At 67.3% G+C, this 55,822-nt stretch carries 53 protein-coding genes (2 of these 53 running past the window's edge); 23 read left to right on the forward strand and 30 right to left on the reverse strand.

The features are described from left to right. Window positions 1-77 carry the start of a metalloregulator ArsR/SmtB family transcription factor gene (locus tag CLM74_RS05610; protein ID WP_105163609.1) on the reverse strand. Its footprint begins 253 nt before the window's first position, so the window shows 77 of its 330 coding nt (coding positions 1-77); the start codon lies at window positions 75-77; the stop codon falls past the left edge of the window. A gap of 17 nt (window positions 78-94) precedes the next feature. Here CLM74_RS05610 and arsH point away from each other — a divergent pair, with 17 nt between their 5' ends. From arsH to CLM74_RS05640, 6 genes are all read left to right on the forward strand, one after another. Beyond that, a complete protein-coding gene (gene arsH, locus CLM74_RS05615) occupies window positions 95-826 on the forward strand; it encodes an arsenical resistance protein ArsH (RefSeq protein ID WP_105163610.1) in 732 nt (243 codons plus the stop codon). A gap of 146 nt (window positions 827-972) precedes the next feature. Further along, window positions 973-1,938 carry an AI-2E family transporter gene (locus CLM74_RS05620; RefSeq protein WP_229655702.1) on the forward strand — a complete coding sequence of 322 codons (966 nt, stop codon included), beginning with the start codon at window positions 973-975 and terminating at the stop codon, window positions 1,936-1,938. Window positions 1,939-1,993: 55 nt separating this feature from the next. Beyond that, window positions 1,994-3,736: a GGDEF domain-containing protein gene (locus CLM74_RS05625; protein ID WP_105163611.1), complete on the forward strand. Its 1,743-nt coding sequence runs from the start codon at window positions 1,994-1,996 to the stop codon at window positions 3,734-3,736. A 72-nt stretch (window positions 3,737-3,808) separates the two neighbouring features. After that, window positions 3,809-4,252 (forward strand): hypothetical protein, encoded by a 444-nt coding sequence (locus CLM74_RS05630; RefSeq protein ID WP_088101552.1) that lies wholly within the window; start codon window positions 3,809-3,811, stop codon window positions 4,250-4,252. 11 nt (window positions 4,253-4,263) lie between these two features. Beyond that, entirely contained in the window at window positions 4,264-4,764 is a 501-nt protein-coding gene (locus CLM74_RS05635; RefSeq protein ID WP_032975904.1) for a GNAT family N-acetyltransferase, read from the forward strand. Between the two features lie 144 nt (window positions 4,765-4,908). Continuing rightward, the gene (locus tag CLM74_RS05640) at window positions 4,909-5,340 is read left to right on the forward strand and encodes a pyridoxamine 5'-phosphate oxidase family protein (RefSeq protein WP_025873924.1); all 432 of its coding nucleotides are present in this window, start codon (window positions 4,909-4,911) and stop codon (window positions 5,338-5,340) included. Window positions 5,341-5,382: 42 nt separating this feature from the next. On the opposite strand, the gene CLM74_RS05645 is transcribed toward CLM74_RS05640, so the two are convergent. Next, window positions 5,383-6,771, reverse strand: a complete 1,389-nt coding sequence (locus CLM74_RS05645; RefSeq protein ID WP_105163612.1) for a DUF2867 domain-containing protein — start codon at window positions 6,769-6,771, stop codon at window positions 5,383-5,385. An 11-nt stretch (window positions 6,772-6,782) separates the two neighbouring features. Next, window positions 6,783-7,094: a metalloregulator ArsR/SmtB family transcription factor gene (locus CLM74_RS05650; RefSeq protein ID WP_025873922.1), complete on the reverse strand. Its 312-nt coding sequence runs from the start codon at window positions 7,092-7,094 to the stop codon at window positions 6,783-6,785. Window positions 7,095-7,225: 131 nt separating this feature from the next. On the opposite strand from CLM74_RS05650, the gene CLM74_RS05655 reads away from it, so the two are divergent. From CLM74_RS05655 to CLM74_RS05675, 5 genes are all read left to right on the forward strand, one after another. Continuing rightward, the gene (locus tag CLM74_RS05655) at window positions 7,226-7,819 is read left to right on the forward strand and encodes a hypothetical protein (protein WP_105163613.1); all 594 of its coding nucleotides are present in this window, start codon (window positions 7,226-7,228) and stop codon (window positions 7,817-7,819) included. Between the two features lie 186 nt (window positions 7,820-8,005). Continuing rightward, window positions 8,006-8,473, forward strand: coding sequence for a DUF2975 domain-containing protein (locus tag CLM74_RS05660; protein ID WP_105164941.1), 468 nt, complete (start codon window positions 8,006-8,008; stop codon window positions 8,471-8,473). Window positions 8,474-8,486: 13 nt separating this feature from the next. Beyond that, window positions 8,487-8,711: a helix-turn-helix transcriptional regulator gene (locus tag CLM74_RS05665; protein WP_025873919.1), complete on the forward strand. Its 225-nt coding sequence runs from the start codon at window positions 8,487-8,489 to the stop codon at window positions 8,709-8,711. A gap of 62 nt (window positions 8,712-8,773) precedes the next feature. Beyond that, a complete protein-coding gene (locus CLM74_RS05670; protein ID WP_105163614.1) occupies window positions 8,774-10,312 on the forward strand; it encodes a TerC family protein in 1,539 nt (512 codons plus the stop codon). A gap of 82 nt (window positions 10,313-10,394) precedes the next feature. Beyond that, window positions 10,395-11,531, forward strand: coding sequence for a metallophosphoesterase (locus tag CLM74_RS05675; protein ID WP_088101601.1), 1,137 nt, complete (start codon window positions 10,395-10,397; stop codon window positions 11,529-11,531). A gap of 36 nt (window positions 11,532-11,567) precedes the next feature. On the opposite strand, the gene CLM74_RS05680 is transcribed toward CLM74_RS05675, so the two are convergent. The 6 genes from CLM74_RS05680 to CLM74_RS05705 form a co-directional block, all read right to left on the reverse strand. Beyond that, a complete protein-coding gene (locus CLM74_RS05680) occupies window positions 11,568-12,302 on the reverse strand; it encodes an SDR family oxidoreductase (RefSeq protein WP_025873916.1) in 735 nt (244 codons plus the stop codon). 23 nt (window positions 12,303-12,325) lie between these two features. Beyond that, on the reverse strand, window positions 12,326-12,964 hold the full coding sequence (locus tag CLM74_RS05685; RefSeq protein WP_025873915.1) for a ferric reductase-like transmembrane domain-containing protein: 639 nt from the start codon (window positions 12,962-12,964) through the stop codon (window positions 12,326-12,328). A 50-nt stretch (window positions 12,965-13,014) separates the two neighbouring features. Next, a complete protein-coding gene (locus CLM74_RS05690) occupies window positions 13,015-13,749 on the reverse strand; it encodes a putative DNA-binding domain-containing protein (protein WP_105163615.1) in 735 nt (244 codons plus the stop codon). Beyond that, window positions 13,742-14,587, reverse strand: a complete 846-nt coding sequence (locus CLM74_RS05695; protein ID WP_033830593.1) for a DUF692 domain-containing protein — start codon at window positions 14,585-14,587, stop codon at window positions 13,742-13,744. The genes CLM74_RS05690 and CLM74_RS05695 overlap by 8 nt, the downstream gene beginning before the upstream one ends. Window positions 14,588-14,641: 54 nt before the next feature. After that, window positions 14,642-15,118, reverse strand: coding sequence for an EF-hand domain-containing protein (locus CLM74_RS05700; protein WP_105163616.1), 477 nt, complete (start codon window positions 15,116-15,118; stop codon window positions 14,642-14,644). Window positions 15,119-15,220: 102 nt separating this feature from the next. Next, complete coding sequence (locus CLM74_RS05705) at window positions 15,221-15,865, reverse strand: DoxX family protein (protein ID WP_025873911.1); 645 nt, start codon at window positions 15,863-15,865, stop codon at window positions 15,221-15,223. Window positions 15,866-16,208: 343 nt separating this feature from the next. Between CLM74_RS05705 and CLM74_RS05710 the strand changes: the two genes are divergently transcribed. The 5 genes from CLM74_RS05710 (at window position 16,209) to CLM74_RS05730 (ending at window position 21,026) form a co-directional block, all read left to right on the forward strand. Further along, window positions 16,209-17,003 (forward strand): alpha/beta hydrolase, encoded by a 795-nt coding sequence (locus CLM74_RS05710; RefSeq protein ID WP_032975918.1) that lies wholly within the window; start codon window positions 16,209-16,211, stop codon window positions 17,001-17,003. Window positions 17,004-17,006: 3 nt separating this feature from the next. Beyond that, window positions 17,007-17,552, forward strand: coding sequence for a redoxin family protein (locus CLM74_RS05715; protein WP_025873909.1), 546 nt, complete (start codon window positions 17,007-17,009; stop codon window positions 17,550-17,552). A 56-nt stretch (window positions 17,553-17,608) separates the two neighbouring features. Beyond that, window positions 17,609-18,349 carry a response regulator gene (locus CLM74_RS05720; protein WP_025873908.1) on the forward strand — a complete coding sequence of 247 codons (741 nt, stop codon included), beginning with the start codon at window positions 17,609-17,611 and terminating at the stop codon, window positions 18,347-18,349. Next, window positions 18,346-19,659 carry a HAMP domain-containing sensor histidine kinase gene (locus CLM74_RS05725; protein WP_105163617.1) on the forward strand — a complete coding sequence of 438 codons (1,314 nt, stop codon included), beginning with the start codon at window positions 18,346-18,348 and terminating at the stop codon, window positions 19,657-19,659. Before CLM74_RS05720 ends, CLM74_RS05725 begins: the two co-directional genes overlap by 4 nt. 92 nt (window positions 19,660-19,751) lie before the next feature. Beyond that, complete coding sequence (locus tag CLM74_RS05730; RefSeq protein ID WP_025873906.1) at window positions 19,752-21,026, forward strand: MFS transporter; 1,275 nt, start codon at window positions 19,752-19,754, stop codon at window positions 21,024-21,026. A gap of 4 nt (window positions 21,027-21,030) precedes the next feature. On the opposite strand, the gene CLM74_RS05735 is transcribed toward CLM74_RS05730, so the two are convergent. Beyond that, window positions 21,031-21,978, reverse strand: a complete 948-nt coding sequence (locus CLM74_RS05735; protein WP_105163618.1) for a nucleoside hydrolase — start codon at window positions 21,976-21,978, stop codon at window positions 21,031-21,033. 154 nt (window positions 21,979-22,132) lie between these two features. Here CLM74_RS05735 and CLM74_RS05740 point away from each other — a divergent pair, with 154 nt between their 5' ends. Further along, the gene (locus CLM74_RS05740; RefSeq protein WP_105163619.1) at window positions 22,133-22,471 is read left to right on the forward strand and encodes a hypothetical protein; all 339 of its coding nucleotides are present in this window, start codon (window positions 22,133-22,135) and stop codon (window positions 22,469-22,471) included. A gap of 136 nt (window positions 22,472-22,607) precedes the next feature. Here the strand turns inward: CLM74_RS05740 and CLM74_RS05745 are convergent, their stop codons facing one another. The 14 genes from CLM74_RS05745 to CLM74_RS05810 all read right to left on the reverse strand — a co-directional run bounded on the left by CLM74_RS05745 (window position 22,608) and on the right by CLM74_RS05810 (window position 37,723). Then, window positions 22,608-23,327: a GntR family transcriptional regulator gene (locus CLM74_RS05745; protein WP_105163620.1), complete on the reverse strand. Its 720-nt coding sequence runs from the start codon at window positions 23,325-23,327 to the stop codon at window positions 22,608-22,610. A gap of 104 nt (window positions 23,328-23,431) precedes the next feature. Next, a complete protein-coding gene (locus CLM74_RS05750; protein ID WP_032975926.1) occupies window positions 23,432-24,799 on the reverse strand; it encodes an SLC13 family permease in 1,368 nt (455 codons plus the stop codon). Between the two features lie 101 nt (window positions 24,800-24,900). Then, window positions 24,901-25,821 (reverse strand): malonate decarboxylase subunit epsilon, encoded by a 921-nt coding sequence (mdcH, locus tag CLM74_RS05755; RefSeq protein WP_105163621.1) that lies wholly within the window; start codon window positions 25,819-25,821, stop codon window positions 24,901-24,903. Continuing rightward, window positions 25,818-26,675, reverse strand: a complete 858-nt coding sequence (gene mdcB, locus CLM74_RS05760; protein WP_105163622.1) for a triphosphoribosyl-dephospho-CoA synthase MdcB — start codon at window positions 26,673-26,675, stop codon at window positions 25,818-25,820. The genes mdcH and mdcB overlap by 4 nt, the downstream gene beginning before the upstream one ends. After that, window positions 26,672-27,322 (reverse strand): malonate decarboxylase holo-[acyl-carrier-protein] synthase, encoded by a 651-nt coding sequence (mdcG, locus tag CLM74_RS05765; RefSeq protein WP_105163623.1) that lies wholly within the window; start codon window positions 27,320-27,322, stop codon window positions 26,672-26,674. The genes mdcB and mdcG overlap by 4 nt, the downstream gene beginning before the upstream one ends. Continuing rightward, window positions 27,315-28,019: a biotin-independent malonate decarboxylase subunit gamma gene (mdcE, locus tag CLM74_RS05770; RefSeq protein WP_105164942.1), complete on the reverse strand. Its 705-nt coding sequence runs from the start codon at window positions 28,017-28,019 to the stop codon at window positions 27,315-27,317. The genes mdcG and mdcE overlap by 8 nt, the downstream gene beginning before the upstream one ends. Before the next feature lie 2 nt (window positions 28,020-28,021). Then, window positions 28,022-28,930, reverse strand: a complete 909-nt coding sequence (locus tag CLM74_RS05775; RefSeq protein ID WP_105163624.1) for a biotin-independent malonate decarboxylase subunit beta — start codon at window positions 28,928-28,930, stop codon at window positions 28,022-28,024. Further along, window positions 28,927-29,247, reverse strand: coding sequence for a malonate decarboxylase acyl carrier protein (gene mdcC, locus CLM74_RS05780; RefSeq protein WP_032975933.1), 321 nt, complete (start codon window positions 29,245-29,247; stop codon window positions 28,927-28,929). The genes CLM74_RS05775 and mdcC overlap by 4 nt, the downstream gene beginning before the upstream one ends. A gap of 10 nt (window positions 29,248-29,257) precedes the next feature. Further along, on the reverse strand, window positions 29,258-30,901 hold the full coding sequence (gene mdcA / locus CLM74_RS05785) for a malonate decarboxylase subunit alpha (RefSeq protein WP_105163625.1): 1,644 nt from the start codon (window positions 30,899-30,901) through the stop codon (window positions 29,258-29,260). 261 nt (window positions 30,902-31,162) lie between these two features. Further along, on the reverse strand, window positions 31,163-33,355 hold the full coding sequence (locus CLM74_RS05790; protein ID WP_105163626.1) for a TonB-dependent siderophore receptor: 2,193 nt from the start codon (window positions 33,353-33,355) through the stop codon (window positions 31,163-31,165). Between the two features lie 357 nt (window positions 33,356-33,712). Continuing rightward, entirely contained in the window at window positions 33,713-35,410 is a 1,698-nt protein-coding gene (mqo, locus tag CLM74_RS05795) for a malate dehydrogenase (quinone) (protein ID WP_099783216.1), read from the reverse strand. A gap of 194 nt (window positions 35,411-35,604) precedes the next feature. Continuing rightward, window positions 35,605-36,051 (reverse strand): GNAT family N-acetyltransferase, encoded by a 447-nt coding sequence (locus CLM74_RS05800; RefSeq protein WP_025873892.1) that lies wholly within the window; start codon window positions 36,049-36,051, stop codon window positions 35,605-35,607. A gap of 79 nt (window positions 36,052-36,130) precedes the next feature. After that, window positions 36,131-36,715 carry a hypothetical protein gene (locus CLM74_RS05805; protein WP_025873891.1) on the reverse strand — a complete coding sequence of 195 codons (585 nt, stop codon included), beginning with the start codon at window positions 36,713-36,715 and terminating at the stop codon, window positions 36,131-36,133. Window positions 36,716-36,817: 102 nt separating this feature from the next. Further along, a complete protein-coding gene (locus CLM74_RS05810) occupies window positions 36,818-37,723 on the reverse strand; it encodes a LysR family transcriptional regulator ArgP (RefSeq protein WP_025873890.1) in 906 nt (301 codons plus the stop codon). Window positions 37,724-37,863: 140 nt separating this feature from the next. Here CLM74_RS05810 and CLM74_RS05815 point away from each other — a divergent pair, with 140 nt between their 5' ends. The 3 genes from CLM74_RS05815 to CLM74_RS05825 all read left to right on the forward strand — a co-directional run bounded on the left by CLM74_RS05815 (window position 37,864) and on the right by CLM74_RS05825 (window position 42,697). Beyond that, the gene (locus tag CLM74_RS05815; RefSeq protein WP_025873889.1) at window positions 37,864-38,499 is read left to right on the forward strand and encodes a LysE family transporter; all 636 of its coding nucleotides are present in this window, start codon (window positions 37,864-37,866) and stop codon (window positions 38,497-38,499) included. A gap of 166 nt (window positions 38,500-38,665) precedes the next feature. Beyond that, window positions 38,666-40,651: a S9 family peptidase gene (locus tag CLM74_RS05820; protein WP_105163627.1), complete on the forward strand. Its 1,986-nt coding sequence runs from the start codon at window positions 38,666-38,668 to the stop codon at window positions 40,649-40,651. Window positions 40,652-40,711: 60 nt separating this feature from the next. Then, window positions 40,712-42,697 (forward strand): prolyl oligopeptidase family serine peptidase, encoded by a 1,986-nt coding sequence (locus tag CLM74_RS05825; protein ID WP_105164943.1) that lies wholly within the window; start codon window positions 40,712-40,714, stop codon window positions 42,695-42,697. 41 nt (window positions 42,698-42,738) lie between these two features. On the opposite strand, the gene CLM74_RS05830 is transcribed toward CLM74_RS05825, so the two are convergent. From CLM74_RS05830 to CLM74_RS05845, 4 genes are all read right to left on the reverse strand, one after another. Further along, complete coding sequence (locus CLM74_RS05830; RefSeq protein ID WP_105163628.1) at window positions 42,739-45,381, reverse strand: hypothetical protein; 2,643 nt, start codon at window positions 45,379-45,381, stop codon at window positions 42,739-42,741. Between the two features lie 134 nt (window positions 45,382-45,515). Beyond that, complete coding sequence (locus CLM74_RS05835; protein ID WP_033830614.1) at window positions 45,516-47,270, reverse strand: oligopeptide:H+ symporter; 1,755 nt, start codon at window positions 47,268-47,270, stop codon at window positions 45,516-45,518. 97 nt (window positions 47,271-47,367) lie between these two features. After that, a complete protein-coding gene (locus CLM74_RS05840; RefSeq protein WP_105163629.1) occupies window positions 47,368-48,513 on the reverse strand; it encodes a heparan-alpha-glucosaminide N-acetyltransferase domain-containing protein in 1,146 nt (381 codons plus the stop codon). Window positions 48,514-48,605: 92 nt separating this feature from the next. Further along, window positions 48,606-49,148, reverse strand: a complete 543-nt coding sequence (locus CLM74_RS05845; protein ID WP_234003425.1) for a hypothetical protein — start codon at window positions 49,146-49,148, stop codon at window positions 48,606-48,608. A gap of 276 nt (window positions 49,149-49,424) precedes the next feature. Between CLM74_RS05845 and CLM74_RS05850 the strand changes: the two genes are divergently transcribed. The 3 genes from CLM74_RS05850 to CLM74_RS05860 all read left to right on the forward strand — a co-directional run bounded on the left by CLM74_RS05850 (window position 49,425) and on the right by CLM74_RS05860 (window position 55,070). Beyond that, window positions 49,425-51,389: an oligopeptide transporter, OPT family gene (locus CLM74_RS05850; protein ID WP_025873881.1), complete on the forward strand. Its 1,965-nt coding sequence runs from the start codon at window positions 49,425-49,427 to the stop codon at window positions 51,387-51,389. A gap of 234 nt (window positions 51,390-51,623) precedes the next feature. After that, a complete protein-coding gene (locus tag CLM74_RS05855) occupies window positions 51,624-53,702 on the forward strand; it encodes a S9 family peptidase (RefSeq protein WP_105163630.1) in 2,079 nt (692 codons plus the stop codon). A gap of 129 nt (window positions 53,703-53,831) precedes the next feature. Continuing rightward, on the forward strand, window positions 53,832-55,070 hold the full coding sequence (locus tag CLM74_RS05860) for a DUF819 family protein (protein ID WP_025873879.1): 1,239 nt from the start codon (window positions 53,832-53,834) through the stop codon (window positions 55,068-55,070). Window positions 55,071-55,158: 88 nt separating this feature from the next. Here the strand turns inward: CLM74_RS05860 and CLM74_RS05865 are convergent, their stop codons facing one another. Both CLM74_RS05865 and minE read right to left on the reverse strand, forming a co-directional pair. Beyond that, window positions 55,159-55,638 (reverse strand): hypothetical protein, encoded by a 480-nt coding sequence (locus CLM74_RS05865; RefSeq protein WP_105163631.1) that lies wholly within the window; start codon window positions 55,636-55,638, stop codon window positions 55,159-55,161. 46 nt (window positions 55,639-55,684) lie between these two features. Further along, window positions 55,685-55,822, reverse strand: partial view of a cell division topological specificity factor MinE gene (minE, locus tag CLM74_RS05870; RefSeq protein ID WP_005408532.1) — the 3' portion only. 123 nt of this gene lie beyond the right edge of the window; only the last 138 of its 261 coding nucleotides appear in the window; the start codon falls outside the window, past its right edge; its stop codon occupies window positions 55,685-55,687.

Below are 55,822 nucleotides of genomic sequence, written 5' to 3' on the forward strand. Positions count from 1 at the left end.
ACCAGCAGCCGGAACGCGGCCAGGCGGGTGGCATGGCCGAGGGCGGTAAGGGCGGCGATTGCATTCTTCGTTTCCATATTTCTAGAATAGTCGAATGAATGAATCCATCGCAAGCGCCACCCTTCCGAATCTGGTCGAAGCCTCGCTTCCCCAGCCCGCCCCGACCCTGCTGGGCGCCGGCCGCGCACACCCGCCGCGGATCCTGCTGCTGTATGGCTCGCTGCGCCCGCAGTCGTTCAGCCGCAAGCTGGCGCTGGAGGCCGAGCGCCTACTGCACCACCTCGGCTGCGAGACCCGGGTGTTCGATCCGCATGGGTTGCCCATGCTCGACAGCGTCGGCGCCGATCACCCTGAAGTGCAGCGCCTGCGCACGTGGTCGCACTGGTCCGAAGGCCAGGTCTGGATCAGCCCGGAGCGCCACGGCACGGTCACCGGCGTGTTCAAGAACCAGATCGACTGGCTGCCGCTGGAAGACGGCAGCGTGCGCCCGACGCAGGGCAGGGCGCTGGCGGTGATGCAGGTCAGTGGCGGTTCGCAGTCGTTCAACACGGTCAACACGCTGCGCGTGCTGGGGCGGTGGATGCGCATGCTGACCATCCCCAACCAGTCTTCAGTGGCCAAGGCATGGCAGGAGTTCGACGAGAACGGGCGGATGAAGCCCTCGGCGTACTACGACCGGGTGGTGGATGTGATGGAGGAACTGGTCAAGTTCACCCTGCTCACGCGGGATCGTGCGGACTACCTGGTCGATCGCTACAGCGAGCGCAAAGGTGATCAGGAGGCCGCCGCATTGGCGCGTGCAGCAGAGGCGGTGGTCGCACGCTGACGGCACGCGACCGCCACAGGGACGCGCATGCGCGGGCGCATCACCTCAATCCACTACCATGGGCCACCCCATCAGGATGTGCCCCGATGTCCCTCGTCATCCCGACCCTGCCCAGGCCTCCCGCCGCACGCATCGCCGCCTGGCTGATGATGCTGCTGGGCATGTGGCTGGCACTGAAGCTTGGCCTGGTGGTGACCCTGCTGTCGGGCCTGCTGGTGTTCCAGCTGACCCATGTGCTGGCCTCCACCGTGGAAGGCAAGCTGCGTCCCGGCCGGGCGCGGGCGATCGCGGTGATCGTGTTGTCGGCGGTGATCATCAGCGTGCTGGTGCTGGCCGGTATCGGCGTGGCCTCGTTCTTCCGCAACGAGACCGGTGGCCCGGACGTGCTGTTGGCGCGGTTGATGGACATCCTCAACACCTCGCGCCACCAGGTGCCGGCCCTGCTGCAGCCCTACATTCCCGAGGATCTGACGGCGCTGCGCGCCGCCGTGAACGAATGGGCCGCCGAGCACCAGCGCCAGCTGGGCGTGGCCGGCACATCGGTGGTGCAGGTGGGCGTGCGGGTGCTGATCGGCATGGTGCTGGGCGCGATGATCGCGCTGTATGACGAACTGCCGCTGCCGAAGATGGGCCCGCTGGCGCAGGAGCTGATCGGCCGCACCAGCCGCCTGGCCACGGCGTTCCGCCAGGTGGTGTTCGCGCAGGTGAAGATCTCGCTGCTCAACACCGTGTTCACCGCCATCTTCCTGCTGGGCGTGCTGCCGTTGTTCGGCGTGCACCTGCCGTTGTCGAAGACGCTGGTGCTGATCACCTTCCTGGCGGGCCTGCTGCCGGTGGTGGGCAACATCATCTCCAACACCATCATCGCCATCGTCGCGCTGTCGGTGTCGTTCTACGTGGCCGTGGCTGCGCTGCTGTACCTGGTGGTGATCCACAAGCTGGAGTACTTCCTCAACGCGCGCATCGTCGGCGGCGAGATCCAGGCGCGCGCCTGGGAGCTGCTGCTGGCCATGCTGGTGATGGAGGCGGCCTTCGGCCTGCCCGGGCTGGTAGCCGCGCCGGTGTTCTACGCCTACGTGAAGCGCGAACTGGTGGACCAGCGCTGGATCTGACCTGCCTTCACCCGGGCAGAGCGCTACACTGATCCGCACGCCAGGGGATACATCGATGGGCCGCAGGGCATCGCCAAACGGACTGCAGACCTGGCTCTGGATCCTCGGTGGCCTGTTCGTGCTGTGCACGCTGCCGCTGATGGCCATCGCGCTGGTGCAGGGCACGCAGCGTTACACCGAAGCCGAGGCCAACCTGGTCAGCCTGCAGCAACTGCGGCAGACCTTCGAACTGGCCAATCTGGTGTCGGCCGAACGTGGACCGGCCAACAGCCTGCTCGGCGCCGACAGCACCGATGTGCAGGAGCAGCGCCGACTGGCCGCGCAGCTGGCGGTCGCACGGCAGCGGGTGGACGCAGCGACGCAGCACCTGCAGAGCGTGTTCCAGAACGACCCGCGGGTGGTGGACGAAACACCGCGCCTGCACGAAGCGCGGCGCCGGTTGCAGACTGCGCGCGCCGCGGTCGACCGGGTGGCCGCGCTGCCAAGAGGCGAGCGCTCGGCAGAGGAGGTGGAGCACGCGATCAACAACATGTTCGCGGTGTACGACCGGCTGCAGGCGCTGACCTCGGTGCAGATCAGCGATCTGGTCGCGGCTGATCGCGAAGCCGCGATTCCTGCCATGCAGGGGCAGATCCTGATCGACCTGCGCGAGCACGGTGGCCGCTTGGCATCCAACGTGATGGCGCCGCTGGCCGTGCCCGGCGCGTGGCGCGAGTCGCAGGTACGCGCCGCGCAGCAGACCGAGGGCCGCCTGTTGGAGCTGTGGCGATTGGCGGCCAGCCACGAATCGGTGTTCCGCAGCGAGCCGGCGCTGTCCCTGCACTGGGACATGGCGCGCCGGCAGTTCTTCGGCCAGTCGCTGCCGATGGTGGAACAGCTGATCGACGATGGCCGGCGCGGCGTACCGCCACCCTGGACGGCGGCCGAGTTCACCGCGCGCTACGTGCCCACCCTGCAATCGCTGGAAGCGCTGCGTGATGGCTACCTCGGCGTTTCGATCGCGCGCTTCCAGCACACCCGCAACAAGGAAGCGGTACGCCTGGCCGTGCTGGGTGCCACCGTGCTGGGTACGCTGCTGCTGCTTGCGCTGGCACTGCGCATCGCCCACGTGCAGATCCTGCGGCCGTTGCTGCAGGCGCAGGCGCAGGTGATCCAGATCGCCTCGGACACGCCGGGTGCAGAGCAGCATGCCACCCACCCGATGGCGGAAATGCAGCGCCTGTTCGATGCCATCGAGGTACTGCGGGCGAAGTCGCACCAGCGCTCGGCATTGACCCGTGAGCTGCGCGAGCTGGCCGATACCGATCAGCTGACCGGCCTGTTGAACCGGCGCTCGCTGGAGGAACGGGTACGGCAGCGGCGTGCCGAGGGAAGCACGCAGGCGGTGGTGATTCTGCTGGACGTGGACCATTTCAAGGCGATCAACGATGGCCAGGGGCATGCGGCCGGCGATGACGTGCTGGTGCAGGTGGCGCAGTTGCTGCGCAGCCATCTGCGCCGCAACGACAGCATCGCCCGTTATGGCGGCGAGGAATTCCTGGTGCTGCTGGCCGATGGTGATCTGGCCAGTGGCCGGCGGTTGGCCGAGTCGCTGCGGGTGGCATTGCGTGCGCACGACATCGTGCTGGGCAGCCGTGACATCCTGCGGGTCACGGCCAGCTTCGGTGTTGCCCAGGGCGCGCTTGATCCGATTGGCTGGCACGCGCTGGTGCGCGCCGCCGACGCCGCCATGTACGAGGCCAAGGCGCTGGGCCGCGACCGGGTGCAGGTGTCCCCTGCTGGACGTGCGGCACGCTGAGGGCAGCCTCGTTCATCGCCAGCGCACGCGCTGCTGCCTAGACTGGCCACTCGCCCGTCCCAGGAGTACGCCATGACCCTGCGTTCCGTTGTGACTGCCACGCTGCTGGCGGGCCTGTTCGCTGGCTGCGCCAGCAGCACACCACGGCCCGATCCGGGCGCCGATGCGCCACGTCATCCGTCGATCGCCGCTGATGCCAGCCCGGTGCCTGCCTTCACCGGCGGGGGCGCCGGCTGGTCCATCGAGATCGCCTCCACCGGCAAGGGCAACCACGATGCCACGCTCACCGTTGCTGGCCGCAGCAGCGGTGGAACGCTGCGCTACCTCGGCCAGCCGGCCGGTGCGCCCAGTTCGTTGACGGTACTCAACGGTGAGCTGGGCAAGCAGCCCACCATCGTCGAGATCAAGCGCGAGCCCTGCCGCAACGCCGAAGGCGTGGATACGTCGGCCAGCGTGCAGGTGACTGTCGAGGGCCAACCACAACGCCGCGGCTGCGGCTTCCTGGCCGTGTACTGACTGGCACACGCATGATCCACATCCCTGTGCTGGAGACACCGCGCCTGCGCCTGCGCGCGCAATGCCTGGATGACTTCCCGGTGTATGCCGCGTTCCTGGCCTCGCCCCGTGCGCGCGGCATGGGCGGGCCGTTCGCTGAGGTCGCCGCGTGGGGGCAGTTCTGCCACGACCTGGCCAGCTGGCATCTGTTCGGCCACGGCGCGTTGATGATCGAGCGCCGCGACACGGGCGAGTGCATCGGCCAGGTCGGCATCAACCATGGCCCGCTGTTTCCGGAACAGGAACTGGGCTGGTTGCTGTATGCCGGGCAGGAAGGGCAGGGTTTCGCCAGCGAGGCGGCGGCGGCGCTGCGTGATTGGGCGTTCGTGGTGCGCGGATTGCCGACGCTGGTGAGCTACATGGCAGCAGACAACCACGCCTCGCAGGCAGTGGCGGTCCGCCTCGGCGGCGTGTTGGACGCGCAGGCGGTGCGCAGCGATCCGGATGACCTGGTGTTCCGCTATCCGCGCTGATGCGTGACGGTCACCGCGGCGCGGGCGCGCTGCACGCGGGAATGCCAACTGCGGCCACTGCGTGAAGAAGGCGCCAGCAGCCATCCACGCATCGGTCACCGCGTCGGGCAGACGCTGGACACCCATCTGTTGAAGGAACTGCCCATGACCACGCTCACCCTTCCCGAACTGGCCAAGAAAATGGCCGGCATCGATTTCACCATGCTGCAGACCCATGCCGGTGGCCAGATTGCTGGCCGCCCGATGAGCAACAACGGCGATGTGGACTACGACGGCGACAGCTGGTTCTTCACCATGGAAAACACCGACATGGTGCGCGAGATCAGCGCCGACCCGAACGTGGCGCTGGGCCTGACCGGCAGCAAGTCGCTGCTGGGCAAGCCACCGCTGTTCGTGCACGTGCAGGGCAGGGCAGCGCTGATCCGCGATCGCGCCACGATGGCCCAGCATTGGGTGAAGGACCTGGAGCGGTGGTTCGAGCAGGGCGTGGATACGCCGGGTCTGGTGCTGATCCACGTACACGCCAGCCGCATCCATTACTGGGATGGCGAGGACGAAGGCGAGATCGTGGTCTGATCGCGGGGGCCGCACAGGGCCCCTGCACATTGCTGCCGCAGCTCAGGAATGTACAGGCGTGCCGGACCACGCGGCCAGTTCCGGTGCCAGCGCATGTTCAACGGCGCGGCGCAGCAGTGCCGGGGCCACGTAATGGCGATGGGCGCTGTCGATCATGGCCATGTAGAAGCGGCCAAACGCATTGAGCGTCTGCACGCGCGAGCCCAGGCTGATCTGGACCTGGCCGTCCTCGCAGAACTGCACGCGCACGCTGCTGCGGAAGCGGAGATGGCGGTCGTCTGCGCCGAGCAGCACTTCGGCACACCGGTCTTCCGCATCTACTCGGGCATCCAGCACCGGGAAACGTCCGCCGAACACGCGGCTGCGATCGGTGGACAGCAGCGACGACACCGGGCAGCCCAGCGGCGAGGTGCGCAGACGCAGTGGTGCAACCAGACGATTGCGCAGGGCCATCAAGCGGCCGACGCCCGCCGGCGGGTTGCGCAGGAACCCGTCCAGTACGTCGGCCAGCAGGGCGGAGGCCGATCGATGGCGGGTCTGCCCGCCGTGCAGGGTCAGTGTGGTCGTGTCGTTGTAGTGACCGTGCGGCAGGGCGCTGGCGAGCATTCCCGCTGGAGGCGACGACGCGCTGCTGCAGACCGGGTACGCCGGCGTCGCCCGCTCCACGAATCCGCGCAGTGGCTCCAGGCTGAAGCGACGCAGCGGCCCCAGCAATGTGCGCGTCCGCGCACAGAGGTGTGCGCGCAGGCTGGGCGCCGCCGCCTGCAGTGACAGTTGCAGCAACGGCGTGGCGGCGAGTGTGGTTGCGCTGGGCCAGTGCGCTGCTGGCAGCACCTCGGTCAGGCTGGGAATGTCCGCGGCGTTTGCCTGTGCCAGTGCGCGCGCCTGCGCGCTCATTGCTCCGGCCAGTTCATTGCTGTGGCACGAGAGCGCGAACAGGGCAGGGTGGGCCGGACTGTTCGAGGCGAACTGGTGCCAGGTGCCACCACCAAAGCGCACGGTGAACAGGCAATCGGGCGGGATGCGGACACGACGCAGCGACCGCAGGAAGTGCGAGGGATCGTCCGCCAGCTGCTGATCGGATGCGCTGGCAAACCGCAGCTCGGCACCGGCACTGCCGGCGATGGCGGTGAACATGCGCGGCCCGGCATGGCGGTGGAAGGGATGGCCGCCGGCACCCACCACGAAGCTGTACAGCGATGACGGATCGCCGAGCTGCAGGTGCATGCCACCCAGCCGTGCCGAGGGCTCGTCCAGCGCATCGATGAAGGCCGGGTGGTGACGTTGGCGCTGGCTGGCATCGCTTACCAGCGCATCGCCGGCACCAATGCCAAGCTGCGCGATCAGGGTGACTTCCACCGGGCCACCACCGTCGTGTGCCGGAAGCTGGATACTCGGGAACGAACGGCTGGTGCGGGTCGAACCGGGCATCGCAGTGCTCCTCAGCGGGCGGGTGTCTTGCGGCGTGCGCGCGCTTCGCGCTTCAGCGGGCCGCCGACCGGACAGACTTCGGCAGCCCAGGAAAACAGCGTGTTGGCCAGGCGGTCGGGCACCTGCCGGAAGTACACGAACTGGCCGCGCTTCTCGCGTTCGATCAGGCCAGCGTCTTCCAGGATGCGCAGGTGGCTGGAGAGTGCCGGCTTGCTGAAATCGAAGCGCTCGGCCAGCTCGCCGGCGCTGAGTTCGCCGGCGCTGAGGTAGGCCAGGATCTGCCGGCGTGCGGTGGAGGCCAGGGCTTCGAAGATGCGGTCCATGGTTGCAGTTAACTAATTCGTTAACTGATGTTCTCCCTGGCGGCAGGTGATGTCAAGCGCAGGCGTGCCCGTTGCGTACTGCCTCCCGGCTTTGTCATCCTCCCCGCTGTTTTCCGTTCCGTGGAGTTCCGATGCGCCCTGCGCCCTGGCTGATCGCTGGCCTGCTGCTGCCGATCGTGGTGATGGCCCAGCCTGCGCGTGCGCCGAAGGCACCGGCGCAGGATCCCTTCAGCGAACTGTTCGACACTGCCTGCATGCAGCACATCGGCGCGCCGGCGCGGCTGCAGTCGCTGATGGATGCCAATGGCCTGACGCCGCTGCGGCCGGCCGAGGCCGCTACGCTGCTGCAGGGCCAGCCGGGCATGGCATGGATGGTGCCGTTGGCCAGTGGCCGCTACGCGGTCAGCTGGGCCGACGATGGCACCTGCACCGTGTATGCCGAGAAGGCCGACCCGGCGGTGGTGCAGAAGGGCTTCGCGCGGCTGATGCAGGCCGCACCGAAGCCGCTGCAGATCCGCTCGCTGCCCTCGCGCGGTCCATTGTCCGGCGACCAAGTGGCGATCCAGTACGGTTGGGCAACGCCGGGCGAAAGCAAGCTGCGCGTGCGCTTCCGGCTGGTCACCCGGCAGGCCGCCGAGGCGGGGGTGCAGGCGATGGCCTCGGCCTCGCCGGGCGAGGCTATGCGCGAACAGGCCGCGCCGCCTGCACCGGCACCCGCCCGGTAGCGCTGCCGGAGTACACGCGATTCAGCCAACAGCCCGGGGATGTGATATATCGTTTATCGATAAATCCACCCCGGGGCGGCAGGGCCGCTCCACATCGGAGGCTGCTTGACCGCTCGTCCCGCCCGCGCCCTTCCTGCGCGCGGCTTGTTCACCCTGGCCCAGACCGCCGTGCAGGCGGTGCGCGCGATGTGCTGGCTGGGCATCCTGGCCGCGCTGCTGGCGGTGCCGCTGGTGGCCTACGACCGCAGCTGGCTGCTGGACAGCGTGCACGACGCGCAGGCCGCGGCCGTGCACGGTTCGCATCTGTTCCTGCATTTCTGCGCGGGCCTGGCCGCCATCGTCGCGCTGCTGGTGCTGTGCCTGGTGTTCCTGCGCCACCTGGCGCGGCTGCTGCGTTCTGCGGCCAACGAACGCCCCTTCACCCATGCCAATGCCGTACGCCTGCAACGCATGGCCTGGCTGATGCTGGCGATGGAGGTGCTGTCCATCGTGATCGGTCTGTATGCCAGCTGGATGGGGCCGGACTTTGCGTGGATGGAAGTTGGCGGTGGCATGTCGATCACCGGCCTGGTGGCCGTGCTGATGCTGTTCGTGCTGGCGCGGGTGTTCACCGTTGGCGCAGCGATGCGCGACGATCTGGACGGTGTGATTTGATGGGCATGATCTGATGGCGATCGTCATCACCCTCGACCGCATGCTGCAGCAGCGCGGCATGACCTTGTCCGAGCTGGCCGGGCGCATCGACATCACCCTGGCCAACCTGTCGATCCTGAAGACCGGCAAGGCACGCGCAATCCGCTTTTCCACCCTCGATGCGATCTGCCGCGAACTGCAATGCAGCCCTGGCGACCTGCTCGGGCATGACCCTGCGCAGGCGCAGGATGCGGATTGAGCCTGGCTGCGCCGCACGCCTGCACCGCACCACTTTTCCCTTACTGACGAAACGGACCTGAAATGGAATGGTTGGCTGACCCCTCGATATGGATGGGCCTTGCAACCCTGGTCGTGCTGGAGATCGTTCTCGGCATCGACAACCTGGTGTTCATCGCGATCCTGGCCGACAAGCTGCCGCCGCACCAGCGCGACCGCGCGCGTGTGATCGGCCTGGCATTGGCGCTGCTGATGCGGCTGGTGCTGCTGGCTGCGTTGGCCTGGATCATGAAACTGACCGAACCACTGGTCACCTTGTTCGAGCACAGCTTCTCCGGCCGCGATCTGATCCTGCTCGGCGGCGGCCTGTTCCTGCTGTTCAAGGGCACCATGGAGCTGCACGAGCGGCTTGAAGGCCGCGAGCATCACGAGGACGGCAAGAAGGTCTATGCCAGCTTTGCGATGGTGGTGGCGCAGATCGTGGTGCTTGATGCGGTGTTCTCGCTGGATTCGGTGATCACCGCGGTCGGCATGGTCGACAACCTCGGCGTGATGTATGCGGCGGTGACCATCGCGATGGCGCTGATGCTGCTGGCCAGCAAGCCGCTGACCCGCTTCGTCAACAAGCACCCGACCGTGGTGGTGCTGTGCCTGGGCTTCCTGCTGATGATCGGTTTCAGCCTGGTGGCCGAGGGCCTGGGCTACAAGATTCCGAAGGGGTACCTGTACGCGGCCATCGCGTTCTCGATCCTGGTGGAAGCGTTCAACCAGTGGATACGTTTCAACCGCGAGCGCAACGAGCAGCGCCAGCCGTTCCGCCAGCGTACTGCCGATGCCGTGCTGCGGCTGCTGGGTGCGCGCCAGGCCAATGGCCACGATGAAGACGAAGCCGATGAGCGCGGCAGCACCGAAGAACGCCTGCAGCCCGCCGAGCACGAGATGATCCGCAGTGTGCTGGGCCTGGCCGACCGTCCGGTATCGAGCGTGATGACGGTGCGTGCCGACGTGCAGTGGATCGACATGGCGCGTGGTCACGACGATGTGGTCGCACGCCTGGTGGCGTCGCCGCATACACGGATGCTGGTGGGCGAGGGCGATCTGGACAGCCTGCGAGGCGTGGTGCAGAGCCGCGACCTGCTCGCCGACCTGCTGCAGGGCAAGCCACTGCAACTGGAAGGCAACCTGCGCGAGCCGCAGTACGTGCTGTCCAGCGCCAGTGCGTTGCAGGCCCTGGAGCTGATCCGCCAGCACCCGGTGCCGTTGGCGGTGGCGGTGGACGAGTACGGCAGCGTGGAAGGCCTGGTAACGGCCAACGACCTGCTGGCGGCGATCGCCGGTGATCTGGCCGATACCCAGGACGAGCGCTATGGCGTGGTTGCACAGGGCGAGGACTGCTGGGACGCCGACGGCGCGCTGACCCTGGACGACCTGCAGCGGCTGGCCGGCGTGTCGCTGCCGCGCAGCGCGGACTACATGACCATTTCCGGGCTGGTGCTGGAGCAACTGGGGCGCCTGCCCGACATCGGCGACACGCTGGAGGTGGCCGGTATCCGCATCACCGTGCTGGCGATGGAGAAGCGGCGCATCACGCGGTTGCGGGTGGAACGCCTGCCAGAAGCGTGACGATGTCGGGGCTGGGCCCATGCCCGGCTCTATCCATTGCCGTCTTCTGCCGTCACCATGGCGGGCCTGTTCGCCGTTCTGGATTGTCGTAGTGCTGAGTACGATTGGTTTTCTGATGGGCCTGTATGTGGCCTGGCGCCTGTTCTGGCCGCTGCGCCTGCCTGTCTGGTCGAAGGTGGTGCTGTCGGTGCTGCTGGTGGGCATTGCCGTGCAGCTGCGCATCGTCGCCAGCTTCTGGGGCACGATGGCCTCCCCGGAAATTCCGAAGATGGCCATTGCCACGCTGGCCACCGGTTCCACCGCCGTGCTGCTGCTGGCCCTGGCGTTGCTGGTGCTGGACGCCGGCCTGTTGGCCGCGCGCCTGCTGCGCGCACCGCGCGCCCTTTCCGTACTGCGCAGCAAGGCGCTGCGCCCGTCTGCCGCGGTGCTGACGCTGCTGCTCAGTGCCTTCGGTGTCAGCCAGGGCATGGCCGTACCCAAGCCACGGCAGATCGAGGTGGCCATCAGCGGCCTGCCGCAGGCCTTCGATGGCTACCGTGTGCTGCAGCTCACCGACATCCATGCCAGTCGCCTGCTGACCGGCGATTGGGTGCGCCAGGTCGTGGCTGCAAGCAACGCACTGCAACCGGATCTGGTGGTGATCACCGGCGACCTGATCGACGGCAGCGTGCAGGCGCGCCGCAACGATTACACCCCACTGGCGGACCTGCGTGCGCCGGACGGGGTGATCGCCATTACCGGCAATCACGAGTACTACGCGCAGTACAGCGAATGGATGCAGGCCTTCCGTGCACTGCACATGCAGGTGCTGGAAAACAGCCACACCCAGGTGCGCCGTGGCGGGGCAGCACTGACCATCGCCGGCGTCACCGACCCGGTCGCCGCACGCTATGGCCTGCCGCTGCCCGACCTGGAGGCCGCCCTGACCGGTGCCGACCCCAGCGCACCGGTGATCCTGCTCGACCATCGGCCACGCAATGCACGCGAGGCCGCTGCACGCGGGGTGAAGCTGCAGCTGTCCGGGCACACCCATGGCGGACAGATCATCGGCATGGACCAGCTGGTGAAGCGCGCCAACGGCGGCTTCGTCTCCGGTCGCTACGCGGTGGATGGCATGACGCTGTACGTGAGCAACGGTGCCGGCCTGTGGGCCGGGTTCCCGGCCCGCATCGGCGTACCGTCGGAGATTACGATGATCACCCTGCGCCGGGCGCCGTGATGCGGTGGGGTGTGGGATGGGGGATCGTGCAACGGCTCAGAGGATGAAGCCTCCATCGATGGTCAGGCTGCTGCCTGTCATGTAGCCCGCTTCCGGCCCCGCTACCCAACTGGCCAATGACGCGATCTCGGCAGGCTGGGCAATGCGGCCCAGGGGTACCCGCGCAGCAAGCTTTTCATCCAGCCCGGCGGTGATGTCGGTCGCAGTCGGGCCGGGTTGCAGGTTGTTGATGGTGATGCCGCTGGGGGCCAGCTCCAGCGCCAGCTCGCGCACCAGAGCGGCCACCGCCGCCTTGCTCATCGCATACAGGCTGCTGCCGGGCGAACCACTGCGCACGGCAGTGTTGCTGCCGATGGTGATGATGCGGCCACCGCCGGACAGATGCGGCAGGGCCGCCTGGATGGCCAGCACCACGCCACGTATGTTCACCGCCAGCAGCTGGTCCAGCGTAGGCAGATCCACGCTGTCGATCGGTGTATGCCGGTACAGGCCGGCATTGACCACCAGCACATCCAACCCACCGAAGGCCTGCGCAGCGGCGGCCACGGCCCGGCGCAACGCATCGGCATCGCTGCTGTCAGCCTGGAAGGCGAGCGCGCGGCCACCGTGCGCGCGGATGGCATCAAGCGATGCCTGCGCCCCATCGGGGCGCGAGACGTGGGTGATGGCGACGTCATGGCCATCAACGGCCAAGCGTTGCGCAATGGCCGCACCGATGCCGCGTGAGCCGCCGATGACCAGTGCACGGCGGCGAGAGGAAGAGACTGTCATGTTCAAACTCCGGTTGGGGATGATCAGGCCGCTGGCAGGGAAGGACGGGCGTGGGCGCTGCGGCGCAGCGACTGAGCACGTTTGGCGATCCAGCGGACCACGAAGGCGGTGAACAGCAGTGCCGAAGGCACCGCATACCAGAAGTTCGTGGGTACACGTTTGAAGTACGAATAGGTGAACACCGCCGCGATGACCCACATGCCGGTGACGTGCAGTCGCCGCCAGGCGGTTGGACCCATGCGCCGGGCGATGCTCCGGTGCGAGGTGATGGCCAGCGCCAGGATGGCCACGTAACCCATCGTTCCGGGAAGATTGGCAAGGGCGGAGCGCGCTGGCCAGAACGCCGGATTGAGGATGCCGAACGCGGTGATGGCGAAGGCATGCAGCAGATGCGAGAACGCAAACGACAGGCCGATGATGCGGCGTTCGCGCATCAGGAAGCGGGTGGTCGGCCCGGGCAGCAGGGTGGCAAATGACGATGCCGTAAACGCGGCCAGGAACAGCAGGAACGACGTGCGGGCAGTGACCCGGATCGCTGCGCGGCTGCCCTCGGCCAGATCCGGTTGCAGAGCGAAGGCTGCCAGCGCAAAGGCGATCAGGACTGCGGCGATGGCCATGAACAGGCGCCAGCCATGCAGCAAGGAAGTGTTGGAAACAGCCATGGTCAGACCTCGAATCAGATAGGGGTAGTGCCGGCCGCTGGCCGGCAATCTCAGAACCCGGTCAGCGTGACCAGCACGCCGGCCGCGCACAGTTCGCCCAGCAAGGGCGCGGCCACTACGCGCAGTGCATCGGTGGCCACGCCATGCGCCTCAGCCAGCGCCTGCCGGGCGTCGTCCACGCGCGCACCCTCGTTGCCAAATGACGACAACAGCGCATATGCAAGCGGTGCCAGTTCCTCGACCTGCAGGCGGTCGTCCGCCAGGCGACGCAGCAGCAGAAGTGTCGGCTCGCTGGCGGGCGCATCGTCCAGTCCGGCGTCCTCATGCACCGGCCACTGGTAGCCCAGTACCCGCACCAGCGGCGACAGCGCCAGCACGTCGCTGCCCGCAGGCATGGAGTGCAACGAATGCCCGGCGTCACGCGCTTCGATGTGCAGTGCCTGCTGCGTGCTCTCGTAGTGCGCCAGTTCCGCCGCCCAGCCGGGCAGCGCGAACGTGTCCTGCGCCGCCAGCCAGGCAGCGAACTCGCTGGCGATCTGCGGGAACAGCGGGGTGTGGCAGTCGTGGTACGCGTAGTAGTGCTCGACCAGGCCACGCCAGCGCGCTTCGCCCAGTTGTTGATGCAGGCGCGGCAGGCTGCCGGCCAGCAGGTTGTCCAGGCGGTCGATGCACAGGCGGCGGTAGATCGCCAGCCGCCATGCCGCGATGCCATCGGGTGCGGGCATCGAGGGATCGCGCACATGGTCGGCCCAGCGCCGCTGCAACGTGGCCAGGGACTCAGCCATGGGCCACCTCCGGCAACTCGGCGTCGGCCTGGGCCCTGCGGATCTGTTGCACTTCAGCCAGCAGTTCGGCCAGCGGCGGGAAATTGAAGTCGCGCTCCAGCAGGGTGGGGCGCACGCCGACGTGCGCATAGGCCTGGCGTAGCAGGGCCCAGACCACACCCTTCACCGGCGCGCCGTGGGTGTCGATCTTGAAGCCGTCGTCCTCGTCGAAGTGGCCAGCCACATGCAGGGAGGCCACGCGGTGGGCCGGCACGCGGCGCAGGAAATCGAAGGCGTCGTAGCCATTGTTGCAGGCGTTGACGAAGACATTGTTGACGTCCAGCAGCAGGTCGCAGTCGGCTTCGGCAAGCACGGCAGTGATGAACTCGATCTCGCTCATGTCGGCAGCGGGCACTGCGTAGTAGGAGATGTTCTCCACCGCGATACGACGCCCCAGGCTGTCCTGCACCTGGGCGATGCGACCGGCAACGTGGCGTACCGCCTCGGCGGTGAACGGCAGCGGCAGCAGGTCATAGAGGTGGCCCCCGGCGGCGCAGTAACTCAGGTGTTCGCTGTACAGCTGTACCTGGTGCAGGTCGAGAAAAGCGCGGGTCTGTTGCAGCAGCGTGCGGTCCAGTGGGTCCGGGCCACCCAGCGACAGCGAAAGACCGTGGCAGGTCAGGCGGTGGCGCTCGCTCAGCTGGCGCAGCGCGGCACCGTGTGCACCGCCGACGCCGATCCAGTTGTCCGGCGAGCATTCGAGGAAGTCGATGGCATCGGCCGGCATCGCCAGCAGTTCATCGATCAGGCCTCGGCGCAGGCCGAGGCCCGCACTGGCGGTAGGCAAAGGCAGGGACATGGTGGGTACTCCGGGATGAGGTGCCGCCACGAGGGCGGCACCGGGTGCGGGCAATCAGTCGGCAACGCGCGAGAACAGGCCCTTCGGCATCGGCTTGCCATTGGCGGTATAGACGCTGCGCAGGTAGTCGTGCGCTTCCTGCTCGCTGATGTAACCGTCGTGGTCGGTGTCGATGCGGTCGAATTCGGCGGCACGTTTGGCGGCCACGGCATTGAACTCGGCACGCGACACCTTTCCGTCGTGGTCACGGTCGGTCCGGGCAAACGAGGCGTCGCCGCACTTGCCTTCGCCGCACTGGCCCTCGGCTACCGTGGCCTTTCCGGCGGGCTTGCTGGTGGTGGCCTTGTTGGCGCCGCACTTGCCTTCACCGCACTTGCCTTCGGCGGCGGCGCTCATGGCCACGGCACTGATCGCCAGCGGCTGGATCGCGGCAGCCTGGCCGGCCAGCAGCAGGCCGCCGGCCAGGGCGATGCCGATGGCGCCGATGCGCGGCAGACGGGAAGCAGAGGTGTTATTGGTCGAGACGGACATGGTGATGACTCCTTGGGATGTGCACGCAGGGCGTGCGGGATGGACGCCGCTGGAAGGCGACGGAATGCGATGCGAGGAAGGGTGGGAGAGGGCGGAAGCGGATCAGGCGCTGCGGCGACGGCGCAGTACATGGGCCAGCAACAACGCGGCGCCGAGCAGGGCACCGCCGAAGCCGACGCCGGGCAGTAGTGCGGCGACCGGCAGCAGCAGCGCGATCAGGCTGCTGCCCCAGCCGAGGCCGTCATCGTCTGCGGCGGCGTGTTGCGGGCTGGCAAGCAGACGGTCCAGGCTGAGTGATCCAGCACCGTTGAGGATCAGCGGCAGCAGCATGGCCAGGAACAGCAGCGGCAGCTTGAAGTTGCCGTAGCCCTGGTCGGTGATCGCATAGCCTCGCCAGAGTTCATCCAGGCCGTTCCACTGGTCCGGCCAGTGCACGGCGGCGATGGCCACGATGGTGAGCACCCAGAAGATGTACGCCACCGAGCGCGTGGCCAGGCCCAGCAGCAGCATCACCGCGCCCACCAGCTCCAGCCAGGTGGCCAGCTGCCAGTTGAGCGAGGCGGGCAGGGTGGAGAAGGGGAACGGGAACCGGCCTTCCAGATCGGCGAACCAGTTCTGGCCGCCCAGCTTCTCGCGGCCGGATTCAAAGAATTCCCAGGCGAGCAGGGCGCGCAGGGCCAGCGGCGAAAGCCAGCGGCCCACGGCATCCAGGCGTGGGGTGTAGAGGGAGGAGGCGGTGCTGATCATGGGTGTGTCCTGCGGGCCGGTGGTCGATGGAGGCCATTTCGGGCCACGCAGGTATCGGCAACGTGTGCCGATGCCCGGGGTTTTGTCAGCGACTGTGGCTGCGGCAGGGGTTTCGTACAGTTGGATACAAAGACGCCGCATCGGGGGCGCATCGGCGCGTTGCGCGCCCGCGTGCGGGGAACGATATCCACCCGATGGCGCCGGGGCATGCCCAGCGGCCGAATGTATCCCACTGTAGGAACCCGCCGCCGCCCTACAGTCCGGTACAACTCGGCATCACAGCGAAACAGCAGCGATACACCGGCACGCGGAAATGGCCACTCCCAACACCGGAGTGCCACCCATGATCCGCACCACCCTGCTTGCCGCTGCCCTGGCCCTGGCCGGCGCCGCCACCCCCGCCTTCGCCGTGCAGGCCGATGCCGGCGCGCCGCCCACCATCATCCTGGTGCATGGCGCCTTCGCCGATGGCTCCAGCTGGAACAAGGTCATCGGCACCCTGCATGCCTGGAAGCTGCCGGCGGTGGCGGTACAGAATCCGCTCACCTCGCTGGCCGATGACGTTGCCGCTACCCGTCGCGCGATCGCTGCCGCGCCCGGCAAGGTGGTGCTGGTCGGCCACAGCTGGGGCGGCACGGTCATCACCGAAGCGGGCGACGATCCCAAGGTGCAGGCGCTGGTCTACGTGGCCGCGTTCGCACCGGATGTCGGCCAGTCCTCCGCGCAGCAGGGCGAAGGCTTCCCGGTCGGCCCCGGGCTGACCCGCCTGCAGGAGAAAGACGGTTACCTGACCCTGCCGGCCGATGCCATCGCCCAGGATTTCGCACCCGACGTGATGAAGAAGGCCGCCGCCCTGCTGTACAGCACGCAGGTGCCGTTGAAGGCCAGTGCGCTGGGTGAGGCCGTGACCACGGCGGCATGGCGCAGCAAGCCGAGCTGGTACGTGGTCAGCCGCGATGACCGCATGCTCTCGCCGCAGCTGCAGGTCGCCACCGCGCAGCGCATTGGCGCGCAGCTGCAGTCGATCGGCAGCAGCCATGTCTCGCTGCTCTCGCACCCCGCGCAGGTGGCCGACAGCATCCTGGAAGCTGCCGGTGTGAAGCCGGCCGAGCTGCCGCTGGCCGAGCAGGGGGGCTGAGCAATGGCCACGCTTCGTGCCTATACCGTGCCGCTGCTGCTGTCCCTGCTCGGCGCTGTTGCGCTGCTGCTTGCGTGGCCAAGCCCCGAAGCCGGTGCACAGACTGCCGAGGCCGCACCCGCTGCGGGATTCAGCGGCGGTGGGCCATGGCACAACAGCCCGCCGCTGACCCTGCAGCAGCTGCGCGGGCAGGTGGTGCTGGTCGAATTCTGGACCTACACCTGCAGCAACTGCCTCAACGTGGCGCCGTACGTTCACCAGTGGCATCGCCGATACGCGGAACAGGGCCTGCACGTGATCGGCGTGCACACCCCCGAATTCGCGTATGAAGGGCTGCCGGGAAACGTGCGCCGTGCGATCCACCGGCTGGATATCACCTGGCCGGTGGTGCAGGACAACCAGTACCGGATCTGGAACGCGTGGGGTAACCGTTTCTGGCCCGCGCTGTACCTGATCGACCGGCAGGGGCGGGTGGTCTACCGGCACTACGGTGAAGGCGACTATGCGCGTACCGAAAGCGAGATCCAGCGCCTGCTGGCCAGCCCCTGAGCCGCGCTACCATGGCCGCGTCGCGCGGCTTCGCCCCTGCCTCGATAGAGAATACGATGAACCACGTACCGCACATCCTTGTCGTCGACGATGACAGCGACATCCGCCAGATGCTGGCCGACTACCTGCAGCGCAACGGCCTGCGCGTCAGCCAGGCCGATGGTGGCCGCGCGATGCGCGCGCTGATGGACACCCATGCGGTGGACCTGGTGGTGCTGGATGTGATGATGCCCGGCGAGGATGGCCTGAGCCTGTGCCGCAACCTGCGGGCCGGCAAGCACCGCGCCGTGCCGGTGGTGCTGCTGACCGCCCGCGATGATGAGACCGACCGCATCATCGGCCTGGAAATGGGCGCCGATGATTACGTGACCAAACCGTTCTCCTCGCGCGAACTGCTGGCACGCATCAACGCGGTGATCCGCCGCACGCAGATGCTGCCGCCGAACCTGCAGGTGAGCGAAGCCGGCCGCCAGCTGGCCTTCGGCGAATGGCGCCTGGATACCACCGCCCGCCACCTGCTGGACGCGCAGGACACCGCCTATCCGCTCAGCGGCGCCGAGTTCCGGCTGCTGCGCGTGTTCCTTGACCACGCCAACCGTGTGCTCAGCCGCGACCAGCTGCTCAGCCTCACCCAGGGCCGCGATGCGGAGCTGTTCGACCGCTCGATCGACCTGCTGGTCAGCCGCGTGCGCCAGCGCCTGGGCGACGATGCGCGTGAGCCGACCTACATCAAGACCGTACGCAGCGAAGGCTATGTGTTCAGCGTGCCGGTGCAGTTGCTGGGGCCGGAGGAATGAACGCCGCGGCGCGCCGCCTGCCGTGGCCGCGCACGCTGTCGGCGCGGCTGCTGCTGTTGCTGCTGGGTGGGCTGACTCTGGCCCATGCGCTGTCGTTCGGCCTGCTGTTCTACGAGCGCTACCAGTCCACCCGCAGCATGATGCTGCGCAACCTCGACGAGGACGTAGCCGTGAGCGTGGCCTTGCTGGAGCGCTTGCCCGCCAGCGAGCGCGAAGCGTGGGTGCCGCGTCTGGAACGGCGAACCTACCGCTATCTGTTGCGCCCGGCCGCGGCCGGCCCTGCGCCGGAGACTGATCGTGCGCGACAGGTCACCAGCATCATCGATGACAGTCTGCGGCATCGATATCCGCTGCAGGCGCGGCAGGTCTCGCGTATGCCCGAGCGCTTCGAAGTGGAGCTGCGCCTGCACGACGGCACGCCGCTGACCATCGAGGTCACACCGTCCGGCCTGCCACTGGCACGCTGGTTACCGCTGGTGCTGATGGCGCAGCTGGCACTGCTGCTGCTGTGCGCATGGTTGGCGGTACGGCTGGCGATGCGGCCGTTGGCACAGCTGTCGCACGCGATGGAGCACCTGCAGCCCGGCCAGGACGGGCCGGCGCTGCCTGAAGACGGTCCAGCGGAGGTAGGCACCGCAGCAACGGCACTCAACGCACTGCAGGCCCGCATCCGGGGTCATGTCAGTGAACGCCTGCAGATCCTGGCGGCGATCTCGCACGATCTGCAGACGCCGATCACGCGGATGAAGCTGCGGGTGGAAACGCTGCCTGAAGACGCCACCCAGCAACGGCTGCTGGCCGACCTGGACCATCTGGGACAGCTGGTACGCGAAGGCGTGGCGTACGCGCGCAGCAGCCATGTGGCCAGTGGTGAGCCGGTGGCAATGGATCTGGCGGCATTCCTGTCCAGCGTGGTCGGCGATTACCAGGACGTGGGCAAGCCAGTCAGTGGTGGCGCCCCGAGCGGCCTGATCGTGCAGACGTGGCCGCAACCACTGCGGCGGGTGGTCGGCAATCTGGTCGACAACGCTTTGCGCTATGCCGGGAGCGCGGAGATTGATGCCGGTCGCGATGAGGTGGGCAGGGCGTGGATTCGGATTTCCGATCGTGGCCCCGGTATTCCCGAAGACCAGCTGCAGGCGGTGTTGGCGCCCTTCCATCGGCTGGAAAGCTCACGCAACCGGGATACCGGCGGTACCGGGCTCGGTCTGGCCATCGCCGTGCAGCTGGCGCAATCGCTCGGTGGTTCTCTACGGCTGCACAATCGCGAGGGCGGCGGTTTGCAGGCGCTGTTGCAGTTGCCGGCCTGAAGTCTGGCGGGGCAAGCCATCCACGCATGGCGTGGATCTACTGCATCGTCACCGCCTTCATGACACGCTGCGGCCATGAAGGAAAGCACGCAATGACCGCAGGACGGCAGCGCTCGATGTGGGTGGCCGGCCTGTCCACGGTGGTGGAGTGGTACGACTTCACCCTGTACCTGTACTTCGCCACGGTGCTGTCGCGGGTGTTCTTCGGCGGTGGCGAAGAGGCGATGCTGGTCACCCTGGCCGGGTTCGCGGTGTCCTACCTGATGCGTCCGCTCGGTGCGCTGTGCTTCGGCCACCTGGGTGACCGGCTCGGCCGGCGCTGGATGCTGCTGGCCTCGATGGCGTTGATGGCCGCGGCCATGCTGGCCACCGCGTTGCTGCCGACCGCGGCAACTGCCGGTGCGACTGCTGGCGTGCTGTTGCTGATCCTGCGCTGCGTGATGGCCTTCTCCGTGGGCGGCGAATACACAGGCGTGGTCGCCTATCTTCTGGAAAGCGCGCCGGCGCGACGACGGGGCCTAGTCACTTCATTGGCCTCGGCGGCCAGTGAAGTAGGTGCGTTGCTGGCGGTGGCGATCTCCGCGCTCACCGTGGCCCTGCTGCCTGCGCCGCAGCTGGACAGCTGGGGCTGGCGGATCCCGTTCTTGTTCGGCGCGGCGCTGGCACTGGTGATCCTGATCGCGCGTTCGGGCATGCACGAATCGCCGGAGTTCGAACGGCAGCGGCGCGAAGGCAGCATTCCGGCTACGCCGCTGCGGCACGTGCTGCGCAACCATCCTGGTGCGGTGGCGCGCACGTTCGCGATTTCCGCACTGGGTTCGATCACCTACTACGTGGGCATTACGTATGTGCCGGCGTTCCTGCACGCGCAGGGACACGATGAAGGTGATGCGCTGTGGCTGTCGACGATTGCGGCGGTGGCGGTGATCGCGATCACCCCGCTGTGCGGGGCGCTGTCCGATCGCTTCGGGCGGCGACCGCTGCTGCTGGGGCTGACGGTGCTGGCAGCGCTGCTGCCGCTGTCGATGTTTGGCTGGATGGCCTCTGCTGCGCCGTTGGGCATCGTGCTGGCAGCGGTGAGCCTTGCCTGTGTGGCCGGCGGTATCAGTGCGGTGGCGGCACCGGCTACGGCCGAGCAGTTCCCCGGCGAGGGCCGGGTCAGTGGGCTGGCGCTGGGGGTGACCATGGCCACCGCAGTGTTCGGCGGGGCGACGCCGTGGTTGGCGCAATGGTGGGTGGAACGCAGCGGTTGGGCGGCGGCGCCGGGGGCGATGATCGCGCTGGTGGCGGTGCTGGTGCTGCCGGTGCTGTGGACGCTGCCGGAGACCGTGCCGAAGACCCGCCCCGTGTCCCGGGGCGGGCAGTGAGCGCTTAGACCTTCAGGGTCTGCTCGATGTCGGCCAGCACCGCGGCCGCATCCACGCCGATGGCGATGGACTGCAGGACATGGCCGTCCCACACGCTGGGGCCGAAACCCATGCCTTCCGGCTTGGGAATGGTCATGCCACGGGCGACGCCGTCGGTGGCCACGCGCACGCTGGCGCGCTCGAACTGGAACAGCTCCGGGCGGGTCAGGGCGATGCAGGCGCAGCAGTCGTGCACGACCATGCCCTTGTGGCCGGCCTGCAGATAGAAGTCGACGTAGTCCTGCGACAGGGCGCGCACCAGTTCGGCATCGGCGCCGCCGATCGCGGCCAGCTTGTCCAGGCCGTCGCGGTTCATCTCGACGCGGGTGGTCACGTCCAGGCCGATCGCGGTGACCGGCCAGTGGGCGGTGAACACGATGTCGGCCGCTTCCGCGTCGCCCCAGATGTTGGCCTCGGCCGCCGGGGTGATGTTGCCGTTGACGTGGAACGCACCGCCCATCAGTACTACGCCACGCACCAGGCCGGCGATGTCCGGGGCCTGCTGCAGGGCCAGCGCCAGGTTGGTCATGCGGCCTACCGCCACCAGGGTCACTTCGCCCGGATGGGCGCGCACCAGGTCGATGATCAGCTGGTGGGCAGGACGGCTGTCGGCGGTTGCTTCCAGCGCTTCCGGCACCGGGTGGTTGCCCAGGCCGTTGTGGCCATGGATGTGCACCGGCCAGGCTTCCGGGGTGGCTTCGGGCTGCAGCGGGCCTTCGGCGCCGCGCGCGACCGGCGCGGACAGGCCCCAGGCCTGCTTCAGGTACAGCGCGTTGTGGGTGGTCGACTCCACCGAGGCATTGCCGAAGGTGGTGGTGACGCCGATCAGGTCGATCTGCGGGTGCTTGTGCAGGTACAGCAGCGCCAGCGCGTCGTCGACGCCCGGGTCGGTATCGAAAATGACTTTCAGCATGTTGTTGTTCTTCTTCTTCCGTGTGGTGCAGGGGGGCCGGCGGCCCCGAGGGCAGGCCGGCGCGCCCCACATTGTCCCATCTTCATGACAGGCAGGGCGAACCGGCGGCGGTGGTATCGTCTGCGGGCCCGAACCCGTCGCAAGGAGCTGCGCCATGCTGGCTGTGACCCTCGTCCTGATTGCCCTGGTACTGGGGCTGAACCTGGTGGCCAGCTTCGTGGTGCTGGGCCGCGACGACCTTCCCGCCAGCAGCCGCGCCGGGCAGCTGCTGGTGGTGTGGCTGCTGCCACTGGTCGGCGCGATCGTGTGCATGGCGATGGCCACCGCCGATGGTTCGCCCGCGCGGGGCGATGGCAGCAGCGGTGGACCGGCCGATTTCTCCGGGGGCTATTCCGGAGACAGCAACAGCCACCACAGCTACAGCAGTTCCGACTGCAGCAGTGGCGACAGCGGAGGGGGCGGAGACGGTGGCGGCTGCGGCGGAGGCGATTGAGGAGAGATTCCAGGTTGCCGGCCAGCGGCCGGCACTACCCGGACGTGACCTATCGAGGTTGCCGGCCAGCGGCCGGCACTACCGTGACCGGGCCTCGCCGGGGTAGTGCCGGCCGCTGGCCGGCAATCCCATGAGCTCAGCTTCCGCCTTCGGTCGGCAACGGCGCAGGCACGTTCAACAATCCGCCGTTGGCCACATACGCAGCCAAGGCCTGGCCCTGGCTGAGCAGGTGGCGTTCCATCGTGCGTTCGGCGGCTGCAGCATCGCGCTGGCGGAAGCAGTCCATCAGTTCGCGGTGTTCGGCCAGCGACTGCGCGGTGCGGCCCGGCGCCAGCAGCTGGCGGCCGCGATGCATCTTCAGGATGCGGTGCAGGTCGTGGGTGATGCGGATCAGCCACGGGTTGCCGGCGTAATGCTGCACTGTCTCGTGGATGAGGTAGTTGTTGCGGTAGTACTCGGCGATGTTGCCCTCGGCGGCGGCCGCTTCCATCGCCGCGTGCAGGTCCTCCAGCTGCTGCACGCCGGCGTCGTCGATGTGCTTGACCGCTTCATGCGCACATCGGCCTTCCAGCATCGCCATCACCGGGAACAGCTGGTTGAGGTCTTCCAGGGTCAGCCGGGTTACCCGTGCGCCGCGGCCGGCATCGATCTGCACCAGGCCTTCGGCGGCGAGCAGCTTCAACGCTTCGCGCAGGGGCGTACGGCTGATGGCCAGTTCCTCGCACAGCGCCGGCTCGTCGATCCACTCGCCCGGCGGCAGGCGGTAGTCGTAGATCCGCTCGCGCACGTGTTCGGCCACCTCCTCATACAGAGGGGCGCGCTTCTTCGGAGGACGCGGAGCGGGAGCGATGGTCATGCGGAAAGTGTAACGCCAGGTAGTGCCGGTCGCTGGCCGGCAACCCGTGATCGTTCGACGGATCCACGAGGTTGCCGGCCAGCGACCGGTACTACCGCAGGCATTTACATCCAGCCCGGCACCACGAACACCAGCCACGCCAGCAGCGGGCCGAATGCCACCACCAGGCCGCTGTAGACCAGGAAGCGGCGGAACAGCGTTTCGCGTTCTTCCTTCGCGGCCGAGGCCACCACCAGTGCGCCGTTGGTCGAGAACGGACTGACATCGACGATGGTGGAGGACACCGCCAGCGCGCAGATCACGCCAGCGGCACTGAGATGGCCCTGCATCAGGAATGGCACGGCCAGCGGAATGGTGGCGCCCAGCACCGCCGCCGACGAGGCGAATGCGGAGACGATGCCGCCCACGTAGCAGACCAGCAGCGCGCCCAGCAGCGGGATGCCGATGCTGGAGACGCCGTGGCCGATGAAGTCCACGGCACCGGCATGTTCCAGCACGCCGATGTAGGTGACCACGCCGCAGATCAGCAGCACGGTGGACCAGCTGATGCCGTCCACCGCACCCTTCTGGCTCTGCGGCGACAGCAGGGCCAGCACCACTGCAACGGTGATCGAAACCAGGCCGACGTTGAGGTTGTAGATCAGCGCGGCCACACCCAGGCCGAGCAGGCCGATCAGGGTGAACAAGCGCTCGCGGGTCAGGCCCACCGCATCCAGTGCCACCGGATCGTTGGACAGGGTGCCACCACCGGCTGCGACCAGCGCACCATGGCCTTCGATGGCGAACTGCCGCGACGAAGCCTGCGGGCCACCGGCCATCGCCAGCTCCGCGTTGCCCACCGTGCCCGCAGCAGTGATCGAACCGCGACGCAGCAGCGCGATGCCTCCGAAGGCGAAGAAGCAGATCGTGGCCATCATGAAGTTGAAGCCGAGGCTGGTCAGGAACACCGCCATTTCGGTGACCTCCAGCCCGGCCTTCTGCACCACGCCATTGGTGATGCTGCCGTACACGCTGATTGGCGAGAAGCCACCGGCCTGCGCGCCATGGATCACCAGCAGGCCCATCATCAACGGATTGATGTTGTACTGCTTGGCAAAGCGCAGCGCGACCGGGCCGATGATCGCAACCGCGGCCGGGCCCAGCGCGCCGAAGGCGGTCAGCACGGCGGTGATCACGAACATCACCCACGGGATGGCCACGATATGGCCGCGTACCGCTTTCACCGCCCAGTGCACCAGCAGGTCGATGGTGCCGTTCTTCTGCGCGATCGCGAACAGGTAGGTGATGCCGACCAGGGTCAGGAACAGGTCGCCCGGGAAGCCGGCGAGAACCTCCTTGCCCCCCATGTCGACCCAGAGCCCGCCGACGATGAAGGCCAGTGCGAAGGCGACGGCGCCCATGTTGATCGGCATCGCGGTGGCGACGATGAACATGATCACCAGACCGATGATCGTTGCAATTTGTGGAGTCATGCGCCCTCCCAGACACCTGATTCGCGTGTTGCACGGATGGAAGCCCGCCATCCCGGGGTATGGCCTGTTACGTACTGCGCGTTACGTACTGCTCAAACCCGTTATTGAAGCCGCTGCAGCGCGCTGCGGACCCACGCCGCCGCGCCGTCCAGGCTCTGGAATTCCTCGATCGCGCGTACCTCGCAGCACGGATAGGCCGGCGCGATCATGCGTGCCAGTGCGTTGCCCGGGCCCAGCTGCAGGAACACGCGCGCGCCGCGCTCGAAGGCCTGGCGCATCACCTGTGCCCATTCGATGGTCTGTGTCAGCTGCGCGGACAGCGTGTGCACCACCGCTGCGGTGTCGCGCACCGGCCGTGCGTCGATGCCGGCCAGCAGCGGCAGGCGCGGCGCGTGCAACGTGGTGGCCTGCAGTGCGGCGGCAAACGGTGCGACCGCCGCCGACAGCAGTGGCGTATGCGCCGGCACATGTACCGGCAGCACGCGCACCTCGGCACCCTGTGCGTGCGCGGCAGCGGCCAGCGCACGCAGTGCCGGCAGCGTGCCGCCAACGATGAAATGATCTGTGCCGTTGGCAATCGCCACGTGCGTGCCGTGGATTTCGCACAATGTCTGCACCGTCTGTCGATCCAGCCCCAGCATCGCCTGCATTCCGGCATCGACCGGACTGACGGCGTCCATGAATCGTGCACGCTGCGCCGACAGGGACAGGCAGGTGGTCACGTCGAAACTATCGGCGATGGCATGTGCCGCCAGTTCGCCGATGCTGTACCCGGCCACCACGATCGGGTCCGGCACGGCGCCGCGCAGGGCATGCCAGTGCGCGATGCTGGCGGCGCACAGCAGCGGCTGCGCCTGTGCGTTGTCGAAGCGGTCGTCGGCGGCCGCGGCCGCGAACACATCGCGCCCCAGCGCGTCGCTCGCCGCATCCAGTACCGCGCGTGCAGCGGCCATGCCGCGCACATGGTCGAACATCGCCGGATGCTGCGCACCCTGTCCGGGGCAGATCAGGGCCAGGCTCATGCGCCCTCCTGCTGCAGCAGGAACCAGGCGCAGGCCAGCAGATCGGCACTGCCACCCGGGCTGAGCCGACGCCTCACGAACGCATCGCCGATGGACTGCAGGCGCATGCGCCAGTCCGGCGCGAAGGCGCCACCCGCGGAAAGGAATGTGGCCGCTTGTTGTTGCGCCCAGCGCAGGCCCTCGGTACCGCCGCGATGCAGCAGGTTCAGATCGTCCACCTGTGCCACCAGCTGCATCAGCGTCTGGCACAACGCGGCGTCGCGCGGCAGGCCGCTGTCCAGCGCATGGCGCAGGGCAGGCAGGGCCAGCTCGCGCAGCACCGGGTAGCCGGCGGCAGCCTGTTCGCGTACGCCACAGACCCCATGACGCGCACGTGCGCGCTGTCCCGGGCTGTGCGGGTCCAGCGGCGCAGCGATGAGTGCGTCATTCCACTGCTGAACCGCCAGGCACACCTGCGCGCCCGACACGGCATGGCCATGCACGCGCCTGCGCTCAGCGGCGGCGGCCACCAGCAGGCCAAGGCTGAAGATCGCACCGCGATGGGTGTTGATGCCGGCGGTGGCGACCAGCATGGCCGCTTCAGCGGCAATACCGTGATCGCGCAGCACCGTGAAGGGGGCGCCGGCGGCACCGGCCCTGGCCACCGCCGTGAAGTAGTGGCGCAGGGCGAAAAGACTGCGCAGGAAAGTTCCGGCATCCATGTCGTCATGGCTGCCGCTGTCGAACGGGGTGACCAGGCCCGGCTTCGGGGCGCACGCCAGTTCGGCGTGCAGGCTGGCAATGGCCAGCCGTCCCAGGCGTGCGCTGTCGACCACCGCGTCGCGGGCCGGCGACGGCTTCGGGGCGGCGGTCATGCGATCGCCTCGCGCGTGGCGAACAGTGCATCACGCGCTTCCAATGCGGCTCCATCAAGGCGTTTCACCAGTACCTGGCGACTGCGGCCGGCAAGTTCGCGCCAGTTCACCGCGCCACCATCGGGCAGGCACAGCTCGCCATCAAGGCGATGCGGATGGCGGGTCTCCCATGCCAGCAACTGCGCGATCAGCGCCTCGGCCTGCGCGGCATCGGTCACCTGCCACAGCAGGTCGATGTCCGAACGCTCATGTATATAGGGCAGGGCGGTCAGCCATTGCCAGGCGAAGGCGCCGAACACACGGGCCGGCGCCAGTGCCTGCAGGTCGTGGAGTGATTCCTGCCACGGCTGTGGAACACCTGCGTCGCCTGCTGCCAGCAGCTCGCTCAACGCGGGGGGAGCGCGCATGTGCGCGACGTCGCACAGCGGTACGCGCAACGACACGCGCTGCTTGCCTTCGGCCGGTGGCAACGGAACGCCCAATCGCAGGCGCGTATCGGCATCATCCGCGGCACGACGCGCCACCACTGCAGGGAAGCCCTGCGCGAACCAGGCGGCAAGACGCGGCTCGTGCGCGGGCAGGTCGGCCCGCCAATCGGCATCGGCCGACAGCCAGACCAGCGTGTGCCGGGCCGGCCGCTCAGGCATTGCCCTGGCTCACAGCAGTGGCTACCTGCGCAGCCAGCGTACGGCCACCCCGTTCGGCGCCCAGTGCAGCGCGATGGTCACCGTCGACGGCTGCACGCAGTGCTTCAAGCAGGTGATGCGCCAGATCGCCATCCCACAGCGATTGCACTGCGCCCATCGCCACGTAGTTGTCCACGCCCGGTGCGAACACCGGCGAGGTCAGGCTGAGCGCCTGCAGTTTTTCCAACGGTTGCTTGGTCACCCGTGCCATCGCGCGCAGATCCATCACCCGCACCTGCGCATCGGGCAGGGCATGGATGAGGTCGGCCATCAGCCCGAACGACAGGAAGCCGCCGCTGACCGATTCGCCGTAGACCAGCGTGGCCAGGCGCGCGCCACGGCGGCGGGCCAGGTCCAGGGTCTGTGCGAGGTGGGCGAAGTAGCCGTTGATGCCCAGCAGTTCATCGCGGCGCGCCAGCCGCTGGCCGGCGGTATCGACCAGCATCACGATGGGACGCTGCGGATGAGCAGCGGTGCTGGCCAGCACGGTGTCGGCCAGCACCAGCGCGTGGTCCACACCGACTTCGATCCTGTCGGTGGTGCCGATGACCGTCACCTCACCGTCGTCGGTGGTCGCTGTGCCGGTCAGTACCGAATCGTTCACCGCGATCGTATGGCCACGCGGGAACAGTGCATCCAGCAGCGAATTCAATGGCAGGCTCATGGCAGGCTCCGCTGCGCAGTGGCGGCAAGGAAGGCATCGGTTTCCAGCAGCGCCAGACGTTCCGGGTCGGCAATGCCCTGGCGCGCCCAGATCTGCAGGCCATCGTTGCAGTCGCCCCACGCCTGTACGCGCGCCTTCAACGCGGCGTGGCGTGCCTGCAGCGCGGCCAGTGCCGCGTCGGGGTCGGCGCTGGCGGTGTCTGGCTGCAGCGCATCCGAGGCGGCCTCGGCGAACGCGCTGATCGCATCGGGCACCAGCACCTGCGCCTGGTCGATCAGGTAGCGGTGCTTGCCACCGGTCACCCGCCACACCAATGCGCGGTCGCGCGAATCGAATTCCTCCACGCCGCGCACGGTCTCGATCACTTCGGGGCCGGACAGCGACAGCCGTCCTTCTTCGGACATGATCACCGTGCTGCAGCAGCGGGCGACGATACCCATGCCACCGAAGGCGCCGTTGCCACTGCCGATCAGTGCCACCACCGGTACCCCGGCCGCCCGCGCGCCGAGCGTGGCGCGCATGATTTCGGAAATGGCGATCAATCCCGCATTGGCTTCATGCAGGCGCACACCGCCGGTATCGAGCAGCAGCAGCACGCCATCGGGATGGGTGTCCGCCGCGCGGCGCAGCAGGCCGGTCAACTTGGCGCCATGCACCTCACCCACGCCGCCACCCATGAATTCACCCTGCTGCGCGGCCACCAGCACGTGCTTGCCGTGCAGGTGTCCCTCACCGACGACGATGCCATCGTCGAAGGCGGCCGGCTGGTCCAGCTGCGCCAGATGCGGGCTGATGGCGCGCTGGGCTGGGCCGAGAAATTCGCGGAACGATCCTGCATCAAGCAGCCCGGCGATGCGCGCGCGGGCATCGGCTTCGTAATAGCTGGTGCGTTGTGCGAGCGTCATGGCTGGCCTCCGGCAAGCAGGGTCTCGACGGCCTGGTCCAGGCGCAGGCTGACCACCGCCGGTGTAGCGCCGGCATCGTTGATCGACACGCGTACATCGCGCAGGGGATGACGCTGGGCGAAGTCGGCGATCACCGCCTGCCAGACCGTGCCGAAGCCACGTGCAGCGGTGATGATGCGCACGGTCATCGCACCGTCCAGGTCGGCCGGTTCCAGCAGGATTTCCAGGTTGCCCGATGCCAGTACGCCCACCAGCACCGCATCGGTGGGGAAGCGCACGGGCGTCGTGCCGGCGAATCGATAGTCGAGGGTTTCCATGGCGTGGCCCTTACCAGTTGCGGAAGCGCTTGGGCGGGTCGTACAGACCGCCGGACCAGCGCACCAGGTCTTTCACCGAACGCGCGGCAAGAAGATCGCGGCTGGCATCGCGCACGTTGATGCCGAGATCGTCCGGGCGGCGGATCACTCCGCGGTCGCGCAGATTTTCCACCATGGCGCGGTCCCGTCCCCTGCCCACGGCGGTATAGCCGGCCACGCCGCGGATCGCCTGCTCGCGTTCTTCCGGGCTGCGGCACAGCAGCAGGTTGGCGATGCCTTCCTCGGTCAGCACATGGCTGACGTCGTCGCCGTAGATCATCACCGGCGGCAGCGGCATGCTCGCGCGCTCGGCCAGTTCCCAGGCATCGAGGCGGTTGACGAAGGCCGGCGCCATGTGCTCGCGGAAGGTTTCCACCATCTGCACCACCAGTTTGCGCCCGCGTGGCATCTCGCCGGGCCGCGCGGCCTGCTGGCCCGCCTTGATCCAGGCGTCGCTGGCATGGCGGCGGCCGCGTGCATCCGAACCCATGTTGGGTGCACCGCCAAAGCCGGCGATGCGGTCGCGCGTTGCGGTGGAGCTGTTGCCCTGCAGGTCGATCTGCAGGGTGGAGCCGATGAACATGTCGCAGGCATACAGCCCTGCGGTCTGCGAGAACGCGCGGTTGGAGCGCATCGAACCATCGGCGCCGGTGAAGAACACATCACCGCGCGCGGCGATGTACTTCTCCATGCCGAGTTCCGACCCGAACGAGTGCACGGATTTGACGAAACCCGATTCGATGGCTGGAATCAGGGCCGGGTGCGGATTGAGCGCCCAGTGCTGGCAGATCTTTCCCTTCAGCCCCAGCGACTCGGCGTAGGTCGGCAGCAGCAGTTCGATTGCTGCGGTATCGAAACCGATGCCATGGTTGAGCCGGTTCACCCCGTACTCGGCGTAGATGCCCTTGATCGCCATCATCGCCATCAGCACCTGGATCTCGGAGATCTGTGCCGGATCGCGGGTGAACAGCGGTTCGATATGGTTCGGGCGCGGCGCCTGCACCACGAAGTTGACCCAGTCGGCAGGAATATCGACGCGGGGGAGGGTGTCGACGATCTCGTTGACCTGGGCGATGACGATGCCGCCACCGAATGCGGTGGCCTCCACGATCACCGGCGTGTCTTCGGTGTTGGGGCCGGTGTAGAGATTGCCGTGGCGATCGGCAGCCTGCGCCGCGACCAGTGCCACACGCGGCGTGAGGTCGATGAAGTAGCGGCCGAACAGTTCCAGGTAGGTGTGGATGGCACCGATCTGGATGCGTCCTTCGGCCACCAGGTTGGCCAGCCGCACCGACTGCGGCCCGGAGAAGGAGAAGTCCAGCCTGGAGGCGATGCCGCGTTCGAACACATCCAGGTGCGAGGGCAGCGACAGCACCGACTGCACCATGTGCAGGTCATGCACCCGTGCCGGGTCGAGGTCGGCCAGCGTCTGGGCGAGGAAGTCGGCCTGCTTCTGGTTGTTGCCTTCCAGGCAGACCTTGTCGCCCGGCTCCAGCAGCGCGTGCAGCAGCTCGGCGACATCGCCAGCCGCCACCTCGTGGCCCCTGGCCCATGGCGCGGCGCGTTCCAGCCGCGCCTGGCGGCCCCGCTCCAGCGTGTCCCAACTCGGGTTCATCGACGGACTTCCGAATGACGTTGGAATAATTACGCCATAATTACGGAGGGGTGTGCAACCCGCAGTGCAGCAAAGAAAAGGCCCGCGCGAAGGCGGGCCCATTCAGGTGGGCCACGACCGTGGGTCGTGGCGGAGCGTCAGAAGCGTGCCGACCAACGGTCGGCACCCACCCCCAACAGTGGGCACCCATCCCCAACGGTCGGCACCCATCCCAAACAGTGGGCACCCCCCAATGGTCGGCACCCACCGTTCCCGGGTTGCTCAGAACTTCCAGCGCAGGCTGGCCGCTACGAAGCGCGGTTCGCCGTAGTTGTTGTAGTCCAGGTTGGCCCAGTAGGTCTTGTCCAGCGCGTTGCGCACGCTCAGCGTCGCCGTCCAGTTGTCGCTGATGCGGTAGTTGGCGTTGAACTGCACCAGCGCATACGCCGGCTGGTTCACCGTCACCGTGCCGCCGAGCGGGTAGGGGATGTTGTAGCCCTGCACCTTGCTCTGCCACTGCACGCCACCGCCTATGCTCAGGCGTTCCAGCGCGCCGCGCAGCTGCAGCTGGGTGTTGAGCTGCAGCAGGTTTTCGGCCGGATTGGCGTACAGCAGGTCGGTGGCCGCGCGGGTCACCTTGACGTGGGTATAGCCGGCATTGACTGTCCAGCCCGGCAGGATCTCGCCGTTGACGTCCACTTCCCAGCCGCGCGCCTTGGTGCCGTTGACGCCGATGTAGGCCGAGCTGCCGTCGCTGAGTGAGCCTTCCGGCACGCTCATGTCACGCACCGCGTAGTTGTCCTGCTTGGCTTCGAACACCGCCGCGTTGGCGGTCAAACGGCCGTCGAACCACTGCGTCTTCAGGCCCGCTTCCAGGTTGGAGCCCTGCACCGGCGCCAGCAGGTTCTCGTTGCGGTCCTTGTAGTTCTGCGGGTTGAAGATCTCGGTGTAGCTGGCATAGGCCGCCACGTTCGGGGTGATGTCATACACCAGGCCCACGTACGGGGTGATTTCATCGCTCACCTTGTACGCGCCGCTGGTGGCGGTGTAGGCACCGGCCGCGTTGTAGGCGCGGGTCTGGGTCTGCCAGCGGCTCAGGCGTGCGCCGGCGATCAGCGCCAGCGGATCGGCCAGGCGCAGGCGGGTGGCCAGGTAGAAGCCGCTCTGCGTGGTCTTGGCCACGCGGCGTGCGCCGGTGAGGGTGTAGGTCACTTCGGAGATGTCGCCATCCCAGGTGTGCACGTTGGGAATGTAGTAGCAGCGCTCGCTGCCGCAACGAGCCCAGTCGCGCGGATAGTTCAGCGCCAGCGTGTTGGTGGTGCCTTCCAGGTCGGCCCACTGCGCGCCCACGGTCACGTCGTGCTGCTGGCCCCACAGGTTGAAGGTGCCGGTCAGGTAGGCGTCGACGTTGCGGCGGGTGTCTTCCGAATCGCCGGCGGCGGTGCGCAGGTAGATGCCCGCGCCGGTCACCGGGTCGGGATTGCCGGTGCCGTACAGGCGCATGTTCTGCACGTTGCCACGCGTGTAGGCGGTGTTGATCTTCAGCAGCCAGTTGTCACCGAAGCGCTGCTCCAGGTTGGCGAACACCGTGCTGGTCTCGCGCTGCCAGTAGCTCCACTTCGGTGCCAGGTTGGTCGAGCGCGGCAGATGGGCGAAGTTGCCCTGGCTGTCGAAGAACGGCACGGTGCCCCAGGTCGAGCCCACCGGGTTGTTGTCCTGGGTCTGGTAGCCGACGGTCACCGTGGTGCTGTCGGTCACATCGCCTTCCAGCACGGCCATGCCGGCCATCTTGTTCTCTTTGTAGCGGTCGTAATAGAAATCGCGATCGGTGTAGGCGGCGACCACGCGGCTGCGGAAGCGGCCGTCGGCGGTCAGTGGTGCGGTCACGTCCGCTTCCATGCGGCGGTAGTCCCAGCTGCCGGCACTGACCGAGAACGAAGCGTCGAACTCCTTGCCCGGGCGCTTGCGCAGCAGGTTCACCGTGGCCGACGGCACACCCGCGCCGCTGAGCAGGCCGTTGGCGCCGCGGATCACTTCCACCCGGTCATAGAAGGCGGTGTCGTATTCCTGGTTGGTCGAGCCGCTGTAGGTGGGAATGCCATCCACCTGGAAATCGGTGATGGCAAAACCACGCGCGTAGTACAGCGGGCGCTGGGTGTCATAGAAGGACACGCTGACGCCGGTGACATTGCGCATCACGTCGTTGAGGCTGAACAGCGATTCGTCCTGCAGGCGCTGCAGGCCGATCACCGTGGACGACTGCGGCGTTTCCTGCAGGGTGATCGGCAGGCGGGTGGTGCTCGATGGCGGCGCGGACTGCTCGGCGCGCACGCTCACCCGGTCCAGGGTCTTGGCATCGGAGGCGTCGGCAGCGACCTCGGCCAATGCCGACGGCGCAGCCAGGGTGAGGCAGGACAGCAGGGCGGCGGGCAGCAGCGCACGGCGGGGCAGGCGGCTGGGGAAAATCTGGGTCATGGCGGGCTCGAAGCGTAGAGGCGGGGAAGGGGCGGCAACAGTCGTCCAGCACCCGGGGCGGCGGCTTCGGGCACGTCAGGTCCATCTGGGAGGGGCGCGGTCACTGCGCAGGATGCAAATGTAAATAATTCTTAACAACATTACAATTCGCGTCATTGTGCAGGGGCTTTCAGGCGCGCAGCAAGCGTCAGGGCGGGGTCGGATCCCATTGCCGCAGGCACTGGGCTCTGACCCTGCGAGGGGTCTCCCGGAACGGGTCAGAGCCCTCCCGTGCGGGAGGGATCCGCCCCGTCGCCGCCCGCAAACGCAGACGGCCACCCGAAGGTGGCCGTCCGCAGGCATCCGCCAAGCGCAGGCTTACAGCGCCTGCAGCTCTTCGTTGGCGTTGCGCTTTTCCTTGGCCGGGGCCGGCGCCGGCGCGGCCGTCGGTGCCAGTGCAGGCGTCGTACCTGCTTCCACCGGAACCTCCAGGTAGGGCAGGTGCAGGGTCTGGCTGGTCAACGTGCGGATCTCGTTGGTCAGCGCGGCACTTTCGTTGAGCTTGCGGCCGTACGAGGGAACGATCTCGCGCAGGCGGGCTTCCCAACCGGCCTTCATCTGTTCCGGGAAGGCCTTGGCCATCAGGTCCAGCATGATCGGCGGCGAGGTCGAAGCGCCCGGCGAGGCACCCAGCAGCGCAGCGAGGGTGTGGTCCTTGTCGGTCACGATCTCGGTACCGAACTGCAGCACCGCGCCCTTCAGCGGATCACGCTTGATGATCTGCACGCGCTGGCCGGCGGTGACCAGCTTCCAGTCGCCCGGCTTGGCATTGGGGAAGTACTTGACCAGTTCGGCCTGGCGATCGGCATCGTTCAGGCGCGCCTGGCCCATCAGGTACTGCACCAGGTCCAGGTTGTCCTTGCCCACTTCCAGCATCGGGCCGACGTTGTTGTGGTTGACCGACGAATACAGGTCCCACCACGAGCCGTGCTTGAGGAACTTGGTGCTGTACAGCGCGAACGGCCCGAACAGGACCACCGGCTTGCCATCCAGCTTGCGCGCATCCAGGTGCGGCACCGACATCGGCGGCGAACCGGTCTCGGCCATGCCATAGGCCTTCACGCCGTGCCGCGAGGTCACGTCCTGGCCCTGGAAGGCGAGGAACTGGCCGCCCACCGGGAAGCCGGCGTAGTCCTTCGATTCCGGGATGCCCGACATCTGCAGCAGCTTCAGCGCCGCGCCACCGGCACCGATGAACACGAAGCGGGCGTGGGTGGTCGATTCGGTGCCGGCCTTGAGGTCCTTCACCGTCACGTTCCAGCTCTTGTCCGCGTTCTGCCGCAGTGCGCTGACCTCGTGGTTGAGGTGCAGGCCGAAGTTCGGGCTGTGCTGCAGGCCGGCGGTCAGCTGGCGGGTGATGACGCCGAAGTTGACGTCGGTGCCCAGCGGCATCCACGTTGCGGCAACCTTCTGCTTCGGGTCGCGGCCTTCCATCAGCAGCGGTGCCCACTGCTTGATCTGCGCCGGGTCCTCGGAGTACTGCATGCCGTAGAACAGCGGGTTCTTCACCAGCGCCTGCTGGCGCTTGTGCAGGTAGGCGATGTTGTCATCGCCCCAGACGAAGCTCATGTGCGGGGTCGGGTTGATGAAGTCGCTGGGCTGGCTCAGCCGCCCTTCCTTCACCTGGTGCGACCAGAACTGGCGCGAGACTTCGAACGATTCGGCGATGCCGACCGCGCGCTTGGTCTCGATGCTGCCATCGGGCAGTTCCGGGGTGTAGTTCAGTTCGGCGAATGCCGAGTGGCCGGTGCCGGCGTTGTTCCAGCCGTCCGAGCTTTCACCGGCGACGCCGTCGAGACGCTCATAGACCTGGATGTTCCAGTCCGGCTGCAGTTCCTGCAGGTAGGTGGCCAGGGTGATGCTCATGATGCCGGCGCCGACCAGCACGACATCGACGGGCTTGTCGTTGTTCGCGGCGGGCACCGAGCGCTGGGTCAGCGGCCAGTACAGGAACAGCGCGGCCACCAGCAACAGCAGCACGAGCAGGGCGAGCAGGGCCTTGCCAAATTTCTTCATGGGGGCGGGATCGTTGGCGGGGAAGGGGGTCAGGATGCGCAAGAAACAGGGAAAGAGCGTGAAGAAACAACGCCTTGCAGCATTCCTGTGGCAATTTTAACCGCATCCGGTCCGATTTTGATGCAACGCAGCATCCGACGGCTCGTGGCACCCTCACCCGGTAGCGCCGGGCCACGCCCGGCGATGCCCCTCGATCACGCCAGCTCAAGGATCTCGTCACCGGCCTCATCGATCTCGCCGGTCGCCTTCCAGCCCAGGTGCCGGTAGAAGCCATGGGAACGCGAGTGCGGGTCGGCTGAGCAGGCCAGGAACAGGCGGCTGTGGCCGGCATCGCGGCTCAGGCTGACCACCTCCTGCAGCAGTTGCCGGCCGATGCCACGCTTCTCGAATTCCGGCAGCAGCGCCAGCACCAGCACCTCGCCGCTTTCGCGGTCGGCAAAGCAGTAGCCGGCCATCCGTTGGCCCTCCCAGGCGACGCGGCCAATCGAATCGCCATCGGCGATACCTGCGGCCCAGCTCTCTTCGGTGATGCCCAGCTCGGCCAGTTGCGCTGCACTGAAGGCGTTCTCGCGGGTACGCCCGCGCAGGTCGATGCAGGCGGCGGCGTCATCGGGACGGGCATTGCGGTAGTGGATCGTCATCTGGGAAACCTGCGGTCGAATGGAACCGGGCGATTGTGGCCGACGCCTATGGAGATTGGATGGAGACCGGCGGCGCTCCTCACTCACTGCCGATGGTGAAGTACTCCGCCGCGAAGTAGCCCAGTTGATAGGCCAGCGTCGCTGCGGCCAGCCCCAGTTGCGCGCGCGTGCTGCGCAGATGCCAGCCGAGTGCGGCGACGATGAGCATCAGCACCGTATGCAGGGGGTAGGCCTCGCCCAGCAGCCGCCATCGGCTTCCCCCTTTGATCGCGGTATCCACAAGATCCAGAAGGGTCAATATCGCGACCACCCCGAAGATCCAGCGTCGACGCTGCATCAGGTAGTTGCCGTAACTGCCGTACTCGCGCAGGTCTTCGGGAAACAGCAGCGCGCACAGCAGGAACCAGGTCGCGCAGTAGGTGATCACGAACAGATAGATTTCAAACGTCCAACGGTGTACCTCAACCAGGCGGAACTCCCACCACCAGAAGGTCACCAGCGATACCAGCGTCCACACCACCCAGCACAGGTGCAGCGCCGAACAGCCACGCCGCTGCGGGTGTTCGATGATCTGCGCCAGCCCCTTCAGCAGGGTGGTGATGGACAGGCCGAGGATGATCCCCATCACCACGCGGATATGCAGGAATACCGGTTCGGTTTCCATCGGTCAGCCCCCTCGTCGGTTGCACCGATGCTTGCATGAAAAGGGGGCGGAGGGGATCAAGGCGTTTGTAGCACAAGCGACTTGATCCTCTCCGTCCCCTCTTCAGCGCCTGCGCTGCACCAGTGCCGAGGCGGCGTCCAGCACTGCCCGGGTCAGCAGCGCCATCGTCTGCACGTCGCCTTTCCAGTGCTGCCAGTACAGCGGCACGTCTTCCCACGCGCGCTGTCGCACGTAGACCAGGCGCCCGGCGTCCAGATGGCGCTTGACCAGCGGCAGCGGGTTCATCGTCCAGCCCAGCCCGCCCAGATTGGCCTGCACGAAGGCGCGGGTGGAAGGAATCCACCACGTCGGCGCGGTGCTGGGCAGGTCGGCGCCGGCCATGCGCCGGGCAAAGCGCGACTGCATGTCGTCCTTGCGGTTGAACACCAGCACCGGTGCCTGCGCCAGCGCCTGTGCGGTCACGCCCTTGGCGAAGTGCTGCTCGCGGAACTCCGGCGTACAGGTGGCGGCGTAGCGGATGCTGCCCAGCGCGTGGATCTGGCAACCCTGCACCGGCTCGTCCAGGGTGGTCACGGCCCCCAGCACGGTGCCCTGGCGCAGCAGTTCGACGGTGTGGTCCTGGTCCTCCACCCGCAGGTCCAGGGTGGTGCCGGTGCCCTGCGCGAACTGCTGGGCGGCCTGTGGGAACCAGGTCTCCAGGCTGTCGTGGTTCACCGCTACGGGGATGCTGGCCTGCGGCAGGTCCTCGTCGGCCAAGCCCATCCGGTGCAGCGCGTCGTGCTCCAGCAGGGCGGTCTGCTCGGCCAGCTGCACCAGCAACTGGCCCTCGGCAGTCGCGGTCGCAGGCGTGCCGCGCTTGACCAGCAGGCGGCCGATGCGGTCTTCCAGTGCCTTGACCCGCTGCGAGATGGCCGAGGGGGTGACGTTGAGCGACTGCGCGGCACGGTCGAAGCTGCCTTCGCGGATCACCGCAGCCAGGGCCCGCAGCTGGGCATGGTCGATGCGCATGGCGATTAAGCTCCGCTAATGTTGGTTTAGTAAGTTTAGCTCGTCTTTTCTATGTTGCGGCGCGACAATGGCGCCCGTTCCGGTGCTGTCCGCCTTCGCGAGGCACCGCTCCCCCCAAGCAAGACAAGGTAGTGAATCCCATGTTCTCGGTCATCTCCGCCAGCACCGGCCTTGGTGCCTGGTTCAGTGGTGCGGCTACCGGCATCGGCCTGTTTGCCGTGGTCGGCGCCCAGAGCGCCTTCATCCTGCGCCAGGGCATCCTGCGCAAGCACATCGTGCCGGTTGTCGCCACCTGCGCGGCCATCGATGCAATCTTCATCTTCGCCAGCGTGGCCGGCCTGCGCACGCTCACCACCGCGCTGCCGTGGCTGACCACCGCCGTCCTCTGGACCGGTGTGGCCTTCCTGGCCTGGTATGCGATGAAGTCGGCACGCCGTGCGATCGCCGGTGGCGGTGGCATGGGCGAAGCCGACAGCGATGACGGCAGCCGTCGTGCGGTGCTGATGGCGGCAGTCGGCTTCTCGCTGATCAACCCGCACTTCTGGCTGGACATGATGGTGATCGGCTCCATCGCCGAGAACTTCGGCAATGCGCGCATGGCCTTCGCGGCCGGCGTGGTCACCGCCAGCTGCCTGTGGCTGACCGCGCAGGGCCTGGGCGCGCGCCTGCTTGCGCCGCTGTTCACCAAGCCCAGCACCTGGCGCGTGCTGGACGGCACCATCGCGGTGATCCTCAGCATCCTGGCCCTCACTCTGGCGGTGCGCGGGGTCCATTGACCCGGCGCACGCCCCCCGAACCCACGTCCTTACTCTCTCTCCAAGGTAGTGGCAACGACGGCACCGGCAACGGTGCCGTCGTTTTTTCTGCCCACTGGCGGCGCGGCCGCTTGCCTGCCTAGAATCGGCGAATCTGGACAGGGTGTCCGGGCAGGAAGGGGGAAGGATGCGCAGGACTGTACTTGCCGCGCTGTTGTGCGCGGTGGTGGGCGGGACGTCGGCGGGTACCGGCGGGGTGGACCTGGAGAAGTACCTGAAAGCGGAGTCGTTTTCGAACGTCAAGCTCTCGCCCGGCGGCGACTACGTTGCCGGCACCGTACCGCTGGACGATTCCACCGCGCTGGTCATCCTGCGCACGTCCGACCGCAAGCCTGCCGGCGTGTTCCGCCCGCAGGACAAGAACCACGCCAACACCTTTGAATGGGTGAGCAACGAGCGCCTGCTGGTCGGCCTGGCCGAGAAGCTTGGAGTACTCGATACGCCGCAGCCCACCGGTGAACTTTATGGGGTCAACGTTGATGGCAAGGGCGGGGAACTGCTGGTCGGCTACCGCGTGCAGGGGCGCGGGTTGGGCACGCGCATCCAGCCGAAGAAGGTGGAGGACGTCGCGGCCTTCCTCACCGACGAACTGGCGGGCGACGACCGGAATGTGCTGATCGCGGTATGGCCCTTCGCCGAGGACCCCTACACCCGGGTCGAGCGGCTTGACGTGGTCAGTGGGCGTCGCGTGCGCGTTTCCGGTTCACCCGTGCAGCGTGCCGATTTCACTACCGATCATCAGGGTGAAGTGCGCTTCGCCCACGGCGCAGCGTCGGACAACGTCAACAAGCTCTACTACCGCGCCGGGACCAATGCGCAGTGGTCGCTGGTCAATGACGAGTCGCTGAGCCACCGGATAGAAACCGCAATCGGCTTCTCCGAAGATGGCGCGCTGGCCTATCTGCAGGTCGAGCAGCCCACCGGGCCCGATGCCATCGTCAGCTGGAACCCTCAGACCGGCCAACGGCGCGAGGTGCTGCGCGATGGCGTGGTCGATCCCTACGCGATCATCTTCCGCCCGGGCACCCGCGTGCCGGTGGGCGCGCTGTTTGCCGGCGATGCACCGCGTACGCGGTTCTTCGATGAGAAGGGGGCCGATGCCCGTCAGTACCGCAGCCTTGAAGCGGCGTTCGGCGGCCCGGTGTTCATCACCTCCAGTACCCGCGATGGCGGCAAGGTGGTGGTGCAGACGTGGTCGGGCAGCAATCCCGGGGATTTCTACCTGTTCGACACCCGCGCAAAGGCGGCCGAGCATCTGCTCAGCCGCAGCGAATGGATCGACCCGAAACTGGCCGCCACCGTGCGTCCGTTCTCGCTGAAGGCGCGCGACGGACTGCCGCTGCACGGCTTCCTGACCCTGCCGCCGGGCAGCGAAGGGCGCAATCTGCCGTTGGTGGTGCTGCCGCACGGTGGCCCCATCGGCGTATTCGATGAGGGCAGCTACAGCAACGAGCCGCAGATGCTGGCAGCAGCAGGGTATGCCGTGTTGCAGGTCAACTTCCGTGGTTCGGCCAACTATGGCCGCGCGTTCACCCAGGCGGGTGCGAAGCAGTGGGGCGCGGCCATGCAGGACGATGTGACCGACGCCACCCGCTGGGCCATCGCAGAGGGCATCGCCGACAGCAACCGCATCTGCATCTATGGGGCCAGCTACGGTGCGTATGCCGCGATGATGGGGCCGATCCGCGAACCCGGACTGTACCAGTGCGCGGCCGGCTACGTCGGTGTGTACGACCTGCCGCTGATGTTCAGTGGTGAGGCACAGTTGAGCGATTCGGCCATCGCCTGGCAGCGCGAATGGGTAGGCGATCCGAAGACCCTGGGAGCCCGTTCGCCGGTGAACCTGGCCGCGCAGCTGAAAGTGCCGGTGTTCCTGGCCGCTGGCGGCGAAGACACGCGTGCGCCGATCAAGCACACCGAGCGCATGGAAGCAGCGCTGAAGGCGGCCGGCTCACCGGTGGAGAGCCTGTACTACCGCACCGAAGGGCACGGTTTCCACCGGCCTGAGCACCAGCGCGAGTACTACAGCAGGCTGCTGGCCTTCCTGTCACGCAGCCTTGGCGGTAACACCGCCAGCACCAGCGCGAGCGCAGGCGCGGACAAGGCGCCGTAAGGCAGGCGAGCCGCGGACCCGGTGCCGGGCAGGGGGATGCCCGGCTTCAAGGAGAACGTCATGAAACATGCAACGGTGCTGGCCGCATTGATGGCCATCTGCGGCGTGGGTGGGGCGGAGGCTGCGGAGGTTTCGCTGGACGGCTACGTACGTCGCGCGGAGTTCAATGACATCCAGCTCTCGCCCACCGGCGAGTACCTGGCCATGACCTTGCCACTGGACGGCGCAACTGCCGTGGCGGTGCTGCGTACCGACACGATGGAACTGGTCGGCAATTTCCGGCCGCCACGCAACAATCACGCCGCCGAGGTCGACTGGGTGAGTGACACCCGCCTGCTCATCGGCCTGGCCGAGAAATGGGGGCCACTGGACCAGCCACGGCCGACCGGCGAACTGTATGCCATCGATGCCAATGGCAAGCGCGGTGATCTGCTGGTCGGTTACCGTGCGCGCCCGGACGAGCCCGGCTTCGTGACCGGACGGGTGGCCGAGCAGGTGGCTGCATTCCTGGCCGATCCGCTGGCTGCCGACGAGCGCAACGTGTTGATCTCGCTGTGGCCATTTGCCAACGACACCAATACGCGGTTGGAACGGATGGATGTCATCACCGGGCGCCGCGTCCTGGTCTCGCGCTCGCCGGTGCAGCGCGCAACGTTCACCACCGACAATCAAGGCGAACTGCGCTTCGCCCACGGTGCCGCCGCCGACAACGTCAACAAGCTCTACTATCGCCAGGACCGCGATCAGTGGGCCCTGGTCAACGACGAAGGCAGCAGCCATCGCATCGAACGCCCGATCGGCTTCTCCGCCGATAATCGGCTGGCCTACCTGGTGGTGGAGCAGGCCCGCGGCCCCGATACGGTGGTCAGCTGGGATCCGGTCAGCGGAGAACGGCGTACGCTGCTGCAGGACGACACCGTCGACCCCACCCGCGTGGTCTACCAGCCCGGCACGCGCGTGCCGGTGGGTATCCAGTTCGTCGGCGCCGTCACGCGCACCGCCTTTTTTGATGAGCAGTCGCCGACCGCCAGCACCCAGCGCAGGCTTGAAAAGGCGTTTCCCGGGCAGGTCGTGAGCCTGCTCACCGGTACCCGCGACAACGCGCGCCTGCTGGTGAAGGTGAGCTCTGCGACCAATCCCGGCGACTATTTCCTGTACACCACCGCCACCCGCAACGCCGCGTTCCTCACCAGCCGCCATCGCTGGTTCGATCGTGACGGCGGTGCCAGCGTTCGCCCGGTCACCCTGGCCGCACGGGACGGCCTGCCGCTGCATGGCTTCCTTACCCTACCCAGGGGCAGTGATGGCCACAACCTGCCGATGGTGGTGGTCCCGCATGGTGGCCCGATCGGCGTGTTCGATGACGGTGGTTTCGAGCGCGAGAACCAGTTGCTGGCCGACGCCGGCTACGCGGTGCTGCAGGTCAACTTCCGCGGCTCGGGCAACTACGGCCGTGCACATACCCAGGCCGCTGCCCGGCAATGGGGCCGCGCGATGCAGGACGATGTGACCGACGCCACCCGCTGGGCGATCAGCCAAGGCATCGCCGACAGCGCACGCATCTGCATCTACGGTGCCAGCTACGGTGCGTACTCGGCCATGATGGGCGCTGTGCGCGAGCCGGGGCTGTACCGCTGCGCGGCAGGCTATGTGGGGGTGTACGACCTGCCGTTGATGTTCAAACGCGGCGACATCCAGGATCGCGCCTCCGGCGTGACCTATCTGCAGGAGTGGCTGGGTGATCCGGCCACGCTGGCGGCGGTGTCGCCGGTGAATCTTGCGGCGAGCATCAAGGTGCCCGTGCTGCTGGCCGCTGGTCGCGAAGATCTGCGTGCCCCGGTGCAGCACACCGAACGCATGGAAGCGGCATTGAAACAGGCCGGCGTGCCCGTGGAAGCGCTGTATTACCCGCGCGAGGGCCATGGCCTGTACGCCGAGGCCAACCAGCGCGACTACTACAGCCGATTGCTTGCCTTCCTGTCACGCAGCCTGGGCGGTAGCACGGCTGCCGCCGCGACGTCTTCCGACAAGGACAAGGCGCCTTGAGCTGACGGCGACGGGTGCATAGGCGCCCGTCGCCCAGTACTTCAGCGGAAGCGGTAGCCGAACTGAAGGTCAGCGCGGACATCGCTTTCACCCCACTGGCGCAGGCTGGACAGCTGCGCGCCGAAGCCCAGGTTCGATGCCTGGTAGTTCAGGCCCAGCTGCAGCCTGTGGTCGACGCCGCTGCGGCGTACGCCGGGCAGGGTGAAGGTATTGCCCGATGCGCCCAGCAGGTGCGCAGAGCGCGCCTGCTCGCGCAGTGCCATCGGTCGGCTGGCTGCCACGTCGGCCTGAAGGTGCCACTGCGCGCCGAGCGAGCGCTGGAACGCGCTGCCCACTTCCAGCTGCACGCCCTGCAGGCGGCCAGCGGCCACCGCCAAGCCGAAGCCGTTGGCGTGCTGTTCGTGGAAGGCGCCTTCACGCTGGTCGAAGGCGCTGGCCTTGATGCGCGGTTGCCACTGCACCTTGCCCAGTGCAGACGTCATGTCGAGCGTGGTGGCCAGCATCGTCCTGCCGATGCGGCGCTGGCTGTGCGCGGTCTCGCGGGTCTGGCCCCAGTCGAGCTGGCGCTGACCCTGCAACTGGTGTTGCTCATGGCCAAGCTGGTGGCGCAGCTGCAGCGCTCCCCACTGCTGGGCCAGACCGATGCCGGCGAACTGCGAGTGCAGCCGATCCTGCCCGCCGCCTGCGGACAGGTCACCCGACAGTGCCGCCGTGGCCAACTGCAGGATCCGGCCGCTACGCAGTTGCAGCGCCACCTGCATCGCGCCGCCATCGCCGCGCACGCCGTGCGCGTTGGCCTTGCCGCCGCCAAAGGCCAACGCACGCGATTGCCCAGCCGGTTGGGCCGCCAACTGCGACCACAGCGCATCGGCGTTGCTGGCCACTCGCAGCGCACTGCCTACCAGACTGGCACCGGACAGCTGCTGCAGCGCGTTCTGGAAGGTGTGCTGATCGGCCACTTCCAGGCTGTGGAAAAGCGCGTGGTTGCGGTATGCGTTCTCCAGCGCCGAGGCGATCTGCTGCTGGTCATCGCCGGCCAGCTCACGGTAGTTTCGGCGCTGCATGGTCACATCCACGTTGCCCTGCGCATCGCGTTCGGCGTGCGCGTGCCAGACCACGCTGGTGCTGCGGATGTTCTGCTCGCCGCCTTCGGCGCCGCTGACCACATCGTGCAGTACGATGTGCGAGGCATCGGTGCCGCGGGTGAAGCCGGTATCCACTGCAACGTCCTGCAGCTGTCCACCGTCATGCAACATCAGCCGGCCGGTGCTGCCATCGGCGTTGGTACCGACCGTGTAACCACCGATGCCGCGGGGCGCCTGCCAGCCAAGATCATCGCCCGGGCGGTCGGCGGCGGCCGTATCAGCATCGGCATGCAGGCCACTGCGCTGGCCGTACACGTTCACCACGCCATTGTTGATCAGCCGCCCGCTGCCGCCTGCGGCGATCTGGAAGGCGAACGAATCGGCGGCATGGATGTTGATCACGCCGCCGCGCCGGTTGTTCAGCGTTGCGCTGCCATCGGACTGCATGGCCACCATGCCGCGGCCCTGGTTGTCGGTGGCCGTGCCCAGATTGATCACGCCATCGTTGACAAGGGTGGCGCCACGCGCGCCGCGCATCGCCACCGCGCCATCGCCGGTGACGGTCAATGTGCCCTGGTTGAACAAGGTGGCGTACGCGCCTTCGGCGTGCAGCAGGGCACTGTTGCGTGCCGAACTCTGGATGCTGGCGCCGTTGCGGTTGACGGCATGGCTGGCTTGGCTGTCCGCCACCAGGCGAAGCACGCTGCCATGGTCGCCGTCGAGCTGGATATAGCCGCGGTTGTCGAGCACATCGATCGCATCGCGATCGGTACCCCACGCACCGGTCACTGCATCGAACAGCGCACTGCCGGCGGCCAGGTCGCGCGCCAGGATGCGGCCTTCATTCTCCACTTCGGCACGGTCGCGCAGGGCGAAGCTGGTGCCACTGATATCGAGCACGCCATTGCGGCCGTTGTCCAGGTCCGAATCCTGTGTGAAAGACCATTGGCCCCCCTGTACGTGCAGGACACTGTTGTTGTCGATCTCGGCTTCACCTGCTGCCTGCACGCGCGCGCCGATGAAGTCGGCCCGGCTGAAGTTCTCCAGGCTTCCATCGCCGGCGAGCTCGAGAGCGCCCTCGATGCGCAGCGCGCCATGGTTGTCCAGGTCCGCATCGCCATCGATGCGCAGGGTGCTGGTGTTTCCGACGGTCAGGCTGCCGGTATTGCGCAGTTCGCCTTCGCCTACGAGGTGCAGCGTGCCTGCCAGCAACTGCAGTTGCCCCTCGTTGCGGGCGCGCCCGGCGATACGGGTGGTGACCGGCTGATGCCAGTTCACCTGGGTGCCTGCAGCCGACAGCATCTGGTTGTTGCCGAACTGGCCGCCTTCCTGGCCGGGCGGCGCCGTGCCCCCGCCACCGCTGCCACCCTCACTGCCGCCACCGCCACCGCCACTGCCACCGGCTGCCGCAGCACCCAGGCCCACGGCCGCCAGGCCGCCCCACCACCAGCCGGAAATGCCGGTGTCGGAAGTGCAATGAACCTGGTCGGTGTCCTTGCAGGTGTCGGACGTGCTGTCCGCCATGGCCGGAACCGGGGCGAGCAGACAGGTCGAGATCAGCAGGGCCAGCGGGGTGCGGGCCAGAGGGGAAGAGCGCATGTGGGGAGGAGGGGGAGTCGAGGGAGGGCGCATCCTGCCTCCCCCTTCGCCTGCCGCACATGCAATTTGTACGAAAGTGCTGTCGCTTCCGTCGTAGCAATAGTGATTGACGCTGGGTGATGACGCTATTGGTCCTATTTCACCCCATGCATCATCCGCTTCAACAGCGGCGCAGCGATGAAGGCCAGCAACGCGCAGCCCAGGCCGATCCACATCAGCAGCCAGAACAGGTGCGCATAGGCGCCGGCCGCAGCGGCCATGTCCAGCGTTTCGCCTTCAGGTACGTCGATCGCCGCCAGCTTGCCGAACAGCGCGGCCAGCGTTTCGGAGAAGGCGGTCGCCAGGAACCAGGTGCCCATCATCAGGCTCATCACCCGTGGCACCGCCAGCTGGGTGACCGCCGACAGGCCGACCGGCGACAGGCACATCTCGCCGCTGGCCAGCAGGAAGTAGGCCAGCACCAGCCACCACACGCTGGCCATCTCGCCGGTGGCACCAACGTGCTGCGCGGCGAGCGCCAGCGGTACGAACGACAACGCACCGATCACCAGCCCCCAGGCCGACTTCACCGGCTTGCCCGGCTCCCAGCCACGGCGGTCCATCCAGGTCCACAACGCGGCGAAGGCCGGCGCCAGCAGCACCAGGAACAGGCCGCCGAGGTAGGTCAGCGAACCGGCGGTCTGCGGGATCACCAGGCAGTCGCGCACCAGCAGCACCAGCATCAGCGCAACGATGGCGATGAAGAACGTGCGCGGCGCGGACGAGCCGGGGCGACGCTCGGACAGGCGCGCGCTGACCACGAAGCCCAGCGGTGCCAGCAGCAGCGAGAGGATCGACCACGGAAGCGGTGAGCCTTCGCGGATCACCAGCGCCGGCACGATGTCCTTGGTCAGCAGGCGGTCGGTGAAGGTCACCCACGAACCATACGACTGCTCGTACATCGTGAAGAACACCAGCGCCATGAAGATCAGCACCATCAGCGCGACCATCTGCTGGCGCTGCACCGGCGTGCACTGGGTGCCGGTGAACCAGGCGAACCAGACCAGCACGCCGCCCAGCACCACCAGCATCAGCATCAGTGCCAGGCTGATTTCACCGCCAAGCGCGAAGGCACCGTTGCCGGCCGCCCACATCAGCCAGGCCACCGGCAGCACGCCGATCACCGCGCACAGGTAGATCAGCCATTCGCGCGGCAGGCCCAGCACCTTCTGCTTCAAGGTCGCCGGTTGCGGCGGCTCGGCGTGGCCCTGCAGGTATTTCTGGCCCCACAGGAACATCGCCAGGCCGGCCAGCATGCCGATGCCGGCCGCACCGAAGCCGTACTTCCAACCGTAGACCTCGCCCAGGAAACCGCACACCAGCGAAGAGAACAGGGCGCCCAGGTTGATGCCGGCATAGAACAGCGAGAAGCCCGAATCGCGGCGTGGATCGTCCTGCGGGTAGAGCTTGCCGACGATGGTGGAGATGTTCGGCTTGAGGAAGCCGACGCCCATGATGATCAGCGCCAGCGACAGGTAGGTCACGGCCAATGCCGAGGTGTCGCGCACTACTTCGCCGTTGACCCGGTATGCGGCGTGGCCCTCGAAGGCCATGCCGAGGTGGCCGAGCACCAGCAGGATGCCGCCGAACAGCACCGCCCGGCGCATGCCCAGCCAGCGGTCGGCCAACATGCCGCCGAACACCGGGATGCAGTACACCAGCCCGCCGTAGGCGCCGAGCAGGTCCAGCCCGGCCTTGTCGCCGAACAGGTGGTACTTGGTGAGGTACAGCAGCAGCAGCGCCTTCATGCCGTAGAAGGAGAAGCGCTCCCACATTTCGGTGAAGAAGCAGACGTAGACGCCCTTGGGATGGCCGAGGAAGTCGTCGGAAGCGATAGCAGTGGAATTCATCGCGGAATTATAGGCGTGCGCTGCAGGCGCGCGCCGGGTAGCACCGGGCCATGCCCGGCGGTCCTGCGCAACGCCGGGCATGGCCCGGCGCTACCGTTCACAGGTACCGCAGCCAGGCCAGGTCGCGTCGGCGCGCCTTGAACCGCGCGAACGCCCGCGTCGCTGGGTAGAGCACCACCGCCAGCGCGCAGGCCACCAGCAACAGGCCGGCCACCGAGTCCAGTGCATACAGGCAACCGTGGGTCGGGCCCCAGGTCTTCAGGGCCGCCAGGTACAGCAGCTTCAGCACGTACAGGTGCAGCAGATAGAAGAACATCGGCGCTGCGCCGATATCGGCCAGCGGGCGCAGCGCACGCGCCAGCGGCGGCCACTCGTACAGCCGCAACAGCAGCAGGCCCACGCCCAGGGTCAGCAGCAGGAACTGCAGCGAGGGCGGGTACTTGGTGATGTTGAACACGCTCATCCACGTGCGCAGCGTGGTCTGCTGGTACTGCCACGGCGTGTCGCCATAGCCGTTGGCGAAGCGCAGCAGGGCGAAGGCGGCCAGTGCGCCCAGCCCGGACCACAGCAGCCGCTGCCGGCGCTGCTGCGGGTCGCTGCCGACAGCGAACCACGGCGCCATCAGGTAGCCCAGCGCGATCACCCCGATCCACGGCAGCACGGGATAGGAGGTACGCAGGCTCAACGGCCCAGCCTCGATCCAGTCGCGCTGGTGCAGAACCTTCCACAGCACGGCCAGAGCGCCGTCGCCCTGCACCCGTACGCCGTCCAGCAGGTTGTGGCCGACCACCAGCGTCACCGCCAGAACGGCCAGCAGCGGCCGCGGCAGCCACAGCAGGCCGGCCAGCGCGATCATGCTCAGGCCGATCGCCCAGATCACCTGCAGGTACACCGTTTCCGGCGGCCACTGGAAGGTCCAGGCGACGTTGACCAGGGTCAGTTCCAGCACCACCAGGAACAGGCCGCGCTTGAGCAGGAACGCCGCAATGGCACGGCGTGGATCGGCATGGCGCTGGCCGTACAGCCAGGCCGACAGGCCGGTCAGCAGCACGAACACCGGCGCGCACAGGTGGGCCAGCAGGCGGCAGGCGAACAGGGCAGGGGACACGGTCGCCGCGTCCATCGGATCGCCGACCTGATGCTGCAGGAAGAACGTCTCGCGCACGTGGTCGAGCAGCATCAGCAGCATCACGGTGCCGCGCAGCTGGTCGATGGAGGCCAGCCGGGAGGAGAGAGGGGCCACGGGCGCTCAGGTCAATGGCGTGACAGGATATAACATAACAATAAACTGTTTCCAGCACGTGCTGACCGGTGTCGGCGAGCGCGCGCGTCGGCTCAGGGCAGGCAGACCGCAGGACTCCAGCCTAGAGCGTCGTCGTAGCGGACCTGGATCGCGTGCAGGCTGCCGTCGGCGTTCGCCTTCAGGCAGAATCGGGCGCTGTAGAACTGGGTGGCGCCGGTCCTGGTGGCCGACATCGAGACGTCGTACAGGCGTCCAGGCTTCAGCGGCATGGACGTTTGCCTTGCAACGGCGTTGGCTGGTACTTCTCCGTAGAGCACGCAGGCTCCGGGTGGAAGCGGGAGTGACGCGGGATAGGCAAACTCGAAAGACCATTGCTGCCGCAGCGGTGGAGTAATCGCGTCATACACCTCCACACCAAACACCTGCGGAGTCTCACCGATACGCTTGCGCTCTTTCTTGGGAAGCCCGAAACAGGGTTTGCCAGCGTGGTCGGTGACCTCGATCGCGCCAACGCGACTCCAGGCAGATGCGTGATCGCAAAGCGGCATCAGGCAGAACAGGGTCGCGATGGCCATGACTGGCGATGTGATCGGGCGGATCCGAAGTGCATTGTTCATAGGGCGGCTCAGCGTCATGCTCCAGATCGTGAACACGATGCATGGGCAGTTGAGACACTTCAAACTGTGTCGCCTGGAGCGCTGCGGTGGCGGCTGGCCTGGCCCATGCAGGGCAAGGAAACCGCGAGACCCGCTAGCTCCCTGGAATGTGCCTGATGCGCTTGATGCGTTGGCCGAGTTTGGCCAAAAGCAACTATCCCACTGGCCGTCGCGCCGCAACCCTCCCGAACCGCACTGGACTTGCTGCCCCCTGAACGCTAGCGTGACAGGGATTTTTTGCCAGCAGGGGCTTTCATGAACCATGACGCTGCGCCCAAGCAGCTCACTTTCCGCGCGGTGGTCCTGGCCATCGTGCTGGCGGTGGTGCTGTCGGCCGCAAACGCCTACCTCGGTCTGTTCGCAGGCCTGACCATCGCCACCGCGATTCCCGCCGCGGTCATTTCCATGGGCGTGCTGCGCCTGCTGGGGGGCGGTTCGATACTTGAGAACAACATCGTGCAGACCGGCGCTTCGGCCGGTTCGTCGATCGCCGCCGGTGTGATCTTCACCATCCCCGCGCTGGTGATCATGGGCTACTGGCCGGACTTCAAGTACTGGTGGGTGCTGGGCATCGCCGGTCTCGGTGGCCTGCTGGGCGTGCTGTTCTCGGTGCCGCTGCGCCGTTCGATGATCGTCGAAGATCCGCTTCCGTTCCCGGAAGGCAAGGCTGCGGCCGAAGTGCTCAAGGCCGGTGAGAACCCGGGCCCGGGCCTGAAGATCCTCGGCCTGTCGGCGGTGATCGGTGCGTTCGTGAAGCTGGCCGCGGAAAGCGGCATGCGCCTGATCCCAGACGCCTGGGCCACCTCGGCCTATGTCGGCAGCTCCAAGGTCACCGCCTTCATCGGCACCAACCTGTCGCCCGCACTGCTGGGCGTGGGGTACATCGTCGGCCTCAACGTCGGCATCGTGGTGGTGTCCGGCTCGATCCTGACCTGGCACATCGCCATCCCGATCTACCAGGCGTTCTTCATGAACACCGATCCGGCGCTGGCCGCCTCGATCGCCACCGCCTCGTCCACCGAAGCGGCGTTCGCCATCTGGGGTGCGAAGATGCGCTACCTCGGTGTCGGCGCGATGCTGATCGGCGGAATCTGGACCCTGATCTCGCTGCGCAAGTCGCTGCTCAACGGCGTCAAGAGTGGCTTTGCGGCCGCGCGCAAGAGCGGTGGCCCGGTGCTGGCGCACACCGAGCGCGACCTGCCGATGAAGTGGATGCTGGTGGCGCTGGTGGTGTTCACCCTGCCGCTGCTGGCGCTGTACCAGGCCATCGTCGGCCAGTGGCACGTGTCGATCCCGATGACCCTCATCATGATCGTCGCCGGCTTCCTGTTCGTTTCGGTGTCGGCCTACCTGGCCGGCCTGATCGGTTCGTCCAACAACCCGGTCTCGGGCATCACCATCTCCACCATCCTGTTCGCTTCGGCGGTGCTGGTGCTGCTGCTGGGCAAGGATGGCCTGCAGCCGGTCGGTGCCTTCGGTGCGCCGCTGGGTGCGGTGGCCGCGATCATGATCGGCGCGGTGGTGTGCTGTGCCGCCGCCGTCGGTGGCGACAACCTGCAGGACCTCAAGGCCGGCTACATCGTCGGTGCCACCCCGTGGAAGCAGCAGTTGATGCTGGGCATCGGCGCGTTCTCGTGCGCGCTGATCATGGCCCCGGTGCTGAACCTGCTGGCCACCGCCTACGGCATCGGCGTCAAGTCCGAGCTGCACCCGAATGCGCTGGCCGCACCGCAGGCCAACCTGATGGCCTCGGTGGCCAAGGGCCTGTTCGGTGGCGAGCTGCCGTGGACCTTCATCGGCATCGGTGCCGTGGTCGGTGCCGCCATCATCGCGTTCGACAGCTGGCTGAAGTCGCGCAACTCGCGTTTCCGCGTGCCGGTGCTGGCCGCGGCGATCGGCATCTACCTGCCGCTGGAACTGATGGTGCCGATCTTCCTCGGTGGCCTGATCTCCTACCTGGTCGAGCGCTTCCACAAGGTGCGCGCCGATGACGAAGAGGGCCGCGACCGCGTGCACAAGCCGGGCGTGCTGTTCGCTGCCGGCCTGATCACCGGCGAGGCGCTGATGGGTATCGCCATCGCCGTGCCGATCGTGGTCAGCAGCCGTGCCGACGTGCTGGCCGTGCCGTTCCACCTGCCGGCCGCGCAGTGGATCGGCCTGGCCGTGCTGTTCCTGGTCGGCTGGCTGATCTACCGCACCGGCAAGCGCGCCGTGGCATGACGCCCACGGGGTCGGATCCCTTCCCGCAGGGAAGGGCTCTGACCCCATGCTGGCAGCGTCTGGGGTCAGAGCCGATTCCCATGGAATCGGATCCGACCCCGACCTCCGACAAACCGCGCTACGGCGCGGTTTGCTTTTTCTGGCGGCAGCTCAGCCACGGCCATGACCGATGGCCTTGGCAGGCCCGGCCGCGCAGGCCTACCATCGGTTTTTTGCCGTCCTGCGGAGACCCCGATGAAACTGCGTCATGCCCTGCTGCCACTGAGCCTGCTGGCTGCCCTGCCCAGCGTCGCCGCTGCCCGTGGCCTGGAAGTCCGCGACATGGTGGCCATGGACCGCGTCTCCGCGCCGGTATTGACCGCCGACGGCGGCACCGTGGTGTTCGCCAAGCGCAGCACCGATGCCAACCTCAAGGCCAGCACCGCACTGTTCGCGCGCAACCTGCGCACCCGCGACGCGGCACCGCCGAAGCAGATCACGCCGGCTGGCTGGAACGTCAACTCTGCATCGCTGTCGGCCGATGGCCAGACCGTGTACTTCCTCAGCGCCAGGAACGGCAGCCAGCAGCTGTACGCACAGCCGATCAGTGGCGGCGCCCCGCGCCAGCTGACCGACTTCCCGGTGGACGTGGACAGCTACCACGTGTCGCCGCAGGACGACCGCATGCTGTTCAGCGCCGGCGTGTTCCAGGCCTGTGCCTCGGACCTGGCCTGCACCGAAAAGAAGCTGAAGGACGTGGAAGGCGCCAAGGCCAGCGGCAAGGTCTTCGATTCGCTGTTCGTGCGCCACTGGGATACCTGGAACGACGGCCGCCGCAACACCCTGTTCGTCGCCCCGTTGCCGGCAGCCAAGGCCGGTGCGGTCAAGGGCGCTTCGGCGCTGAGCGCGACCATCGACGGCGACGCTCCGTCCAAGCCGTTCGGTGGCAATGACGATTTCGCCTGGTCGCCGGATGGCAGCAGCGTGGTCGCCAGCATCCGCGTGGCCGGCAAGCAGGAGCCGTGGTCGACCAACTTCGACCTGTACCGCTTCGATGCCGCCGGCAAGCAGGCGCCGGTCAACCTGACCGCGTCCAACCCGGCCTGGGATGCCGGCCCGGTGTTCAGCGCCGACGGCAAGACCCTGTTCTACCGCGCGATGAAGCGCCCAGGCTTCGAGGCGGACCGCTTCGGCCTGATGGCGATGGACCTGGCCAGCGGCAAGACGCGCGAGATCGCGCCGCAGTGGGACCGTTCGGCCGGCGGCATCGCTCTGTCTGCAGACGGCGCCAGCATCTACACCACCGCCGACGACCTTGGCGAGCACCCGCTGTTCCAGATCGACGTGGCCAGCGGCAAGGCCACCAAGCTGATCGGCGATGGCAGCGTCACCGCCGTCGACGTGGCCGGCAACAGCGTGGCCATCACCCGCAACAGCCTGAAGAGCAACGACCAGGTGCTGGTCGGCCTGCTGCCTGCCGCAGGTGAGCCGATCGGCGCGCTGCGCGCGCTGACCCCGGCCGCTGGCGAAGTGCTGAAGGATGTGAGCTTCGGCGACTACGAGCAGTTCGAGTTCAAGGGCTGGAACAACGACACCGTGCACGGCTATGTGGTCAAGCCGCACAACTACCAGGAAGGCAAGTCCTACCCGGTTGCGTTCCTGATCCATGGCGGCCCGCAGGGCAGCTTCGGCAATGGCTGGAGCTACCGCTGGAACCCGCAGACGTACGCAGGCCAGGGCTACGCTGTGGTGATGATCGACTTCCACGGCTCCACCGGTTACGGCCAGGCCTTCACCGATGCGATCAGCCAGCACTGGGGTGACCGTCCGCTGGAAGACCTGCAGAAGGGCTGGAGCGCGGCGCTGAAGAAGTACGACTTCCTCAACGGTGACAAGGCCTGCGCACTGGGTGCCAGCTACGGCGGTTTCATGGTCAACTGGATCGCCGGCAACTGGAACAGCCCGTTCAAGTGCCTGGTCAACCATGACGGTGTGTTCGACCAGCGCATGATGGGCTATGCCACCGAAGAACTGTGGTTCACCGAGTGGGAGCAGGGCGGTACCCCGTACCAGAAGGCAGCGAACTACGAGAAGTTCAACCCGGTCAACCACGTGGCTGACTGGAAGAAGCCGATCCTGGTGATCCACGGCCAGCAGGACTTCCGCATTCCGGTCGAGCAGGGCCTGGCTGCATTCACCGCGGCCCAGCGCCAGGGCATCGAGTCGAAGTTCCTGTACTTCCCGGACGAGAACCACTGGGTGCTGAAGCCGAACAACAGCATCCTCTGGCATGACACCGTCAACGCCTGGCTGAAGCAGCACATCGGCGAGTAAGCGATACCGGCGCCGCCCTTGTGGCGGCGCGCGGCTTTCCGGTAGTGCCGGCCGCTGGCCGGCAACTGCACGTTGCGACCTACCTACATGGGGTTGCCGGCCAGCGGCCGGCACTACCTGGATGCCTGCATGCCCTCGACTGCCCTGATCCAGAACGACATCGTCGTCTTCGGCCTGATCGCCGCCACCCTTGGCGCCGTGTTCTGGACCGCTTCGCGCGAGCAGGGCCTGTGGAAGCGCTTCTATACCTTCGTGCCGGCGCTGCTGCTGTGCTATCTGCTGCCGGGCATCTACAACACGTTCGGCCTGATCGACGGGCAGAACACCAAGCTGTACAACCCGGTCGCGCGTGACATCCTGCTGCCGGCGGCGCTGATCCTGCTGACCCTGGCGGTGGACATCAAGGGCATCCTGCGGCTGGGGCCGAAGCTGGTGCTGATGTACCTGGGCGCCTCGGCCAGCATCATGCTGGGTGCGGTGGTCGCGTTCCTGGTCATGCGTGCCATCCATCCGGACACCGTCGCCGGTGATACCTGGGCCGGCATGGCGGCGCTGGCCGGCAGCTGGATCGGCGGCGGTGCCAACATGCTGGCCATGCGCGAAGTGTTCGATGTCAACGCGACCACGTTCGGCCAGTTCGCGGTGGTCGATGTGGGTGTTGGCTACGTGTGGATGGCGGCGTTGATCTTCATGGCTGGGCGCGCGGCGAAGATCGATGCGCGCAGCGGTGCCGATACCTCCGCCATCGACGAGCTGAAGGAGCGCATCGCACGCTTCCAGGCCGAGCACGAGCGGATTCCCAGCCTGACCGATCTGATGCTGATCGTGGCCGTGGCCTTCGGTGGCGTCGGCCTGGCCCACGCCATCGGCGCGCCGCTGGCGGCCTGGTTCAAGGTCCACGTCAGCTGGGCATCGCAGTTCAGCCTGGATGCGCCGTTCGTGTGGGTGGTGGTGCTGTCGACTACGCTCGGCCTGGGCCTCAGCTTCACCCGTGCACGTACGCTGGAAGGCGCGGGCGCCTCGCGCCTGGGCTCGCTGCTGCTGTACTTCCTGATCGCCTGCATCGGCATGCAGATGGATCTGCTGGCGTTGCTGGATCGCCCGTGGCTGTTCCTGCTCGGCATCATCTGGATCAGCGTGCACATCGTGCTGCTGTGGTGCCTGGGCAAGCTGTTGAAGGTGCCGTTCTTCTACTTCGCCATCGGTTCGCAGTCGAACATCGGCGGCCCGGCCTCGGCACCGGTGGTGGCCGCTGCGTTCCATCCGGCGTTGGCGCCGGTAGGCGTGCTGCTGGGCACGATGGGCTATGCCACCGGCACCTATCTGGCGTATGTGGTCGGCATCACCCTGCGCGCGCTGGCCACGTGACCCACGGTAGCGCCGGGCCATGCCCGGCGAACCCCATCGCGGCGGCGGATGTGCATGCCGCCGGGCATGGCCCGGCGCTACCGATGCGTTAAGCCACCGGCAAGCCGCGTTCGAGCAGCCAAGCCTTTGCGTCTTCGGCGTCCTGTTCAAACCACGCCTTCGTCGACCCCAACCGATACGTATACCCCCACGCATCCATGTCGGCCATCAGCCGCTCACTGCCGACACCGGGCAGGTGCCCGGCCAGCACGATCTGCAGGTAGCAGGTGGCGTCTTCTTCGGGCACCGAATCGGTGGCGTCGGTATGCACCTGCGCGCGCCGCTCCGGTGGCAGCACGATCAGGTGGCAGGCTTCGTGCAGCATCGAATGCACCGGCGTGTCATCGCGTACGTAGACGTCGCTGGCGATGATGCCCGCCTCGGGCTCGCCCCAGTAACTGCCCGGGATCGGCTCGCCGGCCGCAACGTGATGCAGGCGCAGCTCATGTGCAGCGAGCAGGCGCTGGGCATCGGCGAAGGCGATGTCGCCGACGCGGGTAACGTTCGGTTCGGGCGTGGTATCAGTCATGCGGGTCAGGCAGCCCCGCCCATGCAGGCACGGGCGGGGCAGGGGGTCAGGGTTTGTCCGGGCCTTCAGGCAGCGCCACGGAGATGTCCAGCACGTCGTGCTGGCCATCCTTGACCAGGTCCACCTTCACTGCATCGACGTCGATGTTGACGTACTTCTTGATCACTTCCAGCAGCTCGCGCTG

This window comes from Stenotrophomonas sp. MYb57 (assembly GCF_002966815.1).
In the GTDB taxonomy this organism is placed as follows: Bacteria; Pseudomonadota; Gammaproteobacteria; order Xanthomonadales; family Xanthomonadaceae; genus Stenotrophomonas; species Stenotrophomonas indicatrix.

Excerpts from the sequence above, each read along its gene's own strand:
- CLM74_RS05660 (WP_105164941.1), top strand. The coding sequence starts at position 8,006 with ATGTGCTGGCTGGGCATCCTGGCCGCGCTGCTGGCGGTGCCGCTGGTG.
- CLM74_RS05745 (WP_105163620.1), bottom strand. The coding sequence starts at position 23,327 with ATGACCATCGCTCCCGCTCCGCGTCCTCCGAAGAAGCGCGCCCCTCTG.
- CLM74_RS05640 (WP_025873924.1), top strand. The coding sequence starts at position 4,909 with ATGACCACGCTCACCCTTCCCGAACTGGCCAAGAAAATGGCCGGCATC.
- CLM74_RS05820 (WP_105163627.1), top strand. The coding sequence starts at position 38,666 with ATGCGCAGGACTGTACTTGCCGCGCTGTTGTGCGCGGTGGTGGGCGGG.
- CLM74_RS05830 (WP_105163628.1), bottom strand. The coding sequence starts at position 45,381 with ATGCGCTCTTCCCCTCTGGCCCGCACCCCGCTGGCCCTGCTGATCTCG.
- mdcA (WP_105163625.1), bottom strand. The coding sequence starts at position 30,901 with ATGAACCCGAGTTGGGACACGCTGGAGCGGGGCCGCCAGGCGCGGCTG.
- CLM74_RS05850 (WP_025873881.1), top strand. The coding sequence starts at position 49,425 with ATGAACCATGACGCTGCGCCCAAGCAGCTCACTTTCCGCGCGGTGGTC.
- CLM74_RS05810 (WP_025873890.1), bottom strand. The coding sequence starts at position 37,723 with ATGCGCATCGACCATGCCCAGCTGCGGGCCCTGGCTGCGGTGATCCGC.
- CLM74_RS05685 (WP_025873915.1), bottom strand. The coding sequence starts at position 12,964 with ATGGCTGTTTCCAACACTTCCTTGCTGCATGGCTGGCGCCTGTTCATG.
- CLM74_RS05655 (WP_105163613.1), top strand. The coding sequence starts at position 7,226 with ATGCGCCCTGCGCCCTGGCTGATCGCTGGCCTGCTGCTGCCGATCGTG.
- CLM74_RS05680 (WP_025873916.1), bottom strand. The coding sequence starts at position 12,302 with ATGACAGTCTCTTCCTCTCGCCGCCGTGCACTGGTCATCGGCGGCTCA.
- CLM74_RS05825 (WP_105164943.1), top strand. The coding sequence starts at position 40,712 with ATGAAACATGCAACGGTGCTGGCCGCATTGATGGCCATCTGCGGCGTG.
- CLM74_RS05735 (WP_105163618.1), bottom strand. The coding sequence starts at position 21,978 with ATGCTGAAAGTCATTTTCGATACCGACCCGGGCGTCGACGACGCGCTG.
- CLM74_RS05700 (WP_105163616.1), bottom strand. The coding sequence starts at position 15,118 with ATGTCCGTCTCGACCAATAACACCTCTGCTTCCCGTCTGCCGCGCATC.
- CLM74_RS05645 (WP_105163612.1), bottom strand. The coding sequence starts at position 6,771 with ATGCCCGGTTCGACCCGCACCAGCCGTTCGTTCCCGAGTATCCAGCTT.
- CLM74_RS05635 (WP_032975904.1), top strand. The coding sequence starts at position 4,264 with ATGATCCACATCCCTGTGCTGGAGACACCGCGCCTGCGCCTGCGCGCG.
- CLM74_RS05815 (WP_025873889.1), top strand. The coding sequence starts at position 37,864 with ATGTTCTCGGTCATCTCCGCCAGCACCGGCCTTGGTGCCTGGTTCAGT.
- CLM74_RS05845 (WP_234003425.1), bottom strand. The coding sequence starts at position 49,148 with ATGACGCTGAGCCGCCCTATGAACAATGCACTTCGGATCCGCCCGATC.
- CLM74_RS05855 (WP_105163630.1), top strand. The coding sequence starts at position 51,624 with ATGAAACTGCGTCATGCCCTGCTGCCACTGAGCCTGCTGGCTGCCCTG.
- CLM74_RS05725 (WP_105163617.1), top strand. The coding sequence starts at position 18,346 with ATGAACGCCGCGGCGCGCCGCCTGCCGTGGCCGCGCACGCTGTCGGCG.
- mdcH (WP_105163621.1), bottom strand. The coding sequence starts at position 25,821 with ATGAGCCTGGCCCTGATCTGCCCCGGACAGGGTGCGCAGCATCCGGCG.
- arsH (WP_105163610.1), top strand. The coding sequence starts at position 95 with ATGAATGAATCCATCGCAAGCGCCACCCTTCCGAATCTGGTCGAAGCC.
- mdcC (WP_032975933.1), bottom strand. The coding sequence starts at position 29,247 with ATGGAAACCCTCGACTATCGATTCGCCGGCACGACGCCCGTGCGCTTC.
- CLM74_RS05720 (WP_025873908.1), top strand. The coding sequence starts at position 17,609 with ATGAACCACGTACCGCACATCCTTGTCGTCGACGATGACAGCGACATC.
- CLM74_RS05715 (WP_025873909.1), top strand. The coding sequence starts at position 17,007 with ATGGCCACGCTTCGTGCCTATACCGTGCCGCTGCTGCTGTCCCTGCTC.
- CLM74_RS05650 (WP_025873922.1), bottom strand. The coding sequence starts at position 7,094 with ATGGACCGCATCTTCGAAGCCCTGGCCTCCACCGCACGCCGGCAGATC.
- mdcG (WP_105163623.1), bottom strand. The coding sequence starts at position 27,322 with ATGCCTGAGCGGCCGGCCCGGCACACGCTGGTCTGGCTGTCGGCCGAT.
- mdcB (WP_105163622.1), bottom strand. The coding sequence starts at position 26,675 with ATGACCGCCGCCCCGAAGCCGTCGCCGGCCCGCGACGCGGTGGTCGAC.
- CLM74_RS05835 (WP_033830614.1), bottom strand. The coding sequence starts at position 47,270 with ATGAATTCCACTGCTATCGCTTCCGACGACTTCCTCGGCCATCCCAAG.
- CLM74_RS05775 (WP_105163624.1), bottom strand. The coding sequence starts at position 28,930 with ATGACGCTCGCACAACGCACCAGCTATTACGAAGCCGATGCCCGCGCG.
- CLM74_RS05705 (WP_025873911.1), bottom strand. The coding sequence starts at position 15,865 with ATGATCAGCACCGCCTCCTCCCTCTACACCCCACGCCTGGATGCCGTG.
- CLM74_RS05740 (WP_105163619.1), top strand. The coding sequence starts at position 22,133 with ATGCTGGCTGTGACCCTCGTCCTGATTGCCCTGGTACTGGGGCTGAAC.
- CLM74_RS05805 (WP_025873891.1), bottom strand. The coding sequence starts at position 36,715 with ATGGAAACCGAACCGGTATTCCTGCATATCCGCGTGGTGATGGGGATC.
- CLM74_RS05800 (WP_025873892.1), bottom strand. The coding sequence starts at position 36,051 with ATGACGATCCACTACCGCAATGCCCGTCCCGATGACGCCGCCGCCTGC.
- CLM74_RS05695 (WP_033830593.1), bottom strand. The coding sequence starts at position 14,587 with ATGTCCCTGCCTTTGCCTACCGCCAGTGCGGGCCTCGGCCTGCGCCGA.
- CLM74_RS05750 (WP_032975926.1), bottom strand. The coding sequence starts at position 24,799 with ATGACTCCACAAATTGCAACGATCATCGGTCTGGTGATCATGTTCATC.
- CLM74_RS05625 (WP_105163611.1), top strand. The coding sequence starts at position 1,994 with ATGGGCCGCAGGGCATCGCCAAACGGACTGCAGACCTGGCTCTGGATC.
- CLM74_RS05865 (WP_105163631.1), bottom strand. The coding sequence starts at position 55,638 with ATGACTGATACCACGCCCGAACCGAACGTTACCCGCGTCGGCGACATC.
- CLM74_RS05730 (WP_025873906.1), top strand. The coding sequence starts at position 19,752 with ATGACCGCAGGACGGCAGCGCTCGATGTGGGTGGCCGGCCTGTCCACG.
- CLM74_RS05630 (WP_088101552.1), top strand. The coding sequence starts at position 3,809 with ATGACCCTGCGTTCCGTTGTGACTGCCACGCTGCTGGCGGGCCTGTTC.
- CLM74_RS05860 (WP_025873879.1), top strand. The coding sequence starts at position 53,832 with ATGCCCTCGACTGCCCTGATCCAGAACGACATCGTCGTCTTCGGCCTG.
- CLM74_RS05665 (WP_025873919.1), top strand. The coding sequence starts at position 8,487 with ATGGCGATCGTCATCACCCTCGACCGCATGCTGCAGCAGCGCGGCATG.
- CLM74_RS05790 (WP_105163626.1), bottom strand. The coding sequence starts at position 33,355 with ATGACCCAGATTTTCCCCAGCCGCCTGCCCCGCCGTGCGCTGCTGCCC.
- CLM74_RS05690 (WP_105163615.1), bottom strand. The coding sequence starts at position 13,749 with ATGGCTGAGTCCCTGGCCACGTTGCAGCGGCGCTGGGCCGACCATGTG.
- CLM74_RS05620 (WP_229655702.1), top strand. The coding sequence starts at position 973 with ATGATGCTGCTGGGCATGTGGCTGGCACTGAAGCTTGGCCTGGTGGTG.
- CLM74_RS05670 (WP_105163614.1), top strand. The coding sequence starts at position 8,774 with ATGGAATGGTTGGCTGACCCCTCGATATGGATGGGCCTTGCAACCCTG.
- CLM74_RS05710 (WP_032975918.1), top strand. The coding sequence starts at position 16,209 with ATGATCCGCACCACCCTGCTTGCCGCTGCCCTGGCCCTGGCCGGCGCC.
- mqo (WP_099783216.1), bottom strand. The coding sequence starts at position 35,410 with ATGAAGAAATTTGGCAAGGCCCTGCTCGCCCTGCTCGTGCTGCTGTTG.